Annotated in this window: 46 protein-coding genes, 11 tRNA genes and 2 rRNA genes (1 of these 59 only partly in view); 20 read left to right on the top strand and 39 right to left on the bottom strand. The window is 33.2% G+C overall.

All coding sequences use genetic code 25. From position 1 onward, the window contains the following. The 7 genes from GW846_05125 to gyrB all read right to left on the bottom strand — a co-directional run. Window positions 1-2616, bottom strand: a 23S ribosomal RNA gene (locus tag GW846_05125); the annotation flags it as partial. Window positions 2617-2745: 129 nt separating this feature from the next. Further along, window positions 2746-4219: ribosomal RNA gene (locus GW846_05120) — 16S ribosomal RNA — on the bottom strand. 387 nt (window positions 4220-4606) lie between these two features. After that, a tRNA-Ile gene (locus GW846_05115) sits at window positions 4607-4682 on the bottom strand. A 30-nt stretch (window positions 4683-4712) separates the two neighbouring features. After that, window positions 4713-4800: transfer RNA gene (locus tag GW846_05110), tRNA-Ser, on the bottom strand. 23 nt (window positions 4801-4823) lie between these two features. Continuing rightward, window positions 4824-4911: transfer RNA gene (locus GW846_05105), tRNA-Ser, on the bottom strand. Window positions 4912-4966: 55 nt separating this feature from the next. After that, window positions 4967-5041 (bottom strand) — tRNA-Asn (locus tag GW846_05100). Window positions 5042-5448: 407 nt separating this feature from the next. Continuing rightward, window positions 5449-7362: a DNA topoisomerase (ATP-hydrolyzing) subunit B gene (gene gyrB / locus GW846_05095; GenBank protein NDK10128.1), complete on the bottom strand. Its 1914-nt coding sequence runs from the start codon at window positions 7360-7362 to the stop codon at window positions 5449-5451. A 287-nt stretch (window positions 7363-7649) separates the two neighbouring features. Here gyrB and GW846_05090 point away from each other — a divergent pair, with 287 nt between their 5' ends. Genes GW846_05090 through GW846_05080 form a run of 3 tightly spaced genes read left to right on the top strand, consistent with a single transcriptional unit; the run spans window position 7650 to window position 9588 of the window. Then, window positions 7650-8069: a hypothetical protein gene (locus tag GW846_05090; GenBank protein ID NDK10127.1), complete on the top strand. Its 420-nt coding sequence runs from the start codon at window positions 7650-7652 to the stop codon at window positions 8067-8069. Then, complete coding sequence (locus GW846_05085) at window positions 8054-8650, top strand: HAD family hydrolase (GenBank protein NDK10126.1); 597 nt, start codon at window positions 8054-8056, stop codon at window positions 8648-8650. The genes GW846_05090 and GW846_05085 overlap by 16 nt, the downstream gene beginning before the upstream one ends. Then, window positions 8644-9588 carry a hypothetical protein gene (locus tag GW846_05080; GenBank protein ID NDK10125.1) on the top strand — a complete coding sequence of 315 codons (945 nt, stop codon included), beginning with the start codon at window positions 8644-8646 and terminating at the stop codon, window positions 9586-9588. Before GW846_05085 ends, GW846_05080 begins: the two co-directional genes overlap by 7 nt. A gap of 22 nt (window positions 9589-9610) precedes the next feature. Here GW846_05080 and GW846_05075 read toward each other — a convergent pair whose 3' ends face one another. Further along, window positions 9611-11065, bottom strand: coding sequence for a mechanosensitive ion channel (locus tag GW846_05075; protein ID NDK10124.1), 1455 nt, complete (start codon window positions 11063-11065; stop codon window positions 9611-9613). Window positions 11066-11184: 119 nt separating this feature from the next. After that, complete coding sequence (locus tag GW846_05070) at window positions 11185-12243, bottom strand: aldo/keto reductase (GenBank protein NDK10123.1); 1059 nt, start codon at window positions 12241-12243, stop codon at window positions 11185-11187. Window positions 12244-12337: 94 nt separating this feature from the next. Between GW846_05070 and GW846_05065 the strand changes: the two genes are divergently transcribed. Then, window positions 12338-13324 (top strand): hypothetical protein, encoded by a 987-nt coding sequence (locus GW846_05065; protein NDK10122.1) that lies wholly within the window; start codon window positions 12338-12340, stop codon window positions 13322-13324. Here GW846_05065 and GW846_05060 read toward each other — a convergent pair whose 3' ends face one another. Both GW846_05060 and GW846_05055 read right to left on the bottom strand, forming a co-directional pair. After that, on the bottom strand, window positions 13325-13894 hold the full coding sequence (locus GW846_05060) for a hydrolase (GenBank protein NDK10121.1): 570 nt from the start codon (window positions 13892-13894) through the stop codon (window positions 13325-13327). Window positions 13895-13996: 102 nt separating this feature from the next. Then, window positions 13997-14233, bottom strand: coding sequence for a DUF378 domain-containing protein (locus GW846_05055; protein ID NDK10120.1), 237 nt, complete (start codon window positions 14231-14233; stop codon window positions 13997-13999). Between the two features lie 307 nt (window positions 14234-14540). Between GW846_05055 and pyrG the strand changes: the two genes are divergently transcribed. Continuing rightward, on the top strand, window positions 14541-16151 hold the full coding sequence (pyrG, locus tag GW846_05050) for a CTP synthase (glutamine hydrolyzing) (protein ID NDK10119.1): 1611 nt from the start codon (window positions 14541-14543) through the stop codon (window positions 16149-16151). 22 nt (window positions 16152-16173) lie between these two features. Here the strand turns inward: pyrG and GW846_05045 are convergent, their stop codons facing one another. From GW846_05045 to GW846_05015, 7 genes are all read right to left on the bottom strand, one after another. Then, a complete protein-coding gene (locus GW846_05045; GenBank protein NDK10118.1) occupies window positions 16174-17493 on the bottom strand; it encodes a hypothetical protein in 1320 nt (439 codons plus the stop codon). 119 nt (window positions 17494-17612) lie between these two features. Then, the gene (locus tag GW846_05040) at window positions 17613-18245 is read right to left on the bottom strand and encodes a tryptophan-rich sensory protein (GenBank protein ID NDK10117.1); all 633 of its coding nucleotides are present in this window, start codon (window positions 18243-18245) and stop codon (window positions 17613-17615) included. 24 nt (window positions 18246-18269) lie between these two features. Then, window positions 18270-19346, bottom strand: coding sequence for a peptide chain release factor 1 (prfA, locus tag GW846_05035; protein NDK10116.1), 1077 nt, complete (start codon window positions 19344-19346; stop codon window positions 18270-18272). A 104-nt stretch (window positions 19347-19450) separates the two neighbouring features. Next, entirely contained in the window at window positions 19451-20824 is a 1374-nt protein-coding gene (obgE, locus tag GW846_05030; GenBank protein NDK10115.1) for a GTPase ObgE, read from the bottom strand. Window positions 20825-20927: 103 nt separating this feature from the next. Then, window positions 20928-21004, bottom strand: a tRNA-Met gene (locus GW846_05025). Window positions 21005-21060: 56 nt separating this feature from the next. Next, window positions 21061-21135, bottom strand: a tRNA-Met gene (locus tag GW846_05020). Between the two features lie 6 nt (window positions 21136-21141). Then, window positions 21142-21216, bottom strand: a tRNA-Glu gene (locus tag GW846_05015). Window positions 21217-21386: 170 nt separating this feature from the next. On the opposite strand from GW846_05015, the gene GW846_05010 reads away from it, so the two are divergent. The 3 genes from GW846_05010 to GW846_05000 all read left to right on the top strand — a co-directional run bounded on the left by GW846_05010 (window position 21387) and on the right by GW846_05000 (window position 23550). After that, a complete protein-coding gene (locus GW846_05010) occupies window positions 21387-22013 on the top strand; it encodes a helix-turn-helix domain-containing protein (protein ID NDK10114.1) in 627 nt (208 codons plus the stop codon). A 10-nt stretch (window positions 22014-22023) separates the two neighbouring features. Next, window positions 22024-22098, top strand: a tRNA-Arg gene (locus GW846_05005). A 279-nt stretch (window positions 22099-22377) separates the two neighbouring features. After that, window positions 22378-23550 (top strand): thioredoxin domain-containing protein, encoded by a 1173-nt coding sequence (locus GW846_05000; GenBank protein ID NDK10113.1) that lies wholly within the window; start codon window positions 22378-22380, stop codon window positions 23548-23550. Window positions 23551-23606: 56 nt separating this feature from the next. On the opposite strand, the gene GW846_04995 is transcribed toward GW846_05000, so the two are convergent. Beyond that, window positions 23607-24509, bottom strand: a complete 903-nt coding sequence (locus tag GW846_04995; GenBank protein NDK10112.1) for a GTPase Era — start codon at window positions 24507-24509, stop codon at window positions 23607-23609. A gap of 165 nt (window positions 24510-24674) precedes the next feature. Here GW846_04995 and rpsF point away from each other — a divergent pair, with 165 nt between their 5' ends. From rpsF to rpsR, 3 genes are read left to right on the top strand one after another with little or no spacing between them, the layout of a single operon-like run. After that, window positions 24675-24962, top strand: coding sequence for a 30S ribosomal protein S6 (rpsF, locus tag GW846_04990; GenBank protein NDK10111.1), 288 nt, complete (start codon window positions 24675-24677; stop codon window positions 24960-24962). 17 nt (window positions 24963-24979) lie between these two features. Continuing rightward, window positions 24980-25387 (top strand): single-stranded DNA-binding protein, encoded by a 408-nt coding sequence (locus GW846_04985; GenBank protein ID NDK10110.1) that lies wholly within the window; start codon window positions 24980-24982, stop codon window positions 25385-25387. A gap of 56 nt (window positions 25388-25443) precedes the next feature. Further along, entirely contained in the window at window positions 25444-25668 is a 225-nt protein-coding gene (rpsR, locus tag GW846_04980; GenBank protein NDK10109.1) for a 30S ribosomal protein S18, read from the top strand. Window positions 25669-25694: 26 nt separating this feature from the next. Here rpsR and GW846_04975 read toward each other — a convergent pair whose 3' ends face one another. The 3 genes from GW846_04975 to GW846_04965 all read right to left on the bottom strand — a co-directional run bounded on the left by GW846_04975 (window position 25695) and on the right by GW846_04965 (window position 27999). After that, a complete protein-coding gene (locus GW846_04975; protein NDK10108.1) occupies window positions 25695-26963 on the bottom strand; it encodes a hypothetical protein in 1269 nt (422 codons plus the stop codon). Between the two features lie 83 nt (window positions 26964-27046). Then, window positions 27047-27457 (bottom strand): hypothetical protein, encoded by a 411-nt coding sequence (locus tag GW846_04970; GenBank protein NDK10107.1) that lies wholly within the window; start codon window positions 27455-27457, stop codon window positions 27047-27049. 47 nt (window positions 27458-27504) lie between these two features. Continuing rightward, entirely contained in the window at window positions 27505-27999 is a 495-nt protein-coding gene (locus tag GW846_04965; GenBank protein NDK10106.1) for a hypothetical protein, read from the bottom strand. 154 nt (window positions 28000-28153) lie between these two features. Between GW846_04965 and typA the strand changes: the two genes are divergently transcribed. After that, window positions 28154-29959, top strand: a complete 1806-nt coding sequence (gene typA, locus GW846_04960; protein ID NDK10105.1) for a translational GTPase TypA — start codon at window positions 28154-28156, stop codon at window positions 29957-29959. Window positions 29960-29984: 25 nt separating this feature from the next. Here the strand turns inward: typA and GW846_04955 are convergent, their stop codons facing one another. Next, complete coding sequence (locus tag GW846_04955; protein ID NDK10104.1) at window positions 29985-31316, bottom strand: Fic family protein; 1332 nt, start codon at window positions 31314-31316, stop codon at window positions 29985-29987. A 142-nt stretch (window positions 31317-31458) separates the two neighbouring features. Here GW846_04955 and GW846_04950 point away from each other — a divergent pair, with 142 nt between their 5' ends. Genes GW846_04950 through GW846_04940 form a run of 3 tightly spaced genes read left to right on the top strand, consistent with a single transcriptional unit; the run spans window position 31459 to window position 32965 of the window. After that, entirely contained in the window at window positions 31459-31746 is a 288-nt protein-coding gene (locus GW846_04950) for a winged helix-turn-helix transcriptional regulator (GenBank protein ID NDK10103.1), read from the top strand. A 10-nt stretch (window positions 31747-31756) separates the two neighbouring features. Continuing rightward, window positions 31757-32242, top strand: a complete 486-nt coding sequence (locus GW846_04945) for a rhodanese-like domain-containing protein (GenBank protein NDK10102.1) — start codon at window positions 31757-31759, stop codon at window positions 32240-32242. 12 nt (window positions 32243-32254) lie between these two features. Continuing rightward, complete coding sequence (locus tag GW846_04940; protein ID NDK10101.1) at window positions 32255-32965, top strand: MBL fold metallo-hydrolase; 711 nt, start codon at window positions 32255-32257, stop codon at window positions 32963-32965. A gap of 29 nt (window positions 32966-32994) precedes the next feature. Here the strand turns inward: GW846_04940 and dnaE are convergent, their stop codons facing one another. Further along, window positions 32995-36966: a DNA polymerase III subunit alpha gene (dnaE, locus tag GW846_04935; GenBank protein ID NDK10100.1), complete on the bottom strand. Its 3972-nt coding sequence runs from the start codon at window positions 36964-36966 to the stop codon at window positions 32995-32997. Window positions 36967-37061: 95 nt separating this feature from the next. Here dnaE and ung point away from each other — a divergent pair, with 95 nt between their 5' ends. Further along, complete coding sequence (gene ung / locus GW846_04930; protein ID NDK10099.1) at window positions 37062-37730, top strand: uracil-DNA glycosylase; 669 nt, start codon at window positions 37062-37064, stop codon at window positions 37728-37730. A 68-nt stretch (window positions 37731-37798) separates the two neighbouring features. Here the strand turns inward: ung and GW846_04925 are convergent, their stop codons facing one another. Then, window positions 37799-38128, bottom strand: coding sequence for a hypothetical protein (locus GW846_04925; protein NDK10098.1), 330 nt, complete (start codon window positions 38126-38128; stop codon window positions 37799-37801). A 457-nt stretch (window positions 38129-38585) separates the two neighbouring features. Here GW846_04925 and GW846_04920 point away from each other — a divergent pair, with 457 nt between their 5' ends. Then, window positions 38586-38963, top strand: coding sequence for a hypothetical protein (locus GW846_04920; protein ID NDK10097.1), 378 nt, complete (start codon window positions 38586-38588; stop codon window positions 38961-38963). 34 nt (window positions 38964-38997) lie between these two features. On the opposite strand, the gene GW846_04915 is transcribed toward GW846_04920, so the two are convergent. Both GW846_04915 and GW846_04910 read right to left on the bottom strand, forming a co-directional pair. Then, a complete protein-coding gene (locus GW846_04915; protein ID NDK10096.1) occupies window positions 38998-41061 on the bottom strand; it encodes an adenylate/guanylate cyclase domain-containing protein in 2064 nt (687 codons plus the stop codon). A gap of 3 nt (window positions 41062-41064) precedes the next feature. After that, window positions 41065-42351, bottom strand: coding sequence for a FecR domain-containing protein (locus GW846_04910; protein NDK10095.1), 1287 nt, complete (start codon window positions 42349-42351; stop codon window positions 41065-41067). Window positions 42352-42427: 76 nt separating this feature from the next. Between GW846_04910 and GW846_04905 the strand changes: the two genes are divergently transcribed. Continuing rightward, on the top strand, window positions 42428-42841 hold the full coding sequence (locus tag GW846_04905; protein ID NDK10094.1) for a hypothetical protein: 414 nt from the start codon (window positions 42428-42430) through the stop codon (window positions 42839-42841). A 24-nt stretch (window positions 42842-42865) separates the two neighbouring features. Here GW846_04905 and GW846_04900 read toward each other — a convergent pair whose 3' ends face one another. The 12 genes from GW846_04900 to GW846_04845 all read right to left on the bottom strand — a co-directional run bounded on the left by GW846_04900 (window position 42866) and on the right by GW846_04845 (window position 49857). Then, on the bottom strand, window positions 42866-43306 hold the full coding sequence (locus GW846_04900) for a hypothetical protein (GenBank protein ID NDK10093.1): 441 nt from the start codon (window positions 43304-43306) through the stop codon (window positions 42866-42868). A 33-nt stretch (window positions 43307-43339) separates the two neighbouring features. Beyond that, the gene (locus GW846_04895; GenBank protein NDK10092.1) at window positions 43340-43582 is read right to left on the bottom strand and encodes a KH domain-containing protein; all 243 of its coding nucleotides are present in this window, start codon (window positions 43580-43582) and stop codon (window positions 43340-43342) included. 61 nt (window positions 43583-43643) lie between these two features. Continuing rightward, window positions 43644-43883, bottom strand: a complete 240-nt coding sequence (rpsP, locus tag GW846_04890) for a 30S ribosomal protein S16 (protein ID NDK10091.1) — start codon at window positions 43881-43883, stop codon at window positions 43644-43646. Window positions 43884-43916: 33 nt separating this feature from the next. Further along, a tRNA-Leu gene (locus GW846_04885) sits at window positions 43917-44001 on the bottom strand. 33 nt (window positions 44002-44034) lie between these two features. Next, window positions 44035-44232: a 50S ribosomal protein L28 gene (gene rpmB / locus GW846_04880; protein ID NDK10090.1), complete on the bottom strand. Its 198-nt coding sequence runs from the start codon at window positions 44230-44232 to the stop codon at window positions 44035-44037. Between the two features lie 27 nt (window positions 44233-44259). Beyond that, window positions 44260-44580, bottom strand: a complete 321-nt coding sequence (gene rpsJ, locus GW846_04875) for a 30S ribosomal protein S10 (protein ID NDK10089.1) — start codon at window positions 44578-44580, stop codon at window positions 44260-44262. A gap of 95 nt (window positions 44581-44675) precedes the next feature. Beyond that, on the bottom strand, window positions 44676-45848 hold the full coding sequence (tuf, locus tag GW846_04870) for an elongation factor Tu (protein ID NDK10088.1): 1173 nt from the start codon (window positions 45846-45848) through the stop codon (window positions 44676-44678). Between the two features lie 187 nt (window positions 45849-46035). Next, a complete protein-coding gene (locus tag GW846_04865; GenBank protein ID NDK10087.1) occupies window positions 46036-46245 on the bottom strand; it encodes a hypothetical protein in 210 nt (69 codons plus the stop codon). Window positions 46246-46274: 29 nt separating this feature from the next. Then, a tRNA-Ala gene (locus GW846_04860) sits at window positions 46275-46351 on the bottom strand. A gap of 18 nt (window positions 46352-46369) precedes the next feature. Next, window positions 46370-46447: transfer RNA gene (locus GW846_04855), tRNA-Asp, on the bottom strand. A 104-nt stretch (window positions 46448-46551) separates the two neighbouring features. After that, the gene (locus GW846_04850; protein NDK10086.1) at window positions 46552-48939 is read right to left on the bottom strand and encodes a DUF1704 domain-containing protein; all 2388 of its coding nucleotides are present in this window, start codon (window positions 48937-48939) and stop codon (window positions 46552-46554) included. A gap of 12 nt (window positions 48940-48951) precedes the next feature. Next, window positions 48952-49857 (bottom strand): hypothetical protein, encoded by a 906-nt coding sequence (locus tag GW846_04845; protein NDK10085.1) that lies wholly within the window; start codon window positions 49855-49857, stop codon window positions 48952-48954. A gap of 172 nt (window positions 49858-50029) precedes the next feature. On the opposite strand from GW846_04845, the gene GW846_04840 reads away from it, so the two are divergent. Together GW846_04840 and GW846_04835 are read left to right on the top strand one after the other, a co-directional pair. Then, on the top strand, window positions 50030-53710 hold the full coding sequence (locus tag GW846_04840) for a hypothetical protein (protein ID NDK10084.1): 3681 nt from the start codon (window positions 50030-50032) through the stop codon (window positions 53708-53710). A 6-nt stretch (window positions 53711-53716) separates the two neighbouring features. Beyond that, window positions 53717-56253, top strand: partial view of a hypothetical protein gene (locus tag GW846_04835; GenBank protein NDK10083.1) — the 5' portion only. Its footprint extends 1588 nt past the window's final position; the window shows 2537 of its 4125 coding nt (coding positions 1-2537); the start codon lies at window positions 53717-53719; its stop codon lies beyond the right edge, outside the window.

Below are 56253 nucleotides of genomic sequence, written 5' to 3'. Positions count from 1 at the left end.
CCAGCTCGCGTACCGCTTTAAATGGCGAACAGCCATACCCTTGGGACCTTCTCCAGCCCCAGGATGCGACGAGCCGACATCGAGGTGCCAAACCGCGTCGTCGATGTGAACTCTTGGACGCGATCAGCCTGTTATCCCTAGGGTAACTTTTATCCGTTGAGCGACACCACTTCCACTCGTTGGTGCCGGATCACTTTCGCCCACTTTCGTGTCTGATCGACTTGTAGGTCTCTCAGTCAGGCCAACTTATGCGAATACACTATCTCTTCGATTTCCATCCGAAGATAGTTGACCATTGCGCGCCTCCGTTACTCTTTAGGAGGCAACCGCCCCAGTTAAACTACCCACCAAGCACTGTCCCCGTATTACGGGTTAGAGTTACATTTTAAAAAGGGTGGTATCTCAAAGGTGACTCCATACCGACTAGCGTCAATACTTCATAGTCTCCCACCTATTCTGCACATTTTAAAACATAACCCAATACCAAGCTATAGTAAAGCTCCATAGGGTCTTTCCGTCTTGCTGCAGGTAGTCGGCATTTTTACCGACATTGCAATTTCACCGAGTCCATGCTTGAGACAGTACTCAGACCGTTATGCCATTCGTGCGGGTCGGAACTTACCCGACAAGGAATTTCGCTACCTTAGGACCGTTATAGTTACGGCCGCCGTTCACTAGGGCTTAAGTTCAGTGCTTGCACACATCCCCGTAACCTTCTAGCACTGGGCAGGCATCACCCCGTATACATCCTCTTACGAGTTTGCACAGAGCTGTGTTTTTGGTAAACAGTCGCCTGAGTTCTTTCGCTGCGGCCTGGTTCCTAAATTAGAAGCCAGGCAGGTCTTATCCCGAAGTTACGACCGCTGTTTTGCCGAGTTCCTTAAGCATGGTTATCTCGTCCACCTTAGTGTTCTCCACTAACCCACGAGTGTTCGTTTACGGTACGGTTACATATACAATTAACGCTTAGAGGCTTTTCTCGATACCAGAATATAGTAGAAGCCGGATTTCTCACTAGCAAGCTAGCAAAAGCACCATAACTGGACTCGCCCTTAATAAAAATGCGGATTTTCCTACATCTTAAGACTTGTCTTCGTAACTCAATTCATTCAGAGTCTTCTATATCCCGATATGTCCCCCCTTCACTTCATATACATAGTCTAGGAATATTAACCTAGTATCCATCAGCTCCACCTTTCGGTTGCACCTTAGGACCGACTAACCCTACGTCGACTGACGTTGCGTAGGAAACCTTGGGTATCCGGTGTGAAGAGTTTTCATCTTCATTACGTTACTCATACCAACATTTTCACTTCCGATATCTCCAGCAAAGGTCACCCTTCACCTTCATCAACATACGGAACGCTCCGCTACCAATTAATAAATTAATTCTACATCTTCGGTTTATAACTTAGCCCCGTTGAATTTTCAGCGCAAGATCGCTTGACCAGTGAGCTATTACGCACTCTTTAAAGGGGTGGCTGCTTCTAAGCCAACCTCCTGGTTGTCGCAGCAATCTCACATCTTTTTCCACTTAGTTATAAATTAGGGACCTTAGATAGTAGTCTGGGCTGTTTCCCTTTTGACGATGGCACTTATCTGTCACCGTCTGACTCCCGGTATAGTTTACAGAGTATTCGAAGTTTATCAGGGTTTGCTAAGACTCGCGTCCCGCTAGCCCTATCAGAGCTCTACCCCTCTGTAATAGTTGACCGAGGCTAGCCCTAAAGCTATTTCGCGGAGAACCAGCTATCTCTAGGTTCGATTAGCTTTTCACTCCTTCCCACAAGTCATCCAATGGACTTGCAGCTCCAAATGGTTCGGCCCTCCATAAAGTTTTACCTTTACTTCAGCCTGCTCATGGGAAGCTCACCTAGTTTCGGGTCTAATAAATATGACTAAGTCGCCCTATTCAGGCTCGCTTTCACTACGGCTCCGACTATAACTGTCTTAACCTTGCCATACTCATTAACTCGTTGGTCCGTTCTACAAAAAGTACGATGTCACCCGAAGGCTCCATCTCATTAAAGGCACAAAGTTTCAGGTTCTATTTCACTCCCCTCCCGGGGTTCTTTTCACCTTTCCCTCATGGTACTAGTTCACTATCGATCTCAAATACTATTTAGCCTTGGAGAGTGGGCTCCCCAGATTCAAACCAGGTTACACGTGCCTGATCCTACTCAGGAAATAATAGATACACGGTAAAATTATTTTAGGATACGGGACTTTCACCCTCTATGGTATGCATTCCATTACATTTCTCTTAATAATAATACAGTATATTCGGTTTATTAGCCTCCCCGAATATTATTCCTACAACCCCATAAGTACAGAAGCTACCTACGCGTATCTTATGGTTTGGGCTGTTCCCGTTTCGCTCGTCACTACTCAGGGAATCTCTTTTGATTTATTTTCCACGGCTACTTAGATATTTCAGTTCACCGTGTGTCCTTCCGTATTACGGATGATACAAATTACTTGTATTGGGTTCCCCCATTCGGAAATCTTGGAGTAATAACGTCTCTTGTCGACTCCTCCAAGCTTATCGCAGACTTGTACGTCCTTCATCGGATATTTGAGTCAAGGCATCCACTTTGTGCCATACATAAATTTTAATATAGTTTACACTATTATTCATGTCTCATTTCTCTATTTACTTAACTTTGACTGATCAGATTATTTTAAAGGACAAAATAAACAAGATATTAGAAAAAAACAACAATTAGACACTTTAAGGAAAAATATAAGGAGATAGTCCATCCGCAGGTTCGCCTACGGATACCTTGTTACGACTTCAGCCCAGTCATTAGTCCTACCATGGACCCCCATATTCATAGAGGAGCTTCCGATATTACTAACTCCCATGCCGTGACGGGCGGTGAGTACAAGACCCAGGAACACATTCACCGTGACATATCTGATTCACGATTACTAGCAATTCCAACTTCATGAGGTCGAGTTGCAGACCTCAATCCGGACTGAGATATGCTTTGAAGATTGGCTCCACGTTACCGTATTGCTGCTCTTTGTACATACCATTGTATCATGTGTGTAGCCCCAGACGTAAAAGCCATGCTGATTTGACGTCATCCACACCTTCCTCCTTGTTAACCAAGGCAGTCTCTCTAGACATAATAACTAGAGACATGGGTTGCGCTCGTTAACGGACTTAACCGAACACCTCAAGGCACGAGCTGACGACAACCATGCAGCACCTGTCACTGAGCTCCCGTAAAGGCACTCTCTGATTTCTCAAAGATTCTCAGGATGTCAAGTCTGGGTGAGATTCCCCGTTTATTGTCGAATTAAACCACGTGATCCACTGCTTGTGTGGGTCCCCGTCTATTCCTTTGAGTTTTAATCTTGCGACCGTACTCCTCAGGTGGATAACTTATCGCGTTAGCTTCAGCACTGGGACAATTCCCAACACTTAGTTATCATCGTTTAGGGCGTGGACTACAAGGGTATCTAATCCTTTTTGCTCCCCACGCTTTCGTTCCTCAGTGTCAATACAGTTCCAGTAAGCTGCCTTCGCTTTTGGTGTTCTTCTTAGTATCTACGGATTGCACCCCTACACTAAGAATTCCGCTTACCTCTCCCTGATTCTAGATTTTCAGTTTCAAGCACAAACGCAGAGTTGAGCTCTGGTCTTTCATACCTGACTTAAAAATCCACCTACGAACCCTTTACACCCAATAATTCCGGGTAACGCTTGGGACTTACGTATTACCGCGGCTGCTGGCACGTAATTAGCCGTCCCTTATTCCTGAGGTACTCTCATTATGCTCCCTCAGAAAAGAAGTTTACAATCGTTAGACCGTCATCCTTCACGCGGTGTCGCTCCATCAGACTTTCGTCCATTGTGGAAGATTCCTCACTGCTGCCTCCCGTAGGAGTATGAACCGTGTCTCAGTTTCATTGTGACTGATCATCCTCTCAGACCAGTTATCCGTCATAGCCTTGGTGAGCTATTACCTCACCAACAAGCTGATAGAACGCAGGTTCCTCCCCAAGCAATAAATTTTTACTCCGAAGAGACTATCCGGTATTAATCATCGTTTCCAATGGCTATCCCTGACTTGGGGGCAGATACCAACGTGTTACTCACCCGTTCGCCGCTCTCAAAGAGAAAAGCAAGCTTCTCTCTTCTACCGCTCGACTTGCATGTGTTAGGCGCACCGCTAGCGTTCACCCTGAGCTAGGATCAAACTCTTTTAAACGTAATGCCTATTTAAGTATAAATACGAAAATAGGTCTTTGATTTTTTAGTTTTTTTCCAAAGCACTAAAGGTCATTTTTTTCTAATATTCTGTTTATTTTAAGGAACGTTTGCTTCTTGAAAGCTAAGAGATTGTATTTTTAAAGTATCGATTGTCAAAAGTTTTTTTAACTTTCATTTAGCTGGTTTGACGAGCTTCAATCTTATGTCCAAATAATGTTTCTCTTTTTCTAAAGCAGGAGGATTGTATTGGATATATAGCTTAAGTCAAAACTTTTTTTAACCTTTTTATATTTTCCTTAGATATCCTGTTTAAATACTACTATACTACTGTGTTTTTCCACTCTTTTTTTTAAGATTAGCAACGTAATCTCAATCAATACTATATGGTGGGCCTGGTTAGAATTGAACTAACGACCAATCGGTTATGAGCCGACTGCTCTAACCACTGAGCTACAGGCCCCAATTTTGCTCGGGAAAGCTCAGGATATAATGGCGGAAAGAGAGGGATTCGAACCCTCGGAACCCGGAGGTTCACTCCCTTAGCAGGGGAGCCCGATCGGCCACTCTGGCACCTTTCCAATTAACTTTTCCAAAACAATAATGGCGGAGAGACAGAGATTCGAACTCTGGGTGAGTTGCCCCACGACAGTTTTCAAGACTGTTCCATTCGACCACTCTGGCACCTCTCCGTAAATTATATATAAGGTAGAGAAGTTTCTCTACCTTATATATATAGTTTTTTTATGGCTCCCCCAATTGGATTCGAACCAATGACCAAACGATTAACAGTCGTCTACTCTACCGCTGAGCTACGGGGGAATATTCTATCCCTAAATACAAATTAGGAATACTCAATTTTTTCTTTCACAATTTTTACAGATACTGTATATATTACATAGGAATCACCGAAAGTGCTGCAACTATCTTATATATGAGTGTATTCCATCAAAAGAGAAAAAGTATTTCTTTCAAAAAGCAGAGTATTTCAAGAACGAAAAAAGCTTGAGGATTTTATTAGTATTTGGCTATATGTCAAACTTTTTATGATAAAAAAAATTATGATATTTTATCAAGTTTTTAACAGTCGATATACAATAAAATTGTACATAAATATATTAATGATTCTCTTGCGAATATTGGCTCAAATTAATTTTTCATTAGTATTATACTATAACTCAGGAATATATAAAAAAACACCTCATACTGAGGTGCTTTTTATATATAACTTAGACATCTAAGTTCTTTACACTCTTGGCTCTTGATTGAATGAATTTTCTTCGTGGAGCAACTTCACCCCCCATAAGTATCTTAAACATTTCATCAGCCCTTTGTGAGTCTTCTATCCCTACTTTGTACATCTTTCTTTCTGCTGGGTCCATAGTTGTTTCCCAAAGTTGTTCTGGATTCATTTCCCCCAGACCTTTGTACCGTTGAATATTATCACCTATAATATCGTTTTCTGCGATAATCATTTCTTTTTGTTCTTCATTGTATACATACCAAGAGTTTTTCCCCTTTGTAAGCTTATAGAGAGGTGGTTGTGCTATATAGAGATATCCTCCTTTTATGATATCTTTCATATACCGAAAGAAGAATGTCAGGAGCAATGTTCGGATATGAGCTCCATCAACATCAGCATCTGTCATAATAACTATACGATGATATCTGAGTTTTGATATATCAAAGGTTTCACCTATAGATGTCCCCATTGCGATGATGAGATTTTTAATTTGTTCACTGGCAAATATCTTGTCGATACGAGCTTGTTCTGTATTGAGGATTTTCCCTCTCAGTGGTAAAATAGCCTGATGTTCTCTATCACGTCATTGCTTTGCTGAACCACCTGCAGAATCTCCTTCGACAATATATATCTCAGAATCGGCTGGATCTTTACTCGAACAATCGGCAAGCTTTCCAGGGAGTGTCATACCCTCAAGAGCTCCTTTTCTAATAACAGTATCTCGAGCTGCTCTTGCAGCAAGTCTCGCTTTTGCTGCAAGATTTACTTTTTCACAAATTGATTTTCCTGAAGCAGGATTTTCTTCAAGAAACTCCATGAACTTTTCAGAAAAGACACTGTCAACTGCTCACCTCGCTTCAGTAGTTCCAAGCTTCGCTTTTGTCTGACCTTCAAATTGAGGATCAATGACTTTAATAGAAAGAACAACAACTATACCTTCTATCACATCTTCGTTTGTAAGATTTTGGTCTTTTTCTTTTAAAATACCTTTATCACGAGCATATTTGTTTATTGTTCGAGTCAGGGCTGTTCTAAACCCAGTCATGTGCGTTCCCCCTTCTGGAGTGTGAATATTATTTACAAATGATATTATGTTATCCGAGTAGTCTTTGTTATATTGGATTGAAACCTCTACAAGGATATCATTTTTCTCTTTCTCAGCATAAAAGACTTTTCCAATAGTTGATTCATTTTTATTCAAGAAATTAACATATGATTTAATCCCTCCTTCAAAATAAAACTTATAGTTATTGTCTTTTCGTTCATCATTCAATGTGAGCTTGATTCCCTTCGTTAAGTACGCTTGTTGACGCATTCGGTTCTTGATTGTTTTGTAATCAAATTCCGTTGTCATCTTAAAAATACTAGCATCAGGATAAAATTTTATGATTGTTCCTGTTTTCTTAGTTTTTCCAACAACCTCAACATCACCATCTGAAACTCACATAGAAAATGACTGGTAATAGATCTTCCCGTCTCTGTGGACCCACGCTTCAAGTTTTGTAGAAAGTGCATTTACTACTGAAGCACCAACTCCATGTAGTCCACCTGATACTTTATACCCTCCTCAACCAAATTTTCATCCAGCGTGAAGGACTGTTAGGATAGTTTCCAAGGTAGAAACTCATGTTTTTGAATGTTTTTCTACTGGAATACCTCGACCGTTATCCTCAACACTACATGCTCCATCTTTATGTAGCTTAATAGTAATAGAATCACAATACCCTGCCATTGCTTCATCAATCGAGTTATCTACGATTTCCCATACAAGATGGTGGAGACCTCTCTCATCTGTAGAACCGATATACATACCTGGACGTTTTCGAACTGGTTCGAGTCCTTCAAGTACCTGAATATTATCAGCACCATAATTTTCATGTCCTGTTTTCATTTCTGCCATAGATTGATTTTATTTTTGGAAATATACATCATCTAATATAATGACTCTCAAATCAAGGTCAAATTTTACTTTTTTCCAGACGAGACTTTTTTTATCGTGTTTCCTAAAGCCAATTTTTGCGTAAATTTAAACAAATTCAGTATTTTTATATATTTTCTTAAATTTTTCCCAGACGATAAAAATAAAAAAACTCGCGAGAGGCCGAGTTAAGTACCAAATATTAAGTTTGTATTTTATAAATATATTTCTATTATTGTAAATAAATACTTTAAAACTATGAAAATTCAATGATTGTATGACTTTTAGGAGATTATGAAGACCCATTTTTAGATTGAGTTAGAAGCTGTTTAGAATGATATGATTCATTATCAGATTTTACTTCAATCTGTTCAATGCGTCTTACGGAATTATGAATACCTCATTGAATTTCGATAGAAATTGATTACTGTCTCGAAGAAGATAACAAATTTTTCGATACTTGTGACAGAATATTTGAAAAAAAATACTGGATCATTCAAGAAAAAATGAAAAGATTCCATAATCTTATACATAATACAGAATTTTCTCAAAAAAGTGATATAGAATTTAGAATGCTTCAACAAGATGCAGATAAAGTTATACATAGAACTTGTGCTTTAGTTGATAGAATATGCCAATCAATTTTAAATAATTCAAAAATACAAATTCTCCCATGAAAAAATACTTAATTTTCGACTTCGATGGAGTCTTGGCTGATACCTTTGATTACTCTCATCAAAAAATTAAGATGGCAGGACTAGGTGATACCACTGTAGAACAATGGAAAGCTCATCACGATTGAAATGTTTTTGAAACTCCAGCTGTATCATTTCACTGAGAATCAAGAGAACTATTTCGTAAACTTTATTTTGAAGATGTGTGTTTGTGTATACCATTTTTTTCAAAACTGGAACTCGAAAAACTTTCTCAGGATTATACCCTGTTTATAATTTCAAGTAACAGAGAATATTCTATTGAAAAATATCTGTGTCATCATGAAATGGAATACTTTACTGAAGTCCTTGGAGGAGACTTCCACAAATCTAAAGTAGAAAAATTTAAATATATATTCAACAAATATGATTTTTCAAAAGATGATTGTTACTTTATTACAGATACCCTTTGAGATATACTAGAAGGAAATGAAGTAGGAGTTGAAACAATAGCTGTAGATTTTGGTTTTCATGAAAGAGCTCGACTCGAAAAATGAAGTCCTTATAAAATAATTTCAAGTACTCAGGAATTAAATAAAATCTTAGAATTATGCTAGAAAGTGGAATCAAAATTTTAAAACAAGATATTACAAAATACTGCCTGAGTTGTTGAAGTACTAATGAAGAACTCTCTCAAAACAAACAACGAATATTAGATACTATAGAATGAAGGTATAGTGATGCTATAAGTATTGAAACTCTCAAGCAAAGTTCTCATAGACTCAGAAGATTCTGAGAAAATTGAGATCACAATATATGACTCAGAATGAATTATCAAGATTATGTATGAGTACATCAAGAAAGAATGTATCAAACAATCCTTCTATTTGAATTAGAGCTCACTCAATTATGAATAAATGTAGAGTTACTTTTATTCTTAGCTAGAAATCACGATAACACAGAAGTTTTATCAATTTTTTGAGATGTACCAACTCCTATAAAAAAACAATTTGAAGCTGCTGTAGAAAATATACATATCCTTTATGAAAGAGGTTTAGTACAGGACTTATGCAAAAACATACTTTGAAGTGAGATAAGTATTGAAGAAACAAGAGCTTTGGAATCCTGTATAGAAAAGTGCGATGTAATATCACAACTCCTTTCATATTTTGATAAACTCGATGCTCTTATGGTGAGTTTACATGAAGTTTTATCATGAAATTCTGAACATTTTCTCTCAAAAGTAGAATGGTATTTGAATTTTATAGAAAGTGTATTGAATGGAAGTGAACTCCCACTTTTAAAAGGTATTATTGAAAATATAAGTGAGGACAGTCCATTACAAGATGTTTTTTCAAGAAAATTAATCTCTCAAATTACATGATGCCTTGAAGAGATTTGAGTAAGAATACTATTCCAAGAAGAAGATATTTGAAAAGATTATTGAGTCCCACTCTACTTAAAATGGAAACAAGCGACTCTCAATATAAATCAGTCTCAATTATGAGAACTTGGATATTCTGGCTACGATATACTTATTTCTCCAAGAATCTAATTAAAGTATTAATTATCCCTTTCTACCCAATTTCAAGCTGTTTAATAACGACAGATTTTTCTTTTTGTGAGCACTCGAAGAACAGCTCAACAATATCTGAACGAACTCAATGTCGTTCTGGCCAGTAAACAAATACTTTTCATCTCAGAAAAATACCTTGAGGTTTTATATCGAGAAATATTTCTGGGTGCATATGATCCTCTGTAATTCAATATCTCTTAAATGGTGCCCTCGAATCAGCAGGGGAACTGTATTTATCATCTTGAAGGACGTGTTGCATAGATTCAAGCAGTATCTTTTTTGAAAGTGTAATTGAACTGGTTTTATCTAAGATAATATCAATAGTTATGTAAATCCAACCATTGATTTTTGAGATATTTTTAATAGATTTTTCAAATACTGCCTTGTTTGGAAAAGTCTTGTACATCCCACTTGGTCCTGAAAGTCCGAGCTCTTGAATAGTAGTCACTACCGGAGAGATTTTAAAGACTCTCCCAAATACATTATCTCACTCTACTTCAATTACATCTCAGAGTTTATAGACAGAATCTTTGTGACCAATGAGGAACCAAGCAATAAATGATGATATAATATCTCGAAGTGCAAAACCAATAGCTGTACCAAGTATTGCTACAAAAGGCAGAAAATTTAAAAGTTCTGAAAAGAAGAAGACAGCTATTACAGTAACAAAAGCAGAGTTAGTAATCCATCTCACAGCTCATGCTAATACGTTTTTTTTATCGTCTGAAAGTTTCGTTCTAGAATGTATTATCCACCTAGTAGAATGTGAAAATAAAAATATTATTGCAAGAATAAGTAAGAGCTGAGCTAAATTATTTCATTGGTTTTTATACAGTTCTCGTAATAATTTTTGTTGTAAAATGAGCTCATCTTGGAATATTTCAAGGGATTGTAGAAGATTTTTCATCTTCATCTCCTGTGTTTCTAGTAAAATTTCTAGTTCATTATTCTTGAGTTCATAGGATTCAGTGATTCGTTCTTCTATTCTGAAAACATCCTCTAGATTTGTGATTTCAGCTGCTTGAAATTCTAGCTCTAATTGTGAAACAAGATCCTGAGTCATAACTTGTAGGCTTTCTGGAAGTTTATTAATGAGATTTAGATCTATCACTCAACTTTGAGTTTGGGTACTTTTAAGAGAAGAAAGAGTATTTTTCCAACTTTTATAGGATATATCTAAGGCAGTAACTTTTTCATTCGTTTGCTGCATTACTCCTTCTAAGAGTTGAATTGATCATTGTGTTTCAGTAATTTTTATTTCTATAGAGTCAATGAGATCCATAGTTGAAAAGAGTCATAATTTTTTTCCATCTTGCGAAATTACAAGATTTGACTCCATTGGTATTACTATAGATCAGGTTGAACTATCTCAACTCTCTGCATTCACTCATCCGGCAGATGTAAAAATAAACAGAAAAAATAGTGTTTTAATAAAATATCTTATGAAAGTATTCAATAGTATAATTTTACAAAGTATAAAAAGTAGATTTTATGCAAATAAAATAGTTTACAAGTAATTATAAAAATACTCGCAGATTGCGAGTATTTTTATATATAAATTATGTAAGTGTACAACTAATAGGTAGCTGGATTTGGGTTTTGTGAAAATATACTATCTATCTCATGGAGTGTTTCATCTCAAAGCCTAATGTTTATTGAGTCAATATCTTCTTTGAGTTGTTCAAGGGTCGTAGCTCCAATGATATTTCCATGAACATATTCCTTTTGATTGACCCAAGCAAGTGAAAGTTGAGTTACTGAAATACCTACTTTATCTGCGATATTTTGGAGGCTCTCCACAAAGCTTAGAGCTCGATCATTAAGATTTTGTTTTTGTCTCGCACTTCCCCAAGTTTCGTATCGAGAACCTTTAGGCATTTGGCCATTATTATATTTTCATGTGAGAACTCATCCAGCGAGTGGAGAGTAGGCTAGAAGTCCTACTCATTCAAATAATGATATTTCAGCTCAGCCAACTTCATATTGCCTATTTAAAAGAGAATATGGATTTTGGACTGTTTGTATTTCAGGAAGATTATGTTTTCGAGCAAGCTCTAAAAACTTCATTGTTCCCCAAGGAGTTTCATTAGAAAGTCCAAGATACTTTACTTTTCATTCTTTCTGTAATTCTTCAAATGCTCTGAGAAGTGATACAATATGATCTTCTTCGTGATCAAGAGAAGAATGCATCGATGACTCATAATTCATTTTCCCCATTTTATTGACGGACCGTTGTGGCCAATGTAATTGGTAGAGGTCTATATAATCAGTTTGAAGTCTTTCTAAACTCCCTTCTACTGCAGCTCGCATATCAGGAGCATGTAACCCTCGTCCGTTTCTAATCCAATCCATTCAAGGTCCGACAAACTTACTTGCAAGAATAATTGACTCTCTGATTCATGGATTTTTAGCAAACCAAGTTCCTATATATTTTTCTGTAAGTCAGCTTGTATCTGGTGATGGTGGAATAGCATAGACCTCAGCAGTATCTATAAAATTTATTCACGCTTCTAGAATAGCATAATCGAGTTGATTATGGGCATCTAGTTCTGTATTTTGATGTCCCCAAGTCATGGTTCCAAGACATATTTTCGTGACATCAATTCACGTATTTCAAAGTTTATTTTTTTTCATAATTTAAATTTAAGTGGTATTTTAAATATAGTACGATTTGTAGTGTAATATTCAAAAGTATGTTAGTATTTTTTTATAACTTGTAAATTATATTATGGATTCAGCTCAACGTAAAAATTTAATTTTAGAACTTCTGAAAGAATCAGGTGAGATAGATGCCTTGTCAGTTATGAATGTGCTAAAAGTTGATACGCATACATTAACACAGGACTTCAAGTCTCTATTGTTTGAAAACAAAATGATACGAACAACTCCATGAAAATATACTGAACCCGTTAATGTTCAGTCCTATTTATCTCAAGCAGTATCAAAACGAGAAATAAAAATATATAACGAAGATTTTTTGAGCTCTTATATTCCAAATCAAGATTTTTTACTGAGTGAAGAAACAATACTAAAACTTCAAGAAAAGAAGAGATTTCGTTACTCCTACACGGAAAATCTATCCCTTATGGAAAATATATATATAGAACTGAGTTATTATTCCAATATTTTAGAATGAGAAACATCTTACTCACTTTTAGATACTGAAGTTTGTATTAAGTTCGGTCATTTTCCTAAGTGAGTTTCCTATACTCATAGTCAAAAAATACTCAATTATAAAAACATTATCAATATTTTGTTTGAATGAAACGCAGATGCATTTACCAGTGAAATAGAAATTCATGAACTTCATACATTACTTACTCAATGAAAAATCGAAACTCACTTGCAATGAACCCTGAGAAGTTTTCAACTTTTTATAAAAAATACTAGTTATCAAACTATTGCTGATTTACATTTTCTAGAAACTCAATTTGAATTATTTTTGGAAAAACTAGAAAAAATCGACAATGTATACGAAAAAGCATTTTTTGTACTCGTATTCTTGCCTTATATTGCTCCATATAGTAATTATAATCTTGAACTCAGTAGAATACTTGTAAATGCTATTCTGATATCTCATTGATGTAGTGCTATTACATTTAGAGATGTAAATTTATATGAATATGAGTTTGCGTACAATGCAGTGTACGAACTTTGAGATTTACACGCTTTGAAAAAAATTTTTTTAAATGGTATAAAAAATCGACTTCTATAATTACTTTATCCAGGTCCTGTCACTCTCTTTGAGTGCATATTTAATATCTTCTATAAAATCGTCCAGTGGAATATCAAGCATGGTTTCACAATTCATCGTATGTTCTCTATCTACTCCTGCTGCAAATCACTTATCTTTAAGTTTCTTCTTTATAGATTTAGCTTTGATATCCATAACATCTTCGCTTGGAATCATTCGAAAATATGCCCAAATAAATCCTGAGAGTTCATCTACTGCATTTATATATTTTCTTACAAGTGTGTTTGGTTCTTCTTCGATACCATCAAGAAAAAAACCATGAGCTCTTATATCTCCTAGTAACTCTGATGGAGCGTCTATTTCTGAAAGTATTGATTCAAAATCATCCTTCATATGCTTACTCCCATCCTTTTCAATATGGTCCCAATCTATATCGTGCAATACTCAAACAAGCCACCAATAATGTGTGTCTTCTCAAAGTTTTGCTGCGAAATACTTCATAATAGCTCAAACTTGATAAAGATGCTGTTGCGTAGAACTTGAATATTTTTCTATGAGGTCATGAGCTTGTTGCTCTGTTGGGAGATTCATAATATTTTGTTTAATAACTAATATATAGAGTATATTCAATAATCTAAAAAATATAACAAAAAAATAAAGCATGTAAAATGCCTTATTTTTTTAAGAAATGAATTATACTCGTGATCTTACAGTATTATTGTTATTATCTGAGAAGTCTAGTAGTCTTTTCCCGTCGTAAAATAGAACAAATAATGCAGCTATTCATACCAAAATATAAACTATAGTCTCTAATACTGGAACTCCACCAAGAATAGTATTTACAAGGTTGAAGTCAAAAGCTCCTATTAGTCCCCAGTTAATTCCACCAATAACAAGAAGGAGTAACGCAATCGAATCAAATGCTTTCATAATATAAAATTTAATATATAAAAATAACATAGTTATAATACTTTAGAATTGTAAGAATTTAATAAGAAGATTATTAATTTAGAATATTAAATACAAAAAAATACAGGATATGATTCCTGTATTTTTGATTAATATCTTCTGATGAAGATGTATAACACGAAGCAGAAACTGCCGTACACATACAAACATTTAATAAAAACAAGACTATTATAATTATAAAGAGTAAGAAGATTACAAGAATTGAATATTATTTTTAGTTTTATGATTCTTCATTATACTTTAGACTAATTTTTGATAAATCTAAATAATGAGAAAAAAATATATCATAGTTACTGGTTGAGTTATTTCTGGTATTTGAAAGGGAGTCACTACAGCAGCAACTGGTTTTTTTCTCTCAGAAAAGTATAAAGTTGTCCCAATAAAACTTGATTGATACCTCAATATTGACCCCGGAACTATGAATCCTCATGAGCACTGAGAGGTGTTTGTACTCTCTGATTGAGCAGAAGTAGATATGGATTTTGGTCATTATGAAAGATTTATAGGTTGAGAATGTACCTGAACTCAAAGTATATCAATGGGAAAGATATATGCGTGAATACTTGAAAAAGAAAGAAGAGGAGATTTCCTATGAAAAACGGTACAGATGATTCCTCATGTCACTGATCATATCGTCGAGAGAATGGAGGAAGTATTTAATCAGACTCAAGCTGAGATATGTATGATTGAAGTTGGGGGAACTGTCTGAGATATAGAAGTTGAGCTTTATTTAGAAGCTATTAGACAAATGCGTAGGATAAAAAGAAAAGAGGATGTCTTACATATTCATCTTACTTATGTTCCTATTCCTGGGTGAGTCCATGAACAAAAAACGAAACCAACACAACAATCAATTAATCTCCTACAATCACGAGGGCTCTTTCCTGATATCATAATCGCTCGTTGAAAGGCAAAACTTACAAAAGAATCAAGAGAAAAAATTGCACTTTTTTCAAATCTGAGAAAAGAAAGAATATTTTCAATTCCTGATGTTCCATCTATTTATGAAATACCAGAAATTCTCGCAAAACAAAAGTTTGATAGCCTCATTCAATGAATGATGCAAATTGGGTATGAAAAAAGCGATAAACTCGAAATATGGAAAGATACTCTCGCTCATTCACAAGATAAAAATATAAATATATGAATTGTGTGAAAATACACTGCTCTTGAGGATTCATACTCTAGTATAGCTGCCTCGCTTATACATGCGGGTCACAGTCTTTGAGTAAAAGTTAGTATTACATTCATTAATACTCGAGATACAGATGGTATTTGAGAACTTGAAAATTGTGAATGATGTATAATTCCATGAGGTTTTTGAGATACTGCTATTGAAAACATGATAACTACTCTTAAATTTATCAGAGAGAATAAAATACCTTGTCTCGGTATTTGTCTGGGCATGCAACTTATGGCAATTGAATTTACAAGAAATGTGCTTGGAATTCCAGAAGCTAATAGTTTAGAATTCAATAAAAAATGTCAGCCATATGACGTCATCACCCTTTTGGACAGTCAAAAAAAAGTAGTGAATCTCTGAGGAACCATGAGACTTGGACGACAATCTAGTATATTAACTGATGGAAAAATAAGAGATTTATACAAAAAGGCTAAGCGAATAAAAAAATCTGGAACGATTCACGAGAGATTTCGACATCGCTACGAACTGAACCCAGATTTTGCTAAGAAGTTTGAATCAACGGACATGCATATTTCTGGAGTAAGTAAAAAAGAAGGAATTGTTCAATTTATAGAACTTGATGATTCAAAACATCCATTTTATGTCTGAACACAATCTCATCCTGAACTCTGTAGTTACCTTGAAAATCCTGCTCCACTTTTCATGTGATTGATAGCAGCATGTATAAAAAAATAATCCCAATTTGGGATTATTTTTTTTATGATACCTGTAAAAATCTAGCATATGCTCTTTGTAAGTCTCTAATTGGTTCCATCATACCTGCTCCATTTCAATTATGAAATGCTCAAGTAGCCATTCATAATGGTTTACCATCTGGAGAAATTATCATTGCACCACTATATCATCTCTTTGTAAGATGTGGTGTCACACGGTGATCTACTCTATTCACCTGTCAATCATTGTCTATATCTTGATTTGAGTAACTTGTATTAAATAATTTTTGTCCTCTTTTAACTTGTGAAATATCTTTATCTTGATCGGCAAATCTAAACTGAGCTTGTCCATTGTGTGTTCATAACATGATAGAATCATTCAAGGATGAAACACTTCATCATACATTGAGATTAAAGTTATTTGTTGATGATTGTTTTACTGTGATAAAAGCTACATCTTCTCAAGGTATTCTGGCAATACTTTCTACCTGAAAGTTACTTCCGTTCATATTTTCTATTTTCATATTTCTCGCACTTCCATTTCCAACTACATGCGCGGCTGTCATAATAACATTTGGTGCTATAAATGAACCACTCCCATTTCCAACTGATGAACTTATTCCTACCACAGCATCAAAATACTGACTCGCTGCTTCAATATTTCTTGAACTAAGTCTCTCATTAGTTCTCGTCTGAGGGGTATTACGAGATCTTATATTTGGAGTTACTGGAGCATTTCTAGTGGATACCCGTGCTTGCAAGTTTGAGTGATCTGATGGATTTGGATTTCATGCATTTCAAGTAAGAGAAATCATGGTTTGTCCTCACATATCCATAACTCCATCTCCACCTTGTCATAAAACATCTCGTTGATATTTTTTAAGCTGAGACTGTGTTTGAGGTCCAAAAACTCAGTCAAAAACTCAATTTGAACTGGCACAGTTATACTGTGATCACTTTGAAGAAAGAAGTTGTTGAAATATTTGAACGTCCTGTCCTCTCATAAATGGCTTAGCAAGTCGAAGGGTTCTTCAAAACATAACAGATTCATACCCTCGTGGAAGCTCTGTTTTTAGTGAGTTACTTTGTTTTTGCTGCACAGAATGAATTGATACTCTTTCATCCAAATAATTGCTCTCAATTTGGTTAAGTTTTGCGAGGTATCACAATCTACTAAGGTCTGACCCTTCTCCTATACCAAACCATTTTCCATGCTCAAGTTGTCTAAAAAAAGAACTTGGAAGCACCTTTTTTGCAGCACTTAAATCTCAGTGATTATCATGGGTACTGAGTCTATCAATGTCAGATTGTGTGATTCTCCCATCAACCCCAGCAATCCTCTCTGCTCTATTTTCTACTCACATAAATTTTAAGAAAAAATATATAATACTTATATTGTACTATATATTTTATCCATGAGTCAAGTTTCAACGTTTTAGCTTGCAGTATATTTACTAAACTAGGCTTGAATAAAAAAATTGCTCTACATAAGTTTAATTAAACAAGCTGTGAGAATAAACATACTCCACATCAATGCATAAATATTTCAGAGAATTCTGTAACTTATAATTATTGAGAGAAAAGCTCATAAAATAATGCTATACATCCAAGTTTCTCAAAGGGCAAACACTGGATTATATACATATACTATTTGAGAAAATCATATTACGACTGTTGCAATTAATATCCATCAAAAGTATATTCACCACACGATTGAAGTGAGAGAATGGTGAGTTGACTTACTATTTTGACTCACTATCATCATAGCAATTGTGACTCATAATGCGGCTAAAACAATAACACTTACAACTGTGAATCATAATCAGCTCATTATAAGCCACGTGATATTAAGAATCATAGATATAAAAAATAATTGAAGCTCTTTACAACTCAGCGCATTTTTTTTGCAAACTATTACAAAGTACCAAATAAGCAGGCCAATAAAAATACTGGCCCATGATAGCATAAACACCCATGCTGGAGGCATAAAACTAAATGGAAAAATAACTCCTAATTCAGATATTTTTACTCAGAGTTTATTTGTTGCAGCCCCAAGGTAATTCATATAATACATAAATCCTAAAAGTACTCATAGTAAAACTTTAGTAATATTCATAGCATTATATTAAGTGGGTAAAAACTATACTGTTTTTCCTGCTTGTTCGAGCTTCATTTGTTGATCAGCAAGTGCACAAGACTCCATTATTGGCTCAAGTCTCCCAGCCATAATCTGGGGTATACCTGAAAAATTTTGTCAAATTCTATGGTCTGTGACTCTGTCTTGAGGGAAATTATAGGTTCTTATTTTTTCAGAGCGATCTCAACTCCCTACTTGAGCGAGTCGTGCTTCTCCTAATTCTTGTTGTTTCTTTTCTTCTTCAAGTGCGTAGAGTTTTGCCTTGAGTATTTGATATGCTTTTTCTCTATTTTTATGCTGACTTCGTCCATCCTGACAAAATACTGAAACTCAGGTTGGAATATGCACCATATGAATCGCAGAATCAGTAGTATTTACATGCTGTCCACCAGCTCAAGATGACTTCGTAGCCTTGACTTCAAGATCTTCTTCTCGAATTTCAATATCTATATCATCTACTTCAGGCATAATAGCCACCGTTATAGTACTCGTATGCACTCTCCCTTTACTCTCAGTTTCAGGAATTCTTTGAACTCTGTGTACTCCAGATTCATATTTAAATAAACTATAGGCTCCTTCTCCTCGTATTTCAAAAATAAGCTCTTTAATTCATCCACCCTCAGATTCTGATTTTTCTGAAATCTCCGTCTTAAAGCCTTGAGCTTCAGCAAATGCGAGATAGGCTCGTGATAATTCTCAAGCAAATAGTGCCGCTTCATCTCAACCTGCTCAGGCTCTGAGCTCTACGATAATATTCTTATCATCATTAGGATCTTTGGGCAACAGCGCTACTTTGAGTTTTTCTTCAAGAACTGGGATTTGATCCTCAGCTTCGTTAATTTCCATCTTTAAAAGATCTCTCATTTCTTCTTCTTTTTCAACTCCAAGCATTTCTTTATTTTCCACTAGTGTTTCACTGATTTGTTTGTATTTTTTATAGAGATTTACAGCTCATTCTATTGATTTTTTTCTAGTAGCTACCGTTTTAACTTTTTTTTGGTCTTTAAAAATCTCTGGATCAGAGAGTTGGTTTTCAAGGTTTTGATACTCCGTTACTAGTGAGTCTAGATTAAATTTCATACTACTATATAATGTTTTAAATTTCCACAAAGTGTAGCCAAAAGTGGTAAAATAGCAAGAAAGCTAACTAAAAAAATCCAACTAAATAGTTGGATTTTTACTTCTTATAATTTATATTTCAGTTTATCAAGCAATACTACTTTTTCTCATATTAAAATTCTTGGAGTGATATCATCCTCTCCCGAACCTTCAAAGAAAAAACTATTATCTCTTCCTTCTTCTTTTAAAATCACGTCGAGTCTTTTCTCGACATTTCGTATAACTCACATTTTATCAAGAACATCATAGACTCTCATGACAGCTTCTCCGTTTTCAAAATCAGTCATACGAACTATTTGTTCGAGTCTCTTTCATTCCACTTGAAACATGAGATCTCAAAGGTAATCTACTTGAACCTTTCTTGGATCTTCATTTTCATTTTTAAGATCAAAAACAGTATGTTCGTTTGTATTTTGTTCCTCTTTTGATTGTTGGTAGTTAAGGTCTTCTTTTCTTGTATAATGTTTCACTAAATAATCCTTGAGTTCTTCAATTCAAAGACCAGTTGCAGCAGATATAGTAAAGGTTTTAACCTCTGGATACATCGTTTTAAATTCTGAAATGATATGGTCTCTCATTTCTTCATCAAGAAGATCAGCTTTAGAAAAAACGACAATTTCTTCTTTTTCCTCAAGAAGTTCCGAAAATAATGCGAGTTCGTGTCTGATATCTTGATAATCTGTAATGAGTTTATCAAGTCTGTATAAATCAAGGAGATGAAGCAGTGCTCATGTTCGCTCAATATGTTTAAGAAACTCTATTCCAAGTCCTTTTCACTCTGAGGCTCCAGGAATTAAGCCAGGTACATCTTCAAGAACAAGAGATTTCCCTTTATAATCAAGTACTCACAAGTTTGGAGTAAGAGTAGTAAATGGATAATCTCAAATCTTAGGTTTTACATTAGAGAGTTTAGAAATGAGAGTAGATTTCCCAGCACTAGGAACTCCAATGATTCCAATATCAGCTACAAGCTTTAGCTCCAGAAATAAATCATGCTCTTCTGGGATATCTCCAAGTTCTGCAAATGCAGGAGCTTGTCTTGTCGAGCTGGTAAAATGGGCATTTCAAAAACCACCTCTTCAACCAGAAGCGATAAGTACCTTCATACCTTTCGTACTCATATCAACGATAAGTTCCATAGTTTCTTTATTTCGAACAAGCGTTCAAACTGGTACTTTTAAAATCAGATCTTGACCGTTTGCTCCATGACAGAGATTCGGCATACCCCCCTCTCCATTTTCTGCTGTCAGTACCTTTTTATGTCGGTAATCACTGAGTGTGTTGAGATTTGCATCAGCATAGAGAAATACATCTCCACCATTTCCACCATCTCCTCCCCAAGGGCCACCCTTTGGAATATATTTTTCTCGTCTCCAAGAAACCAGACCACTTCCACCGTGTCCTGCTATAACCTTGATTGCTACTTCATCGATGAACATGTGTGAATATTTATAATTATTAGGACCAGTATACTTATTTTTTGATTTTTTCGTAAAAAATAGTTCTTAGTTTTAATCTAAGAACTATTTATTTATTTTTATATGGTGTCACTAAGTGGATTTGAACCACCGACCTCGGGGATATGAATCCCGCGCTCTAACCAACTGAGCTATAGTGACAAAAAAAGCTGATGGCTGAACTAAAGGTCAGTCTCAGCTTTTTTGATATTTTATTTTGGTTGCGGAGATTGGAATCGAACCAATGACCTCAAGGTTATGAGCCTTGCGAGATACCACTTCTCTACTCCGCGAAACAATGGTATGGCTACGGAGAATCGAACTCCGGTTGCCTGGATGAAAACCAGGTGTCCTAACCCCTAGACGATAGCCACACACAAACTATTATTTAATAATAGCTCGGGTATTATATATAAAAATAGCTTCAGTCAAGTTTTTTCGAAGTATTTTTTTAAGAGTCAATCTATGTGTATCAAAATCATTTGCTTGGAAGTATTTTCTCTTTATAGTGTTATAGACAAATATACTACTTACTATCACTATAATGTACAGTATAACACGGGCAGAAGCTGCTGACAAACTTTGAATGTCGACACGAAGTGTCGACAGATATGTGAAAGCTGGAAAACTCAGAAGTAAAAAAGATGGCAAGATTATTTACATCCATGCTCAAGATGTAGAAAATATGAGTTCGGATAATTCTGACTCAAAAGCTGAGGTTATTATGCCCCAAGAAAAAAAACAGTCTTACACGCAACAATCACACAGTAATTCTGAAGCACAAAACCATACTTCTCAAAGTTCACAAAATCCTCAGTCACACAGTACCAGTATAATAGATGCTCAAAGTAGAGCTACTTTAGAAAAAATATACCTAGATCTTCGAAGTGAAATAAAAAATAAGGATCAGATTATTTTAGATATCTCTCATAAACTTGGTCAGGCTCAAGAAATAGCAAAAAACTCTGTAAGTGTTATTGAGTTCAAAAAATCTCAATATCTCCTTGAAGAATCGAAATGAAGTCTTCACCAAGAAATTGAAACTCTGAAAGTAAAAGAATCAGATCTCGTTAACAAATTGAAATACGAAAAGTCTACTAATATTATATTGATAGCATTTTGTTTAATACTCATGATTGGACTTGGTCTCTTGTGGTTTTTAAAAATATAAGAATACTTTTGTCCTTATAGTTCAGTGGATAGAACAACCCCCTCCTAAGGGGTAGACGTAGGTTCGACTCCTGCTGGGGACACCATACATACGACATAAAGGAGGAGAATGGAGGTTTTTTCTAAAAGAAAAATTTATTGCAATGAGTAAGAGCAATAAAACGGATGCCCGACTTGCGGCGACTCCTGCTGGGGACACCATTTAAGATAAAATATATTCTTATCTCACTCTTACTTTTGTTTCTATAATTAAGAGTTATACATTAAAATTGAAAAACTTTAAGTCAAAAGCTCAAAGTTTTTTTATTATTTGTATAAAAACATTAAACTGCAAGCAGTTATTTATATTATAATACGCTCAAATTATGGTAGCACCAAAAGAAGACTTAGTTAAAAAACCTCGAGCTCCGAGAAAAACGGTAGCCAAAAAGGATACAACTGTTGAATCAGTAGCTCATATGGAAGAAGTGAATGCTCGACATATTAGTGAAAATACAAAAGAAATTAAAAGTAATTCAAGTATGCTTCACCTACTCTATGGTGTTATCATAGTTCTCATGCTCATAATAGCTGGACTTGCATTTTTTGTAGGAGCAAACATGGGAAACAATAATAATACATCATGAATTGTAGCAGCTACACCTGCTGAAGATATTGAAGTTGTAGTGTATGATGATGCTAGATGTACTGATTGTCAAACTGACGAAATTGTCGGTCAATTAGAATCTCTTCCATTCTTAGCATGAGCAACATTTGTAAGAAAAGATTTTAGCGACGCTTGAGTAGAATCATATTTGAAAGATAATAATGTCACTTTACTTCCAGCTATAACATTTAATACTAATAGTATTAGTGGTGGAACTCAAATAACAGATTTCCTCACGGCTCTTCCTGATAATAATTACACTCTCGCACTTCCATCAACGTTTGATCCATATGCAACTCGAAGTGATAAATGATTTTTACAACTCGGAGATAACTCAGAAATAGTTACTGCTATTAAAGCCGATGGATATATAGATTGAAATCTGGATGCTCAAATAACATGGATTGAGTACAGTGATGTACAATGTCCATTTTGTGCGAAACTTCATAACGAAGGAACACCTGAAGCTATCAAAGCAAAATATGGTGATGATATTAATATCGTATTTCAACACTTTCCACTTGATTTTCACGCTCAAGCTCAAAAATGAGCAGAAGGTCTAGAATGTATAGCGGAACAAGACGAATCAGTTCTCTATCCAATTATAGCTCAACTATATGAAAAATACCCAAATCAAGATATGACTATTCCTGGACTTATAGAAATAGCAGGAAGTAATAATATTAACGGTGAAGAACTTCAAACTTGTATTGATTCAGGAAAATATGCTGAAAAAGTTACATCTCAAATGGCTATTTGACAAGATGCATTTGGAATTACTGGAACTCCATGAAATGTTCTTGTGAACAATGCTACTGGTGAATACGAAGTAATTTCTGGTGCTTACCCAGCAAGTGCTTTTGAAGCTGTTATTGACTCAATGTTAAAATAAATTTACATAACAAAAAAAAGACTTCCTAATTCTAGGAAGTCTTTTTTTTGTATATTCTATTGATTGAGCATCTTATTTACAAAACTCTCGTCCTTTCTCCAATTCTTTTTTACTTTGACTCTTACAGTGAGAAATACTTTTTGATTAAATATTTCTTCGAGTTCTTTGCGAGCAGCTGTTGCTATTTTAGTAATGAGGGCACCGTTTTTTCATATAATAATATATTTTTGAGAATCAGATTCTGTGTAGACATAACTCGATATTTTTTTGAGTCATTTTTCTGTGTCTTCTATCTCTTCAACCGCTACAAATATACTATGTGGGAGTTCTTCTTTGAGGACTAGAAAGAGTTTTTCTCTAATAATTTCTGAAATTCTGAAATATATATTTTGTTTCGTATAATAATCTTCTGAAAAGAGCATAGGTCCTACTTCCAGTTTTTCCTTTATAGCATGAACCAGAGGTTTAAAACCAGTGAAATCAAAACTTGAGATTTTGAAAATGTTTTCTCCTTCTGGGATTTGTATTACGGGCTGCAAATCCAATTTCGTATAAACCGTAAAAACCGGTTTTTCTACTTTTTGAATAATCTCATCAATATATTCCTCCTCTGCACCCCTTGGTCGTGAACTGTCTATAAAATAGAGAACAATATCAGCATCATTAAGACTTGAAAGTGCTTGAGAATTTACTTGCGCGTTAAATTTTTTTTGAGATTCATGAATTCCTGGAGTATCAAAAAATATAATTTGTGCATCCTCATCATTATACATTGCAAGTATTTTATTTCGAGTTGTTTGAGGGATGTGACTCGTGATAGCTATTTTTTCTCAAATAAGAGTATTTATGAATGTTGATTTTCCTACATTTGGTCTCCCAACTATAGCAACATATCATACCTTCTTACTTCACAGGTCGCTCGTGTTATCGAGGATATCTTGGAGATTGAGTTCTTGCATAATTGATTTAAATTTAAGTGTTATAAATTAATACTCTCCAATTTTTCACACATGTCAATTTTCTTTTGACAATGTGGCTCATTTCCATAGAATTCGCTTGCTTTAAAAAAGCTTATTTTATATCCTTCTTTTGACAAGATCAAAAGATGTAATCCATAGGAAAAAATGGCACATTACGAATGTATGATGATACTCAATCCTACTGCAGGAGAAGAGGCAATCAATGGCAGCATAGACGCTGTAAAAAAATCTCTCACTGATCTGTGAGCAACTTTGAACAAAGATGATGTTTGGGGTGAAAAGAAAATGGCATACAAAATTAAAGGTTCTGATACAGGATACTATATCCTACTCGATCTTGAAGTTGATGGAAAAGGACTTAAGAGTTTAAATACCAATATGAATCTCGATAAAAATTTATGGAGATATATGTTTGTAAATCTTGATGCATAATTCATTACACAAGAACTATGAGAACGATTAATAAAGTTATTCTTATCGGAAACGTCACACGAGACCCTCTCGTGAAATCAACTGATAATCAAAAAAAAATCGCAATGTTTACTATTGCAACAAACAGATATTACAAAACAAGCGATGGACTAGATAAGTCTGAAGCTGAGTTTCATAACTGTGTTGCTTGGGGAAACCTAGCGGAACGAGTCGAACAATCTCTTTCAAAATGAAAACTCATTTATATAGAAGGGAGACTCAAAACTCGAATCATTGAAAAAGATGGTGGTGAAAGAATCTACAAAACTGAAGTTGTTGCAGGAAATATTATATTTCTCAATAAAAAAAGCGACTTTGATGATGTAGGTGTCTCAGATGAAAGTTCTTCTGAATTCTTCGATGACGGAGACGATGATAAATTTTAAATACACCTCTTACAAAATCACTATTGCAGTGATACCTATTTATTAATAAACGAGATATGGCAATTGAAAAAAAAGCATGTCCTCTTGAGGATATCACTATAGACTACAAAGATGTAGAACTACTTAAAAAATATACTACCAAGTTTGGTAAAATCGTACCACGATATTACTCAGGTGTTTCTCTTAAAAAACAAAAGAAACTCTCTCAAGCAATTAAACGAGCAAGAATTATGGCTCTTATGCCTTTTGTGAAATCATTTGATCCTAACTTCGAAGGGTAATTCTCTTCAAGTAAAAAACCTCAATTTTATAATTGAGGTTTTTTTGATGTAATATGAACCGAGATTAATTTACTCAAAGGATTGTTTTGAGTTACTTGTTTTCATGATTCATATCATGCCTGAATAGCTGCTTTTGAATTATCTAGTTTTGAAATCTTTTTCCCAGAGTGAAATATAAGTACTATTTTTCACTTCTTTGCTAAGTTCTGGAGCATTTCTAAGTATTCTGATGTGTAGATTTGCTCTCCTTTATCTAAGATATCTCATCTATTACCAGAATCTAAAATATTCACAACTCTCTTTGTAAAAGATCTTATACGTTGATTATTTGGCTGTAATGCATTGTCTGGTATAAGAACTATCGGGAGTACATCATCTCGTATCGTTTGACCATCTTTGCTAATGAGTATATGTCCTAAGTTAATAGAATCACAGGAAAGAGTTGGATGAACTCATATTGGAAGTGGGTCTGCAAAACTACCATCATCATACTTTCATTTCTCTCCAATATATACAGGTGCTCCCGCCATGAGTGGGACAGTTTTTGTAGCTTGCAATACTTCCAGCATCATTTTCTGACTTGTTATGAGAGTACATCATTCACATTCTTTATTACTGAAATACTCTTTTTCACCTGTATCTGCATTACGTACTGGAATAACGATAGTCATTTGAGAATTTTTGAATGCATCAAAATCAAGCTGTACTCACTCTATAACTCAAGTCTCATTTGTTATATCCTCTGAAAATAATCTAATTACCTCTGTAACATCGAGTATTTTTGGATAATTATCAGAATAAAATAGATCTTCCTCAGATAAAATATATCATTCAACAAACTCATTCAAACTTGATAAACACTTAATTCATATAATTGGAGAGAAGAATTTATGTATTGACGCGACTCATTCTGATAACCTCTTAATTAGCAATCTTTTTAAAAATTCTACCTGTGCATTTTGTAGTAAAAATTTTTTATTATCACTGAGTCCGTTCAACCATATTTTTTTTCACTCATCAAACTGTCAGCTCACAAAATATGCAAGTGATCCTGAACTTGCAGAAGGTCATAAAACAAGTGAAATATCTTTCTCACATATTCATGCCTCTTTCAGTCATGCAATAGCTCATAATATCCAACTACCTTTCATAGCACCACCTGGTATAACTATAGCTATTTTAGGATTATCTTTAAGTCTTGCTTTTAGACTTGGAATACAGGCATCATAAAATTCCCCGGCTAGTATTTCATTTGGAGTAAACTCATTGTGATATCCTATTTTTTCATTCCTCATACAGAACTTAGAAAGTAATATATACTCATAATAATATATCTACTGGACTAAATCAAAAATAAGACAAATAAAAAACCTCAATTCTAAAATTGAGGTTTTTTATTGTTGTAATTTTTCTGAGATACATATACCCCACCAATTGAAATGAGATATTCATCAGAAGATCACAAAATATTTTTTGTTTTCTGTCATGTTTTATCTATAAGAAGTCTCAGTTTTTGATGCACTTCATCATAAGTAAATAAACAGTATCTAATAGGTTCGTCAAGCTGCTTTCTAAAAAGTGATTTTCATTTTTTTCCAATAACTCCGTTTCTCAAGAGAGCCACGTCTGGAATGGACTCAATTTGATGTTTTTCTAATAAAAGCATTCACACCTTTTCTGGTAACACAAAAACAATACTTCCATCAAAACCAGTAAAATCTTCAGTTTTTGACAGTTGTACCATTCACTGAATACTTATATATTTTTCTCTGTCTATATACTCTCACATATCTGTGTACTAAAATTATAAACGCTTTTTTTTTATTCTTACATAAACTATTCATCTTGAACAGGAATGGTTTCAAGGACTTGTGCTAATCACGCAAATGCTAGCTGCTCACCTGTTTCTTTATAATATTCTGCTTCAACAATAAGAAAGTATCTCAAGAAGAGTCTCGGAAAATTTTTCCAATCGTTATGATGAGAGTGTGTAAATTTTCAAAGAATATCATGCAGACTTAATCAATCTATGATTCAAGACTCGGAAATAAGGAGGGTTGCTTCAAGTTCCATCCATCAATATTTCTCAGCATTGATTCGGAAGCTTTGAAGTTTTTCAAATTCTTTTTTACTTAGAAGCTTGTTTTCTAAAGAAAGTACAACATCTTCAATATCTTCTGGGAGCATAAAAATATCTGCAATTCTTTCTCTGGCAAGTATTGAAATTAGGTGCGTATCTGTATTTAATTCCGGTACAATAGGACTACAGTCTTCAAAATTCATCAAAGTCATTATACCATCATATATAAATTGAGATTGTTTACTTAGCATAAAATTTAATCTTATTTTATATTATTATTTATAATTTAATCAATTAGTCAATTTTACAAATCTTTTTCTTGCATTTGGGCATTTTATCCCTATAATCCCCGCGGTTTAGAAACTCTCAAAAAGCTGGGAGTATTTATTTTTTATATAGTATACTATGTCATTTAGAAATATTGCGATAATTGCCCATGTAGATCACGGAAAAACTACCCTTGTAGATGAACTTCTGAAAGCTGCAGATGGATTTGATACTCGAGTTGGAATTGCTGAACGAGCAATGGACTCAAACGCTCAAGAACAAGAAAGAGGGATTACTATTTACGCGAAGAACACTTCTATTAATTATAAAGGAAACAAGATTAATATTGTTGATACTCCAGGTCATGCTGATTTTGGTTCTGAAGTAGAACGAGTACTTCGAACAGTTGATTCTGTATGTCTTGTTGTTGATGCGTACGAAGGACCTATGCCTCAAACTAAGTTCGTACTTAAGAAATCTCTTGAACTTGGACTTCATCCTATTATTGTTCTCAATAAAATGGATAAACCATCTGCTCGAGCTGATTGGGTTATTGATCAACTATTTGACCTGTTTGTACAACTTGGAGGATCTGATGAACAATTAGAAAATCTCAACAATCCAGTATATGCAATTGCGAGAGAAGGTCTTGCTTGGACAAATGACAATCCAGAACAAAAAGATATCACTCCACTTCTTGATTATATTATGGAACATGTTCCAGAAGCAAAGAACGATGAAACAGCTCCACTAAAAATGCAAGTTGCAAATCTTGGGTATGATAATTTCCTTGGAAGACTTGGTATCGGTCGAGTATATGACGGAAAAGTGAAAGTTGGACAAGATGTTATCATAACTTCAAATGCAGGGAAACAAAGAAAAGGGAAAATTACTGATATCCTTACAAATCATGGACTTGAAAAAGTGAAAGTTAATGAAGCAGTAGCAGGTGATATTATCACAATAGCAGGTATTTCAGATATCTTCGTAGGAGAAACCATCGCTGCAAATGCTGATGTTGAACAAATGCCACCTATCAGTATCGATGAACCTACCCTAAAAATGGAATTCCTCGTTAACAACTCTCCATTTGCTGGAAGAGAAGGTAAATTTGTAACTTCAAGACAAATCAGAGACAGACTAGAAAAAGAACTTGAAACAAACGTTGGGTTAAAAATCGACTTTGAAGAAGGAGATAATTACAGTGTTTCAGGTAGAGGTGAGCTTCACCTTTCTGTACTTATTGAAACGATGAGAAGAGAAGGATTTGAGCTACAAGTAGGAGCTCCAGTAGTAATTATGCATGAAGAAGGTGGGAAAAAAATGGAACCTCTAGAACGAGTTACTATTGCTGTTCCTTCTAGCTCTGCAGGATCAGTTATAGCTGAACTTGGAAAAAGAAAAGGTGAAATGGTAAATATGTTTGATGATAACGGGATTACAAATCTAGAATTTATTGTACCTACTCGAGGACTTCTCTGATTCAAATCAGAATTCACGACTATGACTAAAGGAGAAGGTCTTCTTTCCTCAGCTTTTGAAGAATATGTTCCTCATAAAGGGAATATTGAAAAAAGAGCACGAGGATCTATGATTTCTATGGAAAATGGGAATGCTATGGCATACTCTATCTTTAATCTTCAAGACAGAGGGACAATCTTTATTAAACCTCAAACTGAACTCTACGAAGGTATGATTCTTGGAGAATCATCAAAAGATCAAGATCTTGCAGTAAACGCAACGAAGAATAAAAAACTTACAAACGTTCGAGCATCTGGTACGGATGAAGCACTTAAGCTTACTCCACCAAAACTTATGTCTCTTGAAGAAGCTATCGACTATATCTCAAACGATGAATATGTTGAAGTTACTCCTCTCTCAGTAAGACTTCGAAAGAAATGGCTTACAGAAGGTGAAAGAAAAAGAAATAAAAGTAATGGATAATTAGAAAAAAAAAGACTAGCAATTGCTAGTCTTTTTTAATTAAATTTTCTAAATTTTCTACAGGAAAATAACTAATGTTTCTTCAAGATTTTGTACTGTAAATTAATCACTTTTTTCTTAAAATATTTAAATCTGATACAGCTGTAGGCTTGGAAATATTATAATAATTTTTATGAATTAATGAGTTAGTAAAAGAATCTTTATTTTCCAAAAAATATTTCAGTAATTTTTTTTGTCTATCATTTAGATCTAAATGTCTAAGATCTTTTAAATTTGAATGATTGTCTTTAAATCTATTCTTTAAATCACTTTGAAAAGCATCTAATGCAATTTTAATTTTTCTTAGATTATAATTTATAAAATATCATAAATCTCTATCATCCTGTTCAGAATAAATATATGATTTTGCATATTCAATTTTTGATTTCTTAATAATTGATGAAAGTGGAATGAAAGAAAATCAAAAATAATCATTCTTTAATAAATACCAATAAAAAAGAGCTCTAGCAGTTCTACCATTTCAATCACAGAAAGGGTGTAAATATCATATCCAAAAATGTATTACAATTGCTTTAATTACTGGATGTACAAAAGTATTAAAATCTCCCTCATCATTCATAAAATCTATCAGACGCTTCAATTCTACTCTCATTTTTTCTGACTTCATTGGTTCATGTGCAATTTTTCACTTGAATTTAACAACGATGGGATCTTTATTATCATCATTAATATCTCTAAATCTTCAAATTTCTCATTTATTTTCTATAACTCACTTAGTTAATATTTCTTGTAAATAAAGAAGATCTGATTCATCAATTTTTTCTTTTTTAACAAGTTCATCTTTGACAAAATACATCACTTCATAGTTATTTAGTATCATTCTATCTGAATCATTCTTTGGTTTTATTCATTGTTTAATCATTTTTACTGCATTTCGAGATGTAGTAGAAGCTCATTCTAATTGACTAGAACTAATTGCTTCTTCCAACATTCAGTTGGTAACAAATAATCTTTTATCAGATTCTGAAAAAGGGGTATAAAAAGTTCAAGAAGCATTTTTATCAATTTCATGAAGTAATTTTTTAGAAAATTCAAGTTCTCAAAATCGAAAAAACTCTCAAGAATCTGTTTTGATTGGAGAAACGTAATTTAGAGTTCTCATAAATTTTATTGTTCCCCATAAGTCTTTACTATCTTTAAATCATTTTGGTACTGGTTGAAATTTTATTTTATCCCAGTATAAGTAATTGAAATCAGAATACTTTGAAATATTTTGCTCAAAATAGTGGTCAAGTTTAGCTTTAGATATTTGGAATTTATCTATATCTATTTTTTCTAAAGTATATAAATTATTCATTAAAAATAGGTTAAATTTAATTAAATTTAACCTATTTTATAATATTAATTAATAAAATCAAAATATTCTTAGAAATAAAATTTTGACACAAATACTTCTATCAGTATACTCTTATTATATTAACAAATAATAATATATTAATATGTATAAAGAAATACTTCAAAAGTCTGGTGAAGTGAGCAAGATTATGGATATTTTGTCTCACGAAAAGAGACTTGCTATGCTCTGTTTACTCAGTGAATGAGATAAAAATATTGCTGAGTTAACAACACTTCTAGAAATCTCACAGTCACTCGTGAGCCAATTTGCCCTCAAGATGAAGGACCAAAATATTCTAGAGAGCCGAAAAGAAGGAAAAGAAGTCTTCTACTCTGTAAAAGACAAAAAAATATGAGAACTCATGCAAGCGCTTAAAAATATATATTGCTAATAACTCCACTATGAAAGAACAAATAATCCTCGATGTACGAAGTCACGAAGAACATAATCAAGAACATATAAAATGATCTATCGATATGCCTTTGTCATATATTGAATCAAGAGAAGCAAAAGTTGCTAAACTCCTGAAATGAAAACAAGTCCTCATTATGTGTCGGACTGGTCGAAGAGCTGAACTCGCTCAGCAGATACTTGCTCCTCACAGTGAGATAGAAAGTCTCAAAGTATATAAATGAGGAATACTGGAATACAAAAAAGAACACCCAGAAGAGATGGTAACATGAAAAAACAGCTCGAGAATACCAATTATGAGACAAGTTCTCATTGCAGCAGGTTCGCTCGTACTTACATTTTTGTTACTTGGATATTTCGTCAGTCCAGCATTTCTTTTATGAGTCCTTTTTGTGAGTGGATGACTCATGTTTTCAGGAATTTCTGGAAACTGTCTTATGGCAACAATTCTCTGAAAAATGCCTTTTAATACCTAATTATACAAAACTATGAAAAATAATATACTCTTCAAGCAAATGCTTGATTATGAAACTAATACCTATACCTATATTATTGCTGACTCAAATACAAAAGAAGCAGTGATTATAGACCCTGTCTATGAAATGGCAACTCGTGATGCAAAACTTATCCAAGAACTTGGATTAACGGTAAAATATTTCCTAGATACACATGTGCATGCTGACCATATAACTGGAAGCTCTGAGCTCAAAGAAATACTTGGAATGTGAGAAATATGAGTTGGTGAAAATAATAAATGAATAACTCACAATGACCTCTTTCTCAAAGATGGAGAAGTTTTAAAGATTTGAGATATAGAAATTACAGTACTTGAAACTGCTGGGCATACTGGTGGATGTGTGAGTTATCTCATTGATAATATGGTCTTTACTGGTGACCTCATATTTGTTCGAGGTTCTGGAAGAACAGATTTCCAATCTGGATCCAATGAAAATATGTACAAAAATGTACACGAAAAGATTTATACACTCCCAGATACAACACTCATCTATCCATGACATGACTATAATGGAAATATGGCTAGTACCGTTGCAGAAGAGAAGCAATTTAACCCAAGATTAAAAGAAGAAAACAGCTTCGAAGATTTTGAAACGATTATGAAAAACCTAAAACTTCCGTATCCAAAAAAGCTAGAAGCCAGTCTTCCTGCAAACATGAAATGTGGACACAGATGTGGATAACAAAAAAAGAACTCACAGGAGTTCTTTTTTTAAGCATGTGATATTTCTCAAAGATTTGATTTTTCCCATTTTTTGAGTCATTCAATAGAACATAGTGAAAACTTAGTATCAACTTCTTGTCCTTGAAGGAGAATATAAATACTTGTGATTCATGGCTCTTGACTCGCAAGAAAATTCTTGAGTTCATGGATTTGATCTATTTTAGTTCAAGAAGGAATAATAACAATATATTTATCCAGAGTGTCAGTAGGTTCATTTTTCTCTGATTTTTCGAATTTATTCTGACTGATTTTTCCATCTAATTCTGACTCAAATTCAGAAGAATTATCTGAAATATTTTTTCAATCAGTATCTTGATTATTATCTGCTTCTTGATTTTGATTCTCTGATTGCTTCGTATCTTCAGATTGAGAGAGAGATTCTTTGATTAAAATAGTACGTTTTTTAGAATCTAGAAGTCACATATCTCGTGCTTGTTCTCTCACTTGAGTAACACTCGCTGCAATAATACTTTTTACATACAGGTTTTTTCTTCAGTATTCAAAGTTTACTCCGAGCATTCACTCAGCAATGATTACTTTTCAAATTGCTACTAAATCTTTGAACTTATCATAGTCTTTGTTAAAAATAGTAACTTCAAAATCATACTCGAAGCCCTCACACGTCAAAAATAACATATTTTTTCAGGTCTTCGTTACAATTTTTCTCATATCTATTATGACTCATACAGCTTGTATCTGCTGTTTTTGTAAATCCTCTTTAAATTTTTCAGGATTTTCATCATGAATTTTCTTTAAGTCAGAAAGTGAAGAAGATAGATTTTTCGTACTTCGAGAACGTCTTTGACAATAGAGTCTGAGAGAATCAAGTGGATGACCTGAAACCATATACCCAAGAACTTCTTTTTCTCAGAAAAGTTTCTGCTCATAACTGAGTGGAGTCACTTCTTGAAGTTTTATACTATCATCAAAATCAGTAAGTCCCGTATCAAACATCCCTATTTGAGCTGAAGACTCTTTTTTTATTTCATTTTTAGAAGCCCTAACTATCTCATCTATATTACAAAGTAATGTATTTCTTTCTCAAAATATATCCATTGCTCCTGCATAGATAAGTGCTTCTAGTGATTTTTTTCACAGTGTTTCTCGTCATCCTCTTTTTATAAAATCTTGTAAATCTGAAAAAATACCATCTTTACGTGCGTGAAGTATCGCGTCAATTGGTCCATCTCAGAGTCACTTAATAGCCTTAAGGCCAAAACGTATATGCGTGTCATCAATATAAGTAAAGTGTTTCAGTGATTCGTTAATATCTGGTCTCATAATCTCAATTCCATTTTGCTGAGCTTCTCCTACTTCCAGTACGATTCTCTCCATATTTTCTTCATCAGAAGTCATCATTGAGGTGAGAAACTCAGTTCTATAATGTGCCTTAAGATAGGCAGTTTGATAAGCAATAAGTGCGTAACACGCAGCATGAGATTTATTAAATGAGTAGTTTGCAGCAGGTTGAATCATCTCTTCATAAATATAGCGAGAAGTTTCAGCTTTGTAACCTTTAAAACTGGCTGATTTCGTGATAAATTCTTTTTTGAGTGCCTCTATAACATCGAGTTTCTTTTTTCAAACTCATCTTCGGAGCAAGTCAGCTTCACCAAGTGAAAATCCTGCCATATACTGTACAATAAACATCAATTGTTCCTGATAGACAGCAATACCATAACTCACGTCTAGAATACGTTTCAGGTCTTCTTCCAACTTTCGTTTTTCTTCTTCTATCTCGGCTTCTGAGTACTTTTTCTCCAAGATAGCTCTGAGGTCATCTGTCATATATTTTATCTCTTCACGTCCATACTTACGGTTGATATAGGTCGGAATATATGCGAGAGGTCCAGGTCTATAGAGTGAGACCATGGCAATAAGATCTTCAAAACTATCTGGAGCAAGGTCTCTCAAATATTTTCTCATACCATCTGACTCAAACTGAAAGACTCAGGTAGTATCTCCATCAGCAAATATCTTGTAGACAGATTGATCATCCATGGCAACATCGAGTATATCTACGCTATGACCTTTTGAAGCCTCAATAATTTTTTGAGCTCTTTGAATAATTGTCAGGTTTCGAAGTCAAAGAAAGTCCATCTTTAGCAGTCCAAGATCTTCAAGTGGATAAGCGCTATACTGCGTAATAATAGCCTCTGCATCTTTTGGTGGATGAGCCAAAGCCGTGAAGTGTGTCATGGACTGTGGAGCGATGATTACGGCACAAGCATGAACTCATAATTGTCGAACATTTCATTCTATTTTAAGAGCATTGTCTATTATCTTTTTGTATTTTTCATTCGTATCATAGGCAACTTTAAAATCAGGAGCATCTTCAAGTGCACCAGTAAGTTTCGTACCAGGTTTTTCTGGAATGAGCTTCACAAGTTCATTCATCTCTGCAAAGGGCACTCACATCACTCGTCCAACATCTTTGACAGCTGCTCTTGCTGCAAATGTACCAAAAGTACAAATTTGAGCAACTCTGTCTGCTCCATATTTTTGTCGACAATATTCAACCACTCTGTCTCTCTCACTATCTGCAAAGTCGGTATCAATATCCGGCATGGAAATACGTGCTGGGTTTAAAAATCGCTCAAACAGGAGATTATATTTCAGAGGATCTATGTCAGTTATTCCAGTTAAAAATGCCATGAGACTTCACGCAGCAGATCATCTTCCAGGTCATACTGGTATATTTTCAGAACGAGCCCAACCTATATAATCAGCAACAATTAAAAAATACGCGTTAAATCCCATCTCGTGCACTACGACCAATTCATACTCTAATCTCTCTATTTGATCTTGAAGATCTTGATCAAATGAGTCTAAGATGTCTTTTTTTCTCTGAGAATAATAGGTCAAAGATAAATCCTTGAGTTCTTCGGGTGAAGTTTCTGTCAGTGCTTTTCAAAGTCCAGGCATTTGAGTTTTTTGTACCAATTCAAAAAGCATTTCTTCTGAAATATTTTTTTTACATCTCCAGTTTATCCCAGCATATGAGAGATATCTCAAATACCATTCATCTGATGAAAGTGTCATCTTTGGAGTATTTCCTGGATTATTTTTTTGAAAAACTTGAGCTTTTTCAAAAAGTGCCTGCATATCATCAGGGAGCTCAAAAGTTGGAATAAGGACTCACCCTGTCTCTATTTTTATGCTGATCATGTCAGCTATTTTTTGTGTATTTTCTAGAGCTTCAGGGATATATCAAAATATTTCCTGCATCTCTTCTTCTGACAAGAAACTATAGTCTCATTGCAATAAACTGGGTCTATCGGGATTTTCAATTTCATGTCATGACCCAAGCGCCATAATTACGTCCTGAGTTGTTTTGTCTTCTTTGTCGACATAGTAGCTATTTTGACATGCGACAATTGGAATACCATGAGTATTATGTAAATCTATGATTTTATCAGTGACTAAGGACTGTTTTGGTATATCTCAGTGGTATAAAATCTCTAGAAAATAATTATCAACTCAAAATATATCTTGATAGAGTTTTATTCTGTCTAAAATAACGTCATCACTTTGTCCAGATAAGATCAGATATGGAATCTCTCCAGCTATTGGTCCTGAGAGAGCTATTATATCATCTGAAAATTCTTTTAAATCAGATACACTTATTGCAGGAGTTTGTCAAGGATTATCGAGAGAAGCTTTAGATACAATTCCAATAAGATTCTTGTATCATTCTCCACTTTTAGCGAGCAAAACAAGTTTATGATTGAGTTTTTGGTCAGATTCCGAACGAGTAAATACTTCAGCTCACAATATTGCATTTATACCTTCAGATTCACACGCTTTTAAAAACTCGTGACACCCATGCAAGTTTCCTGTATCTGTGAGAGCCACCGCTTTCATACCAAGTTGCTTAGCTTTTTTTACATAGTCTTTTGGTTTTGGAAGTCCTTCCAATATTGAATAATGAGAATGATTATGCAGATGAACAAATGCCATATATTTTTTGTTAGAATTCTTTGAAACAGTGTATTTATTTTTGGTAAAATTCCTAGGGAGCTTATACTCTTTTTGTTAAAAAATTATTAAAAACTATGAACTTACATATTTCTGATTCTTGGAAAAAAATATTAGAGCCTGAAATTAAAAAATCATATTTTCAGGAAATTAAGACATTTTTAAAGTGCGAATTAGAATCTGGAAAAATCATCTACCCAGAAACTCATAATATATTTGCGGCATTTGAAAAAACATCACTTAACAATCTCAAAGTAGTAATACTGGGGCAAGATCCTTATCACGGAGCCTGACAAGCCCACTGACTCAGTTTTTCTGTTCAAGATGGTGTAATAGTACCCCCAAGTCTTAAAAACATCTATAAAGAGCTTCAAATGGAATTCTCTGATTTTAAGATTCCAAAAAGTGGGAATTTAGAATCATGGGCAGAGCAATGAGTGCTACTTCTCAATAGTATTTTAACTGTTGAAGCTTCAAAACCTGCCAGTCATAGTAAAATTGGTTGGTCTCAGTTCACAGATACCATCATTCAAAAAATATCTGAATCACAGCAATGAATTATATTTGTACTCTGGTGAGCATTTGCTCGATCAAAAAAAGTGCTGATTAATGAATCAAAGCACTTTATTCTTGAATCTCCACATCCATCACCTTTTTCAGCTCATACTGGTTTTCTTGGAAACGGACACTTTAAAAAAATAAATGAAATTTTAGAATCTCATTGAAAAGAAAAGATTCAGTGGTAGATAAATTTTATTTATATCTTGTATAAAAAAAGTCCTCATTTACGAGGACAGTTATTAAAAGTGTTTACTTAGCCTGGGCAACCATTCCGATAGAATTGATCAATCTGAAGATTGTCAGAGTAAACACTCAAGGTTCCAAATGGCACAAGGCTCGTAGAGAAAAAGAAATTGAGTGTATATGTGCCATTTGAAATGCCAGTCTGAAGCGATTGGGATTCTATTGGTTGCCCAGACTTTGATGCATTTACGTTGATTCTGTGTCTGCCCGAATCTGATTGATATACCTGTACAGCAACCTTATTGTTGCTGCAAGTAACATCAACGAGACTGACATTTGCCGCAGCTGAAGTTGCCATCAGAGAGCAAAGAGCAGTCAGCACGAGAATTTTTTTGAACATAGTATAATTCCTTTGTCTAGTTCATTTTTGCTTTCGCAAGAATATCTTATTTATTTATTTATTTATTTATTTCAATATATTATTAAGAGTAATTATTAAAAAAACAAAAATGAAAAATCTGAAATATGTTCTTGCATTTATTTTATTTTATATCCTTTTAACTTCATTATTTTTTTGTTTAAATATGTATCAAACATTTTATTCGACTCCATGAGACTTGTCACTCACATTATACACTTCTCTGTGAATATCATTTCTTTTACTAATATTATTTTATTTTATAATAAAATATATACCTAAAAGATTATTTTTATATTCTTGAATATTATATTTCATAATATTTTGAGCATATATAATTTCATTTATTCATATTCCATTAACAAATGACATTAAGTCAGAGCTTGTATATAATTTGAGAGAAGATAGAGAAAATCTTTATTCTGAAGACTTTGATAGTATGAATTACGAAGCAATAGTATTAGAAATTAATAACTTAAACACATTAGAAGAAAAAAATAAGTATATTCAAAGTAAGTTAAATTTACTTGCACAAAATCAATATGAACAGGCTATATATTTTGTAGAACGTGAAGCTCCTAATAAGTGATTATTTTATAACAAAGACCAATTTTTAAATTACAAAAAACAGCGCATTTCAAATATTCAAAATAATTTGAATTATGAGGAAATTGATTTTAATAATACCTGAAACTGATCATATTTATTTGAACTTATCAAAAGAGAAAACAATTATAAAGAAATTGGCTGAAGTTTACAATACTTTAAGATTTCTAAAAATACTCTTTTGGAAATAAGAGATGATACAGCTTTGTAAATACAAAAATAAAAGAGAATATATATATTCTCTTTTATTTTTCTGTCATTCTCCATACTCATGTCCAATCCTTACTCGGGGGATTTTTTTGAAAACAAGCACATCTCTGAGCGTAGTATTTAGATGGAGCATCTCATAGTTTTTCAAGTTCCAAAAATATTGCCTGTGCTTCTTTAAAATTCTTTTGAGTATAGAGTTCTCGAGCTTCAGAAAATTTATAAATCTGAGATTTTTTCTCTATTGATAATTCTCATTTATTCGCTAGGAGCTCATAGATCTTCACTGATATATCTTTTCATTTCACTTGTATCTCATCAAGAAACCTAAATTCAAAAGCATCTTGTGTATCAAAGTAAACACTCTCGCTGACACAAATGAGGGTTCCATAATATTTATTTGCTCATTCAAGTCTTGAAGCGAGATTTATATTATCTCACAAAGCTGTAAAACTCATTTTTTTTCAGATGGCTCATATATTTCAAATAATAGCATTCCCACTATGTATCCCGATTCTCACTCGTAACGTACGCTTGAGTTTATCTTTCCACTCTGTATTAATTTTTTTAATTGTTTCTTGGTGAATCAACGCTGTGGCGCAAGCACGCACCGAATCATCCTTGGTATCCTGTTGCTTAGAAAATGCTCACCAGAGGGCCATAATAGCGTCTCCTTCGAACTTATCAACGTATCACTTTTGATCCATGATACTTTCTGTCATATGTGTGAGATATACTCGGAGAAATCAAACAAGTTCTATCGGTGAGAGTATTTCACTAAGACTTGTAAATCATTCAATATCTGAGAAAAAACACACAAGATTTTTTTCTTGTCCATCAAAGTCTACACTCCCATCTTCATCCAGTATTTCTGCTGCAATATGACTTCATACATATTCACTAAGAGCTTTATTGAGCTTCTGTTTATTCTTATCCTCTATAAGATATTTTACTATATTTGCAACAAGCACTGAAAGTATCAGAGAGAATATTATCTCGGAAGGATAATTAAAAATGAGATTCGTTCCTAATAATATACTCACAGGAATAATAATCCAAAATACGAGGATAATGACGAGATTAGATATGACCAGGATTCTGGAGGAAGTGGAGAGATTGAGTGATACAGAAAGTATAACAATAAAAAATATTAAAATCCATTCTATAAATGGGTCAAAATACATCATATAACTCTTCAGTAAGAGAGTATTGAGTATATTAGCATGTATATTTACTCCGAATTCATAGCCATTTGGGGTGAAGAAGTTATCTTTGAGTCCATCAGCAGCTGGACCAACGAGTACTATCGCGTCTCTAAAATCTATCTCATTACGAAGTTGTTCGAATGTACTTGGATTTGCGACATCTGAAACTGATACACGAGTAAAGGAATCACTCGGCACAAAATTTATGAGTATTTCTTCAGAGTTTTTTGATGCCAATGGAATTTGCACGTCTTGAGAAATGATATAATTTCATTGTTCGTAATTTCATATTATCGATGAAAGAGAAGTTCCATACATATAATCATAAAAATTCCTAAGAATTTGTAGAGTGAAATGCTCATATATCTCTCCCTTTACATCCTTCATTTTTGGAGAAAATGAATATACTGTTTTATTCGATGACTCAACATTGGGAGACAAATATCAATGTGAATACGAATCAGCATCAAGTATAGTAGTAGGTATCTTTATCTCACCACTCGTATCAAGTGCGTCTCAGAGTATTATTCTGGCTTTGGAGTCTTTGATAGCTTGTGAAAAAATAGTATCAGATGATTCTTCTGAAGGGTCTAAAAATAATATATCAAATGCAATGAGAGGAACACTTTCTAAGTTCAGATTTTTTATAAGCGAAGCATATACAGAGCGTGGAAATGGAAAAGATCCAATTGACTCAATACTTTTTTCATCTATTTCGACAACTATAATGTGAGGATTGGCTGAAACTCAGAGTATTTCATTTTTTACAGAATAATACTCATTTTGAATTGTTTTATTAAGAACTCTAAATACAGAACTACATACAATTAAAATAACGATAATACAGCAAGAGAGTACTATCGTAAGAAGGTTTGTATTTTTAAAAATATGTTTCATGTATTACTTGCGAAGTTTATCGATAATTGATTGGGTATCGTTGAGAAATCATTTCACTTGTCATTCAGCTGATTTTTTTATTTCATCTAAACTCATAGGAATTTCAGGCATCTGAAAACTGCTTGGTAGAAGTGACTGAAGTTCCATAAATTGTTGTGAAAATTCGCTGAGTTTATCACTTGATATATTTGAAAGAGCTGTTTCAAAGAAGTTTAAGTTTATATTTTCTAAAAGTTCTTTATTTTCAGCAAGAAACTCAATACTCTGATTGAGTGCTTCTCTATTTCACACTGATACAATAGTTTCTATATCAAATGCTGTACTACGAAGAAGTTGTTCTTTTTCAAGTTGGTCATCTCATAAAGCTACCAGAGCTTTCTTATAAAATATTTTTCTCTTATAAAACTCATAATCCGACGCAGCCACAAAATTGAAGTCTTGGTATCGAGATAACACAGCATTATATACCTTTTCTCTCTTAGAGTCCTCAATTTTTGAAATGGTTTTCTCAACTATCTCGTAGTTCTCAGCAGTATCAAGATCATATAGGAGTCTATAGCTTGGTGAAATCCATGCTCTTATTTTTTCGTACAGTGATTGCTTGTCTATAGAATTTTGAAGTGCTTCTTTCAGCTGATCAAAATAGATAGAATCATATGATTCATTGACTTGTTTCCATGTAGCATCTTGAAATTTATTTACAAATTCTCATATTTCGATGAGAGAGAATGTTGAAATTTTAAATGGAGTATTTTCTTCTACGATAACTTGTTCTCAGGTATTTTTTTCTAAAGTAATTTGATGATCAACAACGTTTACATAATCACTTTCTAAATCTACTTCAAATATAGTCCCCCTCACTCAGGCCTCTATACCAGAAAAATTCTGTGTAAATGATGAATCTTTTCCTATAAATGAAACAACGTTTGACCAAGTTTTTCAAGCAAGGAGCTCAAATGATATATTTATTTTAGTATAATCTCGAGAAATCTGATTTTGTTCAATGGATATTTTAGTATTTCCTCATAAACGAGTAAGACTTCCATCTCACCACTCAATAACTGCGAGACTGGACTCTCCAATTACATGAATTTTATCACCAGTTTTAAGAACTTTCTTAGTATTAATCTCAAGTTTAGTATCATTTATACTTGCAGTTCACTCAACAAGATTCACATATGAATTCGTATCTTTATTATTATTTGAATAGGCAATAAAGACCTGAGAAAAAACAATAATGGCAATAACTCAAATAACTATGAGAATAAATTTATTTTTTATCTTTTTCATTATACTATCACTAAGAATAAATTGAGAACTACCTCTCATTCTATGCTAGCATACAAAATCTCTTTTTACAAAAATAATGAAAAAACGATACACATTCATCTTACTACTTATAGTCATGCTCTATATGATATTTTTAGTTCTAAGTTATAAGTATCAGGAATACAAAATATACCTCACTATTCAAAAGCTCAATGATAATAATGAACTCCTTATAAGTTCTATTGAAAAGTCACAAGATACCTTGGAAAATAAAAGTACACTTGCATATAAAAATAAAATTTTGAAGGCGCAACAATGACTCAAAAACCCCTGAGAGGAAGTAATATTTCTTATTAGTGAAGAGAAATACAAAAAATATACGGAGCAAAGTGAAAATAATCCCACACAAATTCAGACACCGAGTAACCTAAGAGAGGAAGAAAGTCTCATACAAACTATGACTATTTATCAAAGATGGATTTATCTAATTTTTTGAAAAGATATACGATAAAAAATCCACATAATGTGGATTTTTTTATAAGTCTGAGAAGTCAGCAGGAAAATCATCAAGTGATTCAGGCTGAGTTGTATTAAAATTTGATGAAGAATCACTTGAACTTCAAAATATTTTATTTCAGATTTCTTCAATTTTTTGAAATATTCTTTGAGGCTTCGCATACTTTTCAACATCTAAACCAAGGAGTCTTCAAAACACTGGAAATAGAAAGATAGTAAGCACTGTTACGACTACTCCAATAACAGCGAAACGAATCGTATTAATTGCTGGCTTAATCTTGTCATCTTTTCCTCCAGATAGTATGAGGAGTAAACCACCCCAAAGTATAAAGAGAATCGATAAGAGACCTGCTGCAAGAACAAAGAGAGAAATAGTGAGAAGTATAAATTCTCAAAAATCCATTTTAGCTTCAAATATAGACCCTGTTTCACTTATCGCATATACTGTTGAGTATAACATATTTTAAAATTAAAAATACTATTCTTGTTTATTCTACTCGTGTTCTAGAACTTTCAAAGTTATTTTTTGTCAAAGCTTCATTCATTGAAGTCGAATAATTGATCGAAGTGCATTCACTGTACTTCCTTTTTTTCAAATAATAATTCACATATCATCAGGATGAACTTGCAGTGTGAGAAGCGTTCATAACTCATCAACTTTTTTTTCAATTTCAATGGATTCAGGATGTTCTACTATATTTTGAACAACATAGTGTAAGAAATCTACTTCTTGCATGCATTAATATTAAATAATAAAAAAATACTACTATGATGAAAACAGTAGTAGTATAATATTTTTATAGTGTAATTTTATTTGCTTCCATTAATTTTACAACTCTTGGAGAGAATTGTACTCCGTGAGAAGCGTAGGTTTTTACTTTATCAAGATCTTTAATTTTGAACTCTTTTGAAAACGGATTATAAGAACCAAGTACTTCTTTATAACCATGTTTTGCTGCAGCTGTGTGCTCAGTTAACACTATTCTGAAAAAAGGCATATTTTTTTTACCAGCTCTTGAAAGTCGTATTTTTAACATAAGGGAAGAAATTAATTAAATCATATTTGTATATGGTGCCCAGACCGGGGATTGAACCCGGACTCCCGAGGGAACAGGATTTTAAGTCCTGCGTGTCTACCAATTCCACCATCTGGGCATTTGGAGAAAAGGAACTTTTTAGAAAAAAGTTTTAAACAATTCCTTTTTTCTTGAGAGTCTTGAGACCTTTTGCAGATACTCGTATTCTGTATACAAGACCTGTAACTGGATCTGTTATATTTTTGTAGAAAAGATTTGGATAAAATTTTCTTTTTGTAGCTCTGAGAGAGTGACTTCGTCTATTTCAAACGGCTGTCTTTTTCCCAGTAATTTCACATACTCTAGACATAATACTTTTAATAACTGAATAATAAATTTAGGCTTTGATTTCAACTCCTACCCCAGAAGGTATAGAGATACCTTGAAGAAGTTCTAATGTTTTTGCAGTAGGTTCTTTGATTTCAACAAGTCTTTTATGTCTTCTGATTTCAAATTGTTCTCTTGCGTCTTTATTAACAAACGTAGATCTATTCACGGTAATTTTTTCAATTTTAGTTGGAAGTGGTATTGGTCAAACAACAACAGCTCCTGAATCTCGAGCGATTCAAACGATTTTTGCAACTGCATCATCAAGAAGTCTGTGATCAAATGCCTTGATACTGATTCTCATTTTTTGTGTGTCTTTTTTGGCAGCCATGTCTGTGCGTAAAAAAATAATTATAACTTTTAAGATATCTCCTAACTGACTTCTTCTAATATCTATTAGAAGAAGCTAAGTTAGTCTATATGAAACTACTTGATAATTTTAGCAACAACTCCAGAACCAACAGTTCGTCCTCCTTCTCGGATTGCGAATCTTAGTCCTTCAGTCATAGCAATAGGTACTTGAAGATCTACAGTCATTTGGATGTTATCACCAGGCATAACCATTTCAACTCCAGCAGGAAGTTCGATGTCACCAGTAACATCAGTCGTTCTGAAATAGAATTGTGGTTTATACCCTTTGAAGAAAGGAGTATGTCGACCACCTTCATCTTTTGAAAGTACATATACTTCAGCCTCAAATTGAGTATGTGGAGTAATTGATTTAGGTTTTGCTAGAACTTGACCTCTTTCAACGTCATCTCTTTCAATACCTCTAATAAGAAGACCAGCGTTATCACCAGCTTCACCTCTTTCTAATTGTTTATGAAACATTTCAACTCCAGTAACCGTAGTTGATTTTGTATCTCTGATACCAACTATTTCAATAGAATCACCAACATTGATAACTCATTGCTCAATTTTACCAGTTACTACAGTACCTCGACCTTTAATAGAGAATACATCCTCAACAGGCATAAGAAAAGGTTTTTCAAGATCTCTTTCTGGAACTGGTACAAATTTTTCAATTTCTTCAAACAATTCGATAATTGTTTTAGCACCAAATTCTTTTTCCATATCAGTAGGATTTTCAAGAGCAACAAGTCCTGAACCTCTAATAACTGGAGTATCATCTCCTGGAAAATCATACTTAGAAAGAAGGTCTCTTATTTCCATTTCAACAAGATCAGTCATTTCATCATCACCTCCCATCATATCACATTTATTGAGGAAAACTACGATGTAAGGAACTCATACTTGTCTTGAAAGTAGGATATGTTCTCTTGTTTGAGCCATAGGCCCGTCTGTTGCAGCACAGATTAGGATAGCTGCATCCATTTGAGCAGCACCTGTAATCATGTTCTTAACATAATCGGCATGTCCTGGACAATCTACGTGAGCGTAATGTCTATTAGCAGTTTCATATTCTACGTGAGAAGTATTGATAGTAATACCTCTTGCTCTTTCTTCAGGAGCATTATCAATAGAAGAAAAGTCTCTCAGACCTTCACCTCCTCCGTACTTATTATAAAGTACTGCAGAAATACCTGCTGTAGTAGTAGTTTTACCATGATCTACGTGACCAATAGTACCAATATTCATATGTGGTTTAGATCTATCAAAAGCCATATTCGAAATAATTATAATTTAAAATCAAAAACGTGTGTTCAATGTAGTAAAAATTAACAAAAAATCAATATTAACTTCTTGCTTTTTTTACTTTCTTTTCTATCAACTCTTTCGCTCTTCTGAGTTTTTTATGTGCATGTCCTGTTAATCTTGGCATAATCTATATTTTATTAGTGTTTATTCCATATTTTTTTAGTTTGAGCATGACGATTGTCATTGCATTATTTAACCACTTAGTTTCTCCTTCAAACGCAAGACGTTTTGTCAAAGCTTGGTAATGAGAAATTGCTTTTGCAACTTTTCAACCAGTTACTGGTCATTTCTTGTTTACTGAGTAGTTTAATCTTCTCGGTCTCTTGTTCGATGGCATAATATCCAAGTATAGAAAAATATAAAAAATGGTGGAGAATAGGAGAGTCGAACTCCTGACCTCTCGCGTGCAAGGCGAGCGCTCTAGCCAACTGAGCTAATTCCCCGGATGCTTTGTTTTAAAATGGCGGGATCGACGGGACTCGAACCCGCGACCTCCGCAGTGACAGTGCGGCGCTCTAAACCAACTGAGCTACGACCCCATTTTAAGCCAATTATCGACTCCTCTGAAAACAAAGCGAGGGAATTATATGAAAAATTGAGATCATTGCAAATATTTTTTATGCTTTTTTAGTACATTTAATATTTAAAGTGAAAACGGAATCGTTACATCTTTTTTGTGTTGTGTGAAAAAGTTGTTTTTTTCTAACAATGAAATGTCATCAATATTGATCTTCCCTATATAGAGGTCACCAAGGTTTCATCCGTTTTCTAAATAATCTTCAACTCAGAAAAATCAGTTTACATACACCACATCTTTCATAAACACTCCTGATTTAGATGGGTCTTTCAAACCTCTTTTTACCCGAAGCATAAGATTAAAAACTTTTGCCCAATCATTATCGTAAAACTCTGCAAGATGAGCTACAAGTTTTTTGTATGAATGCTTGAGAGCATACTGAACAAAATAATATCTTTCAAATATAGAATAGAATTTTTTGTCATATGGTGTAATAAATCTATTTTGATTATAGATTGCTATCCCTTCATCTGTTTCGAGATATCAAGCTGTTCCAGAAGCGAGTATTTTGAACTCAGACTTTCTGCCATTTATCTTTCTGAGATAATGCCCCTCAATTTCATGAGCGATAATTGATCGCATTTCTCGTTTTCATACGATAGTATCTTTTTTAAATTGAAGAATATCTCACTTCATTGAAAAGCGAGAAGTTGAAGTTGTTTCCTTCATTTTCACCTTTATGCCATAAATATTATTGAATTTTTTCATATAATCACGTATTTCATCGTATTCCAAAAACTCTTCCTCTTCGCGTATATCATCTCTGTTTGAAATACGTTGTTTTGCTTTTTCAAAATTTTCTTGATCAATACTTCCATATAGCTTTTCACTATAGAGATTCATATCTGCAACATTTTGATCTTTAAATGCTTTTAAAAAGGATATTTTATTGTTTATTTCTTTCGCTTTTTTGATGTAGATTTGAGCCAGTGGAATGTCTGGAATCTCAGTAGATTTTACTTCTTTTCTTAGTGCTTCTAAATCGAGAGGAATTTCTCTATATTCAAAGCTTGGTACATAATTACCATTTTTTTCAATAAAAATCTGTTTTTGTTCTTCCAAATTTGTTGGTGTTACATATTTCAGAATCAAAAGCTTCTTATCTATGTTTACAAGTTTCTTATCAAGCGCAAGAAGCTGTGATTGATGTATTGATGTAATTGCTGTATTAGACACACTCAGATTTCGAGCACTTTGAAGAAATGGAGTTTCTCACTTCTTATATTTAAATGGATCCACTAAAAATCATTTCAGGCTTGTTTTTCATAAAACCATTTTCTCTCCATCAAGTGATGTTATCTGAAATCTCAAAATTTGAGGGAGACCGAGTATTTCACATTCAAGTCTTAATTTTTGTTTTTCTCACAGTGATATCTTGAGTATATCCTCTACAAAGACTCTATCGATTTTATTTTCAGCAAGTCATACATTTATATCTGCTATATAATTATAGGTTTTTTCATTATGACTTATTTTTACGTATTCACGTGAACCCACTACTTTTTTACCAGATAGCTCTGTAATTCTATCTTCTATATCTCAAGAAAATAAATCTCGACCCAATCGAACTCATTTTTCAACCGAACTTATATCTACTCCTTCCACTTTATCAAGTCGTGTACGAAGTGGTGCAAGATTGACGTTTTGTATCTCTAAACCAGGTCGAATATTTATCTCAAGTAAAAGTGGTCCAGAATCCTCATCTAATACTACATCACAGCCTAAAAATTTAATCCCTGTTACCTTTTGAACTTGTATTGCCAGAGAGAGCACTTTGTCCCATTCAGGAACTACAATACCTCTGACATCTCAAATACCAGGAATAGTTTTCACTGTTTTCCCTTTTGAAGATATATAAGTCAATTTTCATGTTCAGATATCGATTCCAACCGCACACGCTCCACCATGTATATTCGCTTTTCCTCCCGATTCTTTCGTAGGAATACGCATCATTGCCATCACAGGAACCATATTATATGCGATAACCCTAATATCAGGAAGTCCATAAGTACCTAAAAGCTCAATTTCTTTCATAAGAATAATCTTTTTTTCAATGAGCACGGTGTCTCGACCTCAAGAGAGAGAAAAAAATCAATCTAAAACGTAGATAAAATGCTCAGCCATTTCCTTTGGACTAAAAGTCTCTCACGTATTGGTTACAAACTGACCTAAGGCATTTTGACTCTCTACTATAAGGATTCATTTTCATCCATATCCATTGTTTGGCTTTACTACAAAAGGGGTGTCGTATTGTTTTATGAGATCCGCATCAACCTCTTTATGCTTCTTAATAATCGCAATTGTTTCTGGAACAGCTACTTTATGGGTTGAAAGAAACCTCTTCGTTCCAAGTTTTGAATCAGCAATTTTTTTAGCATCCAAAAAAGAAGCCCCCTTTATATATTGGAGATTTCTCGCATTTTGACCAAGAAGTCCATGAGTTTTGAAAAACATAGTGAGCTATTTTTATTTTTTTAAATATCTTCGAGAAGAAATAAATCCACTGAGACCTCATACACTTAAGAAAACTATAGCTTCAATAAGTAAGACGAGTGCAAGATTCCCAGTATATACTCCACTGAAATTTGCAACTTGGAATAAATATTGAAGATTTTGAATGAGAAGCAAGAACAAAATAGTTGAAATAGTAAAGGCTATGGCAACATAGAGCATCCCCTGAATTGTAAAAGGTCAATATATAAAGACCTTACTTCCTCAAACCAGCCTCGTGATATATATCTCATCTCTATAATAATAGATAAAATTCCCAATAATTGAATACACAATAATGGCAATAGATATAATAAATGTGAGAATAATTATATAAAGTCAGAGCTGTAATATACTCAAAATACTGATGACATTTTCAATTCTCTCAAATTGTCTTGTATAGGTCGAGAAAAATGCTCCCTCATTTTCACTTGATTCATTTTCTGTGAGAAGGAAGAGTTTATTTTCAATAATTGTATTGAGAGCATCATAGGAAGAGAGAGGAATATTTTGCAGTGAAATAGTCTCAGGAAGAGGATTTTGTCGCTCTAAAATATTTACTAGTTCGGGATCTGTTTTTCTCAGGTCTTCTAAAACTTCGTCTTTCGTTTTATACTGTACTGCAATAGCAGGTATTTGACGTTTAATATCATTTTGCAAGTCTATCACCTCTACAGAGTTTTTATCATAGGCGTCATCCAAATAGAGTGAAATAGTGAGTTTTTGATTAATACTGTCTATGATTCTAAAACTGACATCATGCAATACAATCAGTATGTTTATAAAAAACATAAGAAGTGTTAGAATCAAAACAGATGAGGCGCTTAAAAAAGTATTTCTCAGGATATTTTTTGTAGCGTATTTAAACAGTCGTGGAAACATGTAAAATTGTTTTTAAATATATAAGTATAGTGTAATTGTTTTGATTATTTTTGCAAACGTAGAAAAATTAGAAATATCAGCTTAAAAATCTAAATTGGTCAAGGGATATATCTTGCGAGGGTATGGCACAATATGATAGAGTATAAAAGATTTTAAAAATAAATACCACACAATGGCTGGATATAACACAATAGAAACAGCTCGAGAACTCACTTTTGGTGATGTTACTCAAGAAAATGCTCAAAAGTTCATTGACCATATTAATAATCATTTTCCAAATGGATGGGAAAAAAACGACACAGTTCGAGTCATTGTACTAGATTATCAAATAAAGCTTGAAAACTGTAACCAATCATGGGCTTCAGATTTTATTGGGCAACTCGATGCATCTAAAGATGCGAGAGGTGTTTTAGCAACTTCTATTCGACCACATTCAAGACCTTCTAATTTAGTAAATGATAGTTTGAAAAAAGGATTATTAGATACTAATACTACTCCCAATTTCAATTATTCTTGAGAAGTCATAGAGAGACAAACTGACTTAGAATATAGAGGAATGTTTGAATATGCTCAAGATACAGGTTTAGCAATTGCTTGAGACAGAGATTTGTTTATTTTTCAGCTGTATATTAATCAACTTAATAATGGAATAACTATCTGAATTGATGGTCAATTATGAAGTGAAACTATGGAGGCTATGCAAAAAGATGTGTTTGCAACTCAATACTTCTTGCAAAGAATGCAAGCAAAAGGAAAAGATGGGGAAATAATTAAAGTTGATTGAGATTTTGGTGAAAATACAAGGTTTGCGATTATGGAGGAGTTTGGAAGTTGAGTATCAACAATGGAAATAAATACTGAAGAAATCACTATTACTCCATATGTAACTTCTACTTTTAATAGTCTCAATGTATCTCCAGAACAAGCTCAAGAACTAGCAAAAGAAATAATAGGAACTCCCCTTAATGAGATAAAAATTAAGAAATATCAAGGATTTCATAATATATGAGCTGATGGCTTAATTTGACCTGAAACATATTTAGAATTACGAGCTTCTAAAGTTCTACCAGTATTAAGAGCTGATTTAGATAGAAATCTGGATAAGCCTGAAGTCCAAAAGGAAGTTATTTTTTTACTTGAAAATGCAAACTTAGCGTGAAGAGATATGATAACTGTTCAATTTCTAACTCAAAGCTTTTTGGAAGCTAAAAAAGATGACCCTAATTTTGAAGCAAAATATTGAAAGCTTGCTCTTGCGTTACAGGTTAATCAAGATAAATATGCTGAAAGTGATGAATGAAAGACTGAGTTAAAGTTAGCCAAAGATAATAGCGACACCATTTATAAAATGGTCAAAGAAGGTAGATGGGAAGATATCATTAAAGACCCTACTCTCCTTATGATTGGTTGAATACTATTTTTATTTGGTGTAGTCTGATGAGATACTAAATATACAAACAGTTTTATTAAAAGACTGTGATGGATTGTATGAGCATGATTATTTGGAAAAGCAGCTTGGAATAAACTTTGAATTCCTGAAATGATTGATGATACAGCGTGATATATATCGTCTCCTGAAGTACAAGAAAAGTTCAATACTGCTAAAACAAAAACTTTGAGTACCCTTGAATCAATTCCAGGTTTTATAAGCTGATTAGAAATTCCAGATTTTGACTGAGGAAAAGTCTGAGAAAAATACGACGAAATACTTGAAAAATTTAAAACACGTCAGAATACCTTAGTTGACGATAAAGGAGAGAAGCTCATAACAGATGAGTCATTTGTTGCCCTTCACACAACACTGTTTAATGATGAAAAATTTCTTAATACTTCAAAGCAAGATGTCGCAAAAATTACTAATCGTGTAGAATTATTAAATTTTCTAAGTCCTTCAAATCAAGATAAATTTAATGAAGAATTTAAAGACTCAGAAATTCAAGCATTCATACAAAATTTCATTGTTGATGAAATGTGAGACTCTAATGAATTTGTCTATCAAATATTTTTAAGTTCACAAATTATAGATGCTGCAAATGATGCTGTAGCTGTAAATCTTACTAATTTCAATATTTCAAACCAAGAACAAAATACTATAGTTCAACAATGATTTGCTAATATCTTAAATATTTCAACTTCAAGCGAAGCTTTAAAAGATGCTACTAAAAAACTAGCAAGAGACACCCAAAAATGAGATGTCTCTGCATTTAGCGTAGACAGTTTTCCTAGCATTACAGATGAAGCTGAAAAAGATAAAATTACAAAACTTAGTAACACTATTAAACATATCTTTGCAACTCAAGACAGTATCAAACAAAGTATTACTCAAGTTAATGAAGTACAATTAGCCCCAAATGGTTTAGTAGAAACTAGAGAAACTTTAGATGACAAACTAATAATCATAGATGAAATTAAAAAAGAATCAGACAATTTAAAAGTGAGGTTGTGAGATGAGGAAGAAAATATAGACACAAATACTTTTGATTGGGAAAGTTTAGAAACTGCATATAAAAACAAAAGAATTGAAATATTTCAAATGGCTCAATCAGAATGAATTGTAGAACTACAAGAAAATAACCTTAACGTTCAAGAAGTACTTTGAGAAACTGAATTAGAAAGTATCTTAGAAAATTCAGAAAACGAAATTAATATAATTGACCAAAAATTTAAGACGGTTCTTTGAGACTCTACGACACTTGAGCAATTTAAAACTTTTACAGATAATTATCCAACAGATTTTAATCGTTTAGAAGAAATTAAAGCTGAATTACTAAATAAATGATTAGAGGAAGATCACGAAATTATTATAAAAATTGTTTCACTTTTAGATCAATGAAGTGAATTCAATAAAAAATACGATACTTTAAAACGAAATCTCAATACGAAAATTAACACTATTAAAGATAATGTTCCAGATATAGATAAAATCAAGATAAATGCTTCAAATTACTCTGTAATAAGGATAGAGTTAGAGAAGTTAATGGAAGAAGCGCAAGAAATACAAAAAGAACTTACACCTTGATATACTTTTGACGCTCAAATGTTATATAAAAAATACATACTGTGAGAATATGTTGCACCAACTTCAGATAATTTAATAGATATTTTAGATAGAGAAATAGATAGAAGTAGTGTAAAACTAGAAAATATTACTGACTTACATGCAGAAATAACTGCTCAAGGTATTAATTTGGAAACAAAATATGAATTAAATCTTAATTTAGACTCTCTAGATGTTACGGACTTGGCAACTATGACAAGGAAAGTTGAAAATTTAAAACAACAAAAAAGTATCATTGAATGATTTGCAAATCCAGAAATAAGGGATAGAAAAATTCAAGAAATTGCTAGAGCATATCAACTTATTCAAACTAAGTATGTTAATTCTATTAATGAAGCCTCAACAGAAGAAAAATTAAATAATCTTTTGAATGGATATACAACTATTATTGAAGATGAAGTATCAGCAGTAAGATGGCAATGATTTTCTGAAACTATTAAATCTATGTTTTCTGAAGATCCGGTAAAGTCAGCATACGAAGAAAAAATATCAGAAATTTTAAATAAAGAAATAAATACTGCACCTTTTGAAAAAAATAGTAGTAATCCGAATGCACAAATCATTTACTGAATGGTTGAGAGCTATTTTGAATCTGAAGAATTTAAAAATAACGAACTCATAAAAAGTAAATGGGGAATTATACAAAAAGCTGACATGAATATTAAACAATTAGTTGAAAATTTGTGAAAGTATGTACAAGAAGATTCTCCACTCTATTTACAAGACGAAACTAATAGAGCTATTATTTCAACTCTTATAGAAAAAATTAAAGAACAAATTAACGAATTAATATAATAAATTATGGCAGTTGAAACAATTAATAATCCTGAAAATATTTCAACAGATATTTCTTGAACTGAGACTCTTGATTCAATAATTCAAGAATTCGAGGATTCATGAGATTTTATCTTGTTAGAATATGCAGAGATTTTGAAAGATATCAAAGACAATGACAATATATCTGATGAAAATATAAATCAATTATCAGATATTCTCACAAAATTAAAAAAACTGGCTGAAAATGTTTCTAGTGAAGATATATCAAGCGAAAATGTTTTTACTATTAATAGCTACATTGTTGAATTAAGAGAGAAATCAAAGGAATATTATACTTCTGTTCAAGAAGTTCAGACGACATCGACCCAATGAGAACAAGAATTAAAAGAAAATTATTGAAAAGAAACTCTTGATGCAATAATTCAAGAGTTTGAGAATTCAGAAGATTTTATAAAGTTAGAATATGCTCAAAGACTTAAAATTGTTCAATCAAATTTGAGTAATCCAGAACTAAATGATGTGGCTCAAATTCTCAAATGAATTCACGATGCAGAGAACACAGAAGAAATAACAGCTTTTATGAAAGAGTTAGAACTTGCTCTGTATTGAGATCTAAAATCTGATGGAGAAGATGTATGATTTATTCAATCTAGTATAGAGTATGTTTGATGACTTTTATTTTCAAGTGAAAGTTTAAGTAAAATTGAGGCCATCGAAATTGATGGAGCAGTAGAAAATAAGGAAGATTTTATAGGAAGACTAAATAATCTAAAAGCAACATTAGAAACTCTCCCAGAATTTCAAAGTCTTACTGAAGCAGAACAAAATACAATAATGCAATGACTTCAAAAAATCTCTGAGCAAATTAAAGATTCAGAACGATTCCAAAATAAATATTTAGATGAAACTATTGATTCATTTGCAAAACAAGTAGAAAATGCGAATGATACTGGAACTGTTGAGATACAAATTGGAGATTGATCAATAGATTTTATAAATAAACAAGATGCTTTTGATTTTCTTCTTGAACTGAAGTCTCACGCTGAAGATGAGTTTGAAAATGCTTGGCCAAATCTACTTGAGAGTGCCTGAGATGCTATTTGGTATCTGTTTTCAAGTGGATTTTGAACAACTACAGTATTAAATGCTTCTCTAGATGCTGCAGATTTTGCAAATCATAATCCATTATTTGATATTGAAACCGAGCCTGAGGATTGAATATTTTCTTGAGAATCAATTTTTAACAACACCTATTGATTCATTACCTATTTCCTAGCAATAGCAGCAACTGTAAACTATGCTGAAACTATTTATAGAAGAGTTTTATTAGATACATTAGCAAGAAGAGGAGTAAATGAAGCCAGAATTAAAAATTTTTCATTGCTTCCGTTTGCGTGAGATACTATGGAATTGACAGAATGAAATCAAAGTGTAAGAAGAAGAATTTTAAGAATTCCTGATTATAATATTGATGATGTTTATTTGGCTGATTCTAATGATGCGGAATTAAGAAATGAGTATATACAAAGAGTAAGAGCTATACAAAAACTAGAAGAAACTTTAAAAACTATTGAACCAAGTAAAAGACCAGCTTTTGAAGAAGAGTTATGAAAGGTTAAATCATATCTCAATATAAATACCAAAACTTTTTGGTTAAAGGCTTGGTCTCTCGATAAAAATCATTATTTTCCAAGAAGATGAATCAATGCATTAGTAGGTTGACCTAATATTTTTTGAAGACATTTGCGAGATAATGCCACTCAACATTTTAATCTAGACAAAAGTTGAAGAGAAGAGCTCAAAAAATGATTAGAATTTTTATTTGATTGAGATTTTTCTATAGAAGTTGATGAAAAAACAAAAGCACTTAAGATTGTTTGAAATCCTAAATTTTCTTCAGAAATTGATAATCTAAAGAGTTATATTACCTCAAGAACAGACCTATCAGAAGATGAAAAAGCTAGTAGAATAAAGAAAGTTGATAATCTTGTTGAAAGAGTAAGAAATAATCCAATCTGATGACAAATTGTAAAGTTAGAATTGTATAATATTATTGAAAGAGGTTATCTATCTACAGAAGATGTTCAATCAAAAATAGATAAAAAATTAGGAGAGTTATATCCTCATTTATCTAAAAAACCTGAAAGAAGAAGCTGGGCAGAATGGAGAGCAGAACGTTGGAGATCTATTTCTGAGATTTGGTGAAAAAATGCACCACCTGCTCTGACAAAAAAAACATCAATGCTCTATAGTTTTTCACAAATTGTTTCAAACAATAACTGGGAAGGAAATGAAAAAGATTTGCAAACAATTTTTGATAAAGTCGATAACTGAAATTTGGAGTTACAAGAAGTGTACGTTTGAAGAAAAAAAGCATTAGTATGAGATTTTTTTACTTGATTTTTCAGTAGGTATTGAATTTCAACACCAGAACTAAATCAATTAAAAAGATTTTCACCTGAAATCACTCAAAAAGATTTTGAAGATATGATTAAAAGATCTGAAACAATTTGAAAAAATAATCCAAAAATTTTAAGAATCATCTCACAATGAATTGAAGT

The organism is Candidatus Gracilibacteria bacterium (assembly GCA_010119145.1).
Classification (GTDB): domain Bacteria; phylum Patescibacteriota; class Gracilibacteria; order BD1-5; family UBA6164; genus JAACSU01.
This window is presented reverse-complemented; position numbering and strand designations above follow the sequence as displayed.